This is a genomic window from Rhizobium sp. 1399 (assembly GCF_031455475.1).
GTDB lineage: Bacteria > Pseudomonadota > Alphaproteobacteria > Rhizobiales > Rhizobiaceae > Rhizobium.
This window is the reverse complement of sequence record NZ_JAVDSU010000007.1, coordinates 111026-166698: the sequence shown is the minus strand read 5'-3', so window position 1 is coordinate 166698 and position 55673 is coordinate 111026. Positions and strand designations below refer to the sequence as shown.

Annotated in this window: 59 protein-coding genes and 1 riboswitch (2 of these 60 running past the window's edge); of the genes, 41 read left to right on the top strand and 18 right to left on the bottom strand. The window is 60.4% G+C overall.

All coding sequences use genetic code 11. From position 1 onward, the window contains the following. Both J2X71_RS22340 and J2X71_RS22335 read right to left on the bottom strand, forming a co-directional pair. Nucleotides 1-6: the beginning of a DUF167 domain-containing protein gene (locus tag J2X71_RS22340; RefSeq protein WP_310385021.1), read on the bottom strand. It extends 306 nt beyond the left edge of the window; only the first 6 of its 312 coding nucleotides appear in the window; the start codon lies at nt 4-6; the stop codon falls past the left edge of the window. After that, entirely contained in the window at nt 3-392 is a 390-nt protein-coding gene (locus tag J2X71_RS22335) for a YggT family protein (RefSeq protein WP_037070792.1), read from the bottom strand. The genes J2X71_RS22340 and J2X71_RS22335 overlap by 4 nt, the downstream gene beginning before the upstream one ends. A gap of 64 nt (nt 393-456) precedes the next feature. On the opposite strand from J2X71_RS22335, the gene J2X71_RS22330 reads away from it, so the two are divergent. Continuing rightward, nucleotides 457-1701 carry an MFS transporter gene (locus J2X71_RS22330; protein WP_310385019.1) on the top strand — a complete coding sequence of 415 codons (1245 nt, stop codon included), beginning with the start codon at nt 457-459 and terminating at the stop codon, nt 1699-1701. Here the strand turns inward: J2X71_RS22330 and J2X71_RS22325 are convergent. From J2X71_RS22325 to hemC, 6 genes are read right to left on the bottom strand one after another with little or no spacing between them, the layout of a single operon-like run. Beyond that, a complete protein-coding gene (locus J2X71_RS22325; RefSeq protein ID WP_310385017.1) occupies nt 1682-2431 on the bottom strand; it encodes a glutamine amidotransferase in 750 nt (249 codons plus the stop codon). The genes J2X71_RS22330 and J2X71_RS22325 overlap by 20 nt on opposite strands. Then, complete coding sequence (locus J2X71_RS22320) at nt 2418-2903, bottom strand: TerB family tellurite resistance protein (RefSeq protein ID WP_310385015.1); 486 nt, start codon at nt 2901-2903, stop codon at nt 2418-2420. The genes J2X71_RS22325 and J2X71_RS22320 overlap by 14 nt, the downstream gene beginning before the upstream one ends. 18 nt (nt 2904-2921) lie before the next feature. Further along, nucleotides 2922-4529, bottom strand: coding sequence for a heme biosynthesis protein HemY (locus J2X71_RS22315; protein ID WP_310385013.1), 1608 nt, complete (start codon nt 4527-4529; stop codon nt 2922-2924). Between the two features lie 2 nt (nt 4530-4531). Beyond that, a complete protein-coding gene (locus tag J2X71_RS22310) occupies nt 4532-5806 on the bottom strand; it encodes a hypothetical protein (protein ID WP_310385010.1) in 1275 nt (424 codons plus the stop codon). A 59-nt stretch (nt 5807-5865) separates the two neighbouring features. After that, nucleotides 5866-6582 (bottom strand): uroporphyrinogen-III synthase, encoded by a 717-nt coding sequence (locus J2X71_RS22305; RefSeq protein ID WP_310385008.1) that lies wholly within the window; start codon nt 6580-6582, stop codon nt 5866-5868. 5 nt (nt 6583-6587) lie between these two features. Beyond that, a complete protein-coding gene (gene hemC / locus J2X71_RS22300; protein ID WP_310385006.1) occupies nt 6588-7517 on the bottom strand; it encodes a hydroxymethylbilane synthase in 930 nt (309 codons plus the stop codon). 72 nt (nt 7518-7589) lie between these two features. Between hemC and tsaD the strand changes: the two genes are divergently transcribed. Genes tsaD through J2X71_RS22275 form a run of 5 tightly spaced genes read left to right on the top strand, consistent with a single transcriptional unit; the run spans nt 7590 to nt 11061 of the window. Then, a complete protein-coding gene (gene tsaD / locus J2X71_RS22295; RefSeq protein ID WP_310385004.1) occupies nt 7590-8687 on the top strand; it encodes a tRNA (adenosine(37)-N6)-threonylcarbamoyltransferase complex transferase subunit TsaD in 1098 nt (365 codons plus the stop codon). After that, the gene (locus J2X71_RS22290) at nt 8684-9667 is read left to right on the top strand and encodes an NAD(P)H-dependent glycerol-3-phosphate dehydrogenase (RefSeq protein ID WP_113319737.1); all 984 of its coding nucleotides are present in this window, start codon (nt 8684-8686) and stop codon (nt 9665-9667) included. Before tsaD ends, J2X71_RS22290 begins: the two co-directional genes overlap by 4 nt. Nucleotides 9668-9676: 9 nt before the next feature. Then, nucleotides 9677-9970, top strand: coding sequence for a YciI-like protein (locus J2X71_RS22285; RefSeq protein ID WP_007814473.1), 294 nt, complete (start codon nt 9677-9679; stop codon nt 9968-9970). Nucleotides 9971-9975: 5 nt separating this feature from the next. Next, nucleotides 9976-10407, top strand: a complete 432-nt coding sequence (locus tag J2X71_RS22280) for an EVE domain-containing protein (protein WP_113319736.1) — start codon at nt 9976-9978, stop codon at nt 10405-10407. 6 nt (nt 10408-10413) lie between these two features. Next, nucleotides 10414-11061, top strand: coding sequence for a methyltransferase (locus J2X71_RS22275; protein ID WP_310385000.1), 648 nt, complete (start codon nt 10414-10416; stop codon nt 11059-11061). On the opposite strand, the gene J2X71_RS22270 is transcribed toward J2X71_RS22275, so the two are convergent. Then, complete coding sequence (locus tag J2X71_RS22270; protein ID WP_310384998.1) at nt 11058-11552, bottom strand: hypothetical protein; 495 nt, start codon at nt 11550-11552, stop codon at nt 11058-11060. The genes J2X71_RS22275 and J2X71_RS22270 overlap by 4 nt on opposite strands. A 303-nt stretch (nt 11553-11855) precedes the next feature. Here J2X71_RS22270 and sdhC point away from each other — a divergent pair, with 303 nt between their 5' ends. The 18 genes from sdhC (at nt 11856) to J2X71_RS22180 (ending at nt 29896) form a co-directional block, all read left to right on the top strand. After that, the gene (sdhC, locus tag J2X71_RS22265; RefSeq protein ID WP_310384996.1) at nt 11856-12248 is read left to right on the top strand and encodes a succinate dehydrogenase, cytochrome b556 subunit; all 393 of its coding nucleotides are present in this window, start codon (nt 11856-11858) and stop codon (nt 12246-12248) included. 11 nt (nt 12249-12259) lie between these two features. Next, nucleotides 12260-12640, top strand: a complete 381-nt coding sequence (gene sdhD / locus J2X71_RS22260; RefSeq protein WP_113324704.1) for a succinate dehydrogenase, hydrophobic membrane anchor protein — start codon at nt 12260-12262, stop codon at nt 12638-12640. Between the two features lie 7 nt (nt 12641-12647). Further along, on the top strand, nt 12648-14489 hold the full coding sequence (gene sdhA, locus J2X71_RS22255) for a succinate dehydrogenase flavoprotein subunit (protein WP_037101745.1): 1842 nt from the start codon (nt 12648-12650) through the stop codon (nt 14487-14489). Between the two features lie 15 nt (nt 14490-14504). Beyond that, on the top strand, nt 14505-15284 hold the full coding sequence (locus J2X71_RS22250) for a succinate dehydrogenase iron-sulfur subunit (RefSeq protein WP_310384993.1): 780 nt from the start codon (nt 14505-14507) through the stop codon (nt 15282-15284). 278 nt (nt 15285-15562) lie between these two features. Continuing rightward, nucleotides 15563-16069, top strand: a complete 507-nt coding sequence (locus J2X71_RS22245) for an AprI/Inh family metalloprotease inhibitor (protein ID WP_113324722.1) — start codon at nt 15563-15565, stop codon at nt 16067-16069. A 48-nt stretch (nt 16070-16117) separates the two neighbouring features. Beyond that, nucleotides 16118-17281 carry a cell division protein ZapE gene (gene zapE, locus J2X71_RS22240; protein ID WP_310384991.1) on the top strand — a complete coding sequence of 388 codons (1164 nt, stop codon included), beginning with the start codon at nt 16118-16120 and terminating at the stop codon, nt 17279-17281. Nucleotides 17282-17455: 174 nt separating this feature from the next. Beyond that, on the top strand, nt 17456-18418 hold the full coding sequence (gene mdh / locus J2X71_RS22235; protein WP_007822364.1) for a malate dehydrogenase: 963 nt from the start codon (nt 17456-17458) through the stop codon (nt 18416-18418). Nucleotides 18419-18454: 36 nt separating this feature from the next. Next, a complete protein-coding gene (sucC, locus tag J2X71_RS22230; RefSeq protein ID WP_310384986.1) occupies nt 18455-19648 on the top strand; it encodes an ADP-forming succinate--CoA ligase subunit beta in 1194 nt (397 codons plus the stop codon). 8 nt (nt 19649-19656) lie between these two features. Next, nucleotides 19657-20148, top strand: a complete 492-nt coding sequence (locus J2X71_RS22225) for a DUF1579 family protein (protein WP_310384983.1) — start codon at nt 19657-19659, stop codon at nt 20146-20148. A gap of 13 nt (nt 20149-20161) precedes the next feature. Beyond that, entirely contained in the window at nt 20162-21064 is a 903-nt protein-coding gene (gene sucD, locus J2X71_RS22220; protein ID WP_310384981.1) for a succinate--CoA ligase subunit alpha, read from the top strand. 170 nt (nt 21065-21234) lie between these two features. Then, complete coding sequence (locus J2X71_RS22215) at nt 21235-24219, top strand: 2-oxoglutarate dehydrogenase E1 component (protein ID WP_113324711.1); 2985 nt, start codon at nt 21235-21237, stop codon at nt 24217-24219. A gap of 18 nt (nt 24220-24237) precedes the next feature. Beyond that, nucleotides 24238-24537, top strand: coding sequence for a YciI family protein (locus tag J2X71_RS22210; protein ID WP_310384978.1), 300 nt, complete (start codon nt 24238-24240; stop codon nt 24535-24537). Between the two features lie 49 nt (nt 24538-24586). Further along, nucleotides 24587-25834 carry a 2-oxoglutarate dehydrogenase complex dihydrolipoyllysine-residue succinyltransferase gene (odhB, locus tag J2X71_RS22205; protein WP_310384976.1) on the top strand — a complete coding sequence of 416 codons (1248 nt, stop codon included), beginning with the start codon at nt 24587-24589 and terminating at the stop codon, nt 25832-25834. Nucleotides 25835-25849: 15 nt separating this feature from the next. Further along, entirely contained in the window at nt 25850-26590 is a 741-nt protein-coding gene (locus J2X71_RS22200; RefSeq protein ID WP_310384975.1) for a DUF4241 domain-containing protein, read from the top strand. Between the two features lie 13 nt (nt 26591-26603). Beyond that, nucleotides 26604-27116, top strand: coding sequence for a hypothetical protein (locus J2X71_RS22195; protein WP_310384973.1), 513 nt, complete (start codon nt 26604-26606; stop codon nt 27114-27116). Beyond that, entirely contained in the window at nt 27113-27865 is a 753-nt protein-coding gene (locus J2X71_RS22190; RefSeq protein ID WP_310384971.1) for an SDR family oxidoreductase, read from the top strand. Before J2X71_RS22195 ends, J2X71_RS22190 begins: the two co-directional genes overlap by 4 nt. Nucleotides 27866-27889: 24 nt before the next feature. Then, nucleotides 27890-29293 (top strand): dihydrolipoyl dehydrogenase, encoded by a 1404-nt coding sequence (gene lpdA, locus J2X71_RS22185; RefSeq protein WP_310384970.1) that lies wholly within the window; start codon nt 27890-27892, stop codon nt 29291-29293. 102 nt (nt 29294-29395) lie between these two features. After that, nucleotides 29396-29896: a cytochrome b/b6 domain-containing protein gene (locus J2X71_RS22180; RefSeq protein WP_310384968.1), complete on the top strand. Its 501-nt coding sequence runs from the start codon at nt 29396-29398 to the stop codon at nt 29894-29896. Nucleotides 29897-29908: 12 nt separating this feature from the next. Here J2X71_RS22180 and J2X71_RS22175 read toward each other — a convergent pair whose 3' ends face one another. Beyond that, on the bottom strand, nt 29909-30985 hold the full coding sequence (locus J2X71_RS22175) for a TraB/GumN family protein (protein WP_310384966.1): 1077 nt from the start codon (nt 30983-30985) through the stop codon (nt 29909-29911). An 87-nt stretch (nt 30986-31072) separates the two neighbouring features. Next, the gene (locus tag J2X71_RS22170) at nt 31073-32008 is read right to left on the bottom strand and encodes a tyrosine recombinase XerC (RefSeq protein WP_310384964.1); all 936 of its coding nucleotides are present in this window, start codon (nt 32006-32008) and stop codon (nt 31073-31075) included. A gap of 143 nt (nt 32009-32151) precedes the next feature. On the opposite strand from J2X71_RS22170, the gene J2X71_RS22165 reads away from it, so the two are divergent. From J2X71_RS22165 to J2X71_RS22120, 10 genes are all read left to right on the top strand, one after another. Beyond that, nucleotides 32152-33096: a GNAT family N-acetyltransferase gene (locus tag J2X71_RS22165; protein ID WP_310384962.1), complete on the top strand. Its 945-nt coding sequence runs from the start codon at nt 32152-32154 to the stop codon at nt 33094-33096. Nucleotides 33097-33121: 25 nt separating this feature from the next. Then, nucleotides 33122-34267: an AAA family ATPase gene (locus J2X71_RS22160; RefSeq protein WP_310384960.1), complete on the top strand. Its 1146-nt coding sequence runs from the start codon at nt 33122-33124 to the stop codon at nt 34265-34267. Between the two features lie 54 nt (nt 34268-34321). Further along, nucleotides 34322-36538, top strand: coding sequence for a primosomal protein N' (locus J2X71_RS22155; RefSeq protein WP_310384958.1), 2217 nt, complete (start codon nt 34322-34324; stop codon nt 36536-36538). 79 nt (nt 36539-36617) lie between these two features. Next, complete coding sequence (locus J2X71_RS22150; protein WP_310384956.1) at nt 36618-37007, top strand: DUF4345 domain-containing protein; 390 nt, start codon at nt 36618-36620, stop codon at nt 37005-37007. A gap of 255 nt (nt 37008-37262) precedes the next feature. Then, nucleotides 37263-37829, top strand: a complete 567-nt coding sequence (locus J2X71_RS22145) for a F0F1 ATP synthase subunit delta (RefSeq protein ID WP_310385471.1) — start codon at nt 37263-37265, stop codon at nt 37827-37829. Further along, nucleotides 37829-39358, top strand: coding sequence for a F0F1 ATP synthase subunit alpha (gene atpA / locus J2X71_RS22140; protein ID WP_113324255.1), 1530 nt, complete (start codon nt 37829-37831; stop codon nt 39356-39358). The genes J2X71_RS22145 and atpA overlap by 1 nt, the downstream gene beginning before the upstream one ends. A gap of 28 nt (nt 39359-39386) precedes the next feature. Further along, nucleotides 39387-40271 (top strand): F0F1 ATP synthase subunit gamma, encoded by an 885-nt coding sequence (locus J2X71_RS22135; RefSeq protein WP_113324254.1) that lies wholly within the window; start codon nt 39387-39389, stop codon nt 40269-40271. 23 nt (nt 40272-40294) lie between these two features. Next, nucleotides 40295-41731, top strand: a complete 1437-nt coding sequence (gene atpD / locus J2X71_RS22130) for a F0F1 ATP synthase subunit beta (RefSeq protein WP_310384953.1) — start codon at nt 40295-40297, stop codon at nt 41729-41731. Beyond that, complete coding sequence (locus tag J2X71_RS22125) at nt 41731-41970, top strand: hypothetical protein (protein WP_113324252.1); 240 nt, start codon at nt 41731-41733, stop codon at nt 41968-41970. The genes atpD and J2X71_RS22125 overlap by 1 nt, the downstream gene beginning before the upstream one ends. Further along, nucleotides 41970-42377 (top strand): F0F1 ATP synthase subunit epsilon, encoded by a 408-nt coding sequence (locus J2X71_RS22120; RefSeq protein ID WP_113324251.1) that lies wholly within the window; start codon nt 41970-41972, stop codon nt 42375-42377. Before J2X71_RS22125 ends, J2X71_RS22120 begins: the two co-directional genes overlap by 1 nt. Before the next feature lie 260 nt (nt 42378-42637). Here J2X71_RS22120 and J2X71_RS22115 read toward each other — a convergent pair whose 3' ends face one another. The 7 genes from J2X71_RS22115 to J2X71_RS22085 form a co-directional block, all read right to left on the bottom strand. Then, nucleotides 42638-43375, bottom strand: a complete 738-nt coding sequence (locus J2X71_RS22115) for a sugar transferase (protein WP_405049739.1) — start codon at nt 43373-43375, stop codon at nt 42638-42640. Nucleotides 43376-43536: 161 nt separating this feature from the next. Next, a complete protein-coding gene (locus J2X71_RS22110; protein WP_310384948.1) occupies nt 43537-44748 on the bottom strand; it encodes an acyltransferase in 1212 nt (403 codons plus the stop codon). 65 nt (nt 44749-44813) lie between these two features. Continuing rightward, nucleotides 44814-45818, bottom strand: a complete 1005-nt coding sequence (locus tag J2X71_RS22105) for an ABC transporter substrate-binding protein (protein ID WP_310384945.1) — start codon at nt 45816-45818, stop codon at nt 44814-44816. A 10-nt stretch (nt 45819-45828) separates the two neighbouring features. Beyond that, nucleotides 45829-46584 carry an ABC transporter ATP-binding protein gene (locus tag J2X71_RS22100; protein ID WP_310384943.1) on the bottom strand — a complete coding sequence of 252 codons (756 nt, stop codon included), beginning with the start codon at nt 46582-46584 and terminating at the stop codon, nt 45829-45831. Then, nucleotides 46581-47372, bottom strand: coding sequence for an ABC transporter permease (locus tag J2X71_RS22095; RefSeq protein WP_113324246.1), 792 nt, complete (start codon nt 47370-47372; stop codon nt 46581-46583). Before J2X71_RS22095 ends, J2X71_RS22100 begins: the two co-directional genes overlap by 4 nt. Before the next feature lie 14 nt (nt 47373-47386). After that, entirely contained in the window at nt 47387-47995 is a 609-nt protein-coding gene (locus tag J2X71_RS22090) for a YkoF family thiamine/hydroxymethylpyrimidine-binding protein (protein ID WP_310384940.1), read from the bottom strand. After that, nucleotides 47986-48099: riboswitch (TPP riboswitch) on the bottom strand. Its footprint overlaps the gene before it by 10 nt. A gap of 185 nt (nt 48100-48284) precedes the next feature. Then, nucleotides 48285-48860, bottom strand: a complete 576-nt coding sequence (locus J2X71_RS22085) for an NAD(P)H-dependent oxidoreductase (RefSeq protein WP_310384938.1) — start codon at nt 48858-48860, stop codon at nt 48285-48287. An 81-nt stretch (nt 48861-48941) separates the two neighbouring features. Here J2X71_RS22085 and soxR point away from each other — a divergent pair, with 81 nt between their 5' ends. From soxR to fdhF, 7 genes are all read left to right on the top strand, one after another. Beyond that, a complete protein-coding gene (soxR, locus tag J2X71_RS22080) occupies nt 48942-49406 on the top strand; it encodes a redox-sensitive transcriptional activator SoxR (RefSeq protein ID WP_113324243.1) in 465 nt (154 codons plus the stop codon). 86 nt (nt 49407-49492) lie between these two features. After that, a complete protein-coding gene (locus J2X71_RS22075; RefSeq protein WP_310384935.1) occupies nt 49493-50263 on the top strand; it encodes an SDR family oxidoreductase in 771 nt (256 codons plus the stop codon). A gap of 101 nt (nt 50264-50364) precedes the next feature. Next, nucleotides 50365-50706 (top strand): helix-turn-helix transcriptional regulator, encoded by a 342-nt coding sequence (locus tag J2X71_RS22070; RefSeq protein ID WP_113324241.1) that lies wholly within the window; start codon nt 50365-50367, stop codon nt 50704-50706. Between the two features lie 74 nt (nt 50707-50780). Next, entirely contained in the window at nt 50781-51674 is an 894-nt protein-coding gene (locus J2X71_RS22065) for a LysR family transcriptional regulator (RefSeq protein WP_310384932.1), read from the top strand. 135 nt (nt 51675-51809) lie between these two features. Then, nucleotides 51810-52289, top strand: a complete 480-nt coding sequence (locus J2X71_RS22060) for a formate dehydrogenase subunit gamma (RefSeq protein WP_310384930.1) — start codon at nt 51810-51812, stop codon at nt 52287-52289. Then, entirely contained in the window at nt 52286-53842 is a 1557-nt protein-coding gene (locus J2X71_RS22055) for an NADH-quinone oxidoreductase subunit NuoF (protein ID WP_310384928.1), read from the top strand. Before J2X71_RS22060 ends, J2X71_RS22055 begins: the two co-directional genes overlap by 4 nt. Nucleotides 53843-53845: 3 nt before the next feature. Continuing rightward, nucleotides 53846-55673 carry the 5' portion of a formate dehydrogenase subunit alpha gene (gene fdhF / locus J2X71_RS22050; RefSeq protein ID WP_310384926.1) on the top strand. It continues 1052 nt past the right edge of the window, so the window shows 1828 of its 2880 coding nt (coding positions 1-1828); its start codon is at nt 53846-53848; the stop codon falls past the right edge of the window.

Below are 55673 nucleotides of genomic sequence, written 5' to 3'. Positions count from 1 at the left end.
GTTCAAACGACCAGCGAGTATAGGAAAGGCTTGATCGGATTGTTGAGTATGGCCTGTATGAATATGATGATCAGCAGCAGGATAATCGGAGAGATGTCGATGCCGCCCAGATTGGGCAGAAAGCGACGTATGGGCCGCAACGCGGGTTCAGTCGCGTTATAGAAGAACATACCCAACTGGTTCACAAACTGGTTGTTCGAATTGATGACGTTGAATGCGTACAGCCACGAGAAAATGGCGCTGGCAATGATCACGTACCAATAGAGGTTCAAGGCCACATCAATGATTAGAAATATGGCCTGAAGAATTCCCGCCATTACCGTCTCCAGTTCGTTGTTGACAGATATGTAGACATTGGCGATTAAACGAGCAAGGGCCGTGTGGAGACGCATGGCAAATCATGTTTAACGGGTCGCTTCGCAGGCAATTCCGCACCCGCTTTCTCGGAAAAGCTTCATGTCGCTTTCGCCCACCGGAGACCGTTTTGCCGCGTTCCGGCATCCGTCCTATACACGCTTCTTCTTCGCGCGGTTCCTGCTTTCCTTCTCGCAGCAGATCGTCAGCGTCGCCGTTGGCTGGCAAATGTACGACCAGACCGGGAGCGCCATCTATCTCGGTCTGATCGGGCTTGTGCAGTTCCTGCCGTCTCTTGTGCTGATCCTCGTCACCGGCTCGGTGGCTGATCGGCATAATCGCCGCGCCATCGCTTCGATCTGCTCGCTCGTCAGCGCGCTCTGCACGCTCGCGCTGCTCGGAATGACGATCACCGGCAGCTTTTCACCGATCCCGGTCTTCATCGTGCTTTTGGTCTTCGGCATCGAGCGGGCGTTCATGACGCCGGCCGTGCAGTCGCTTGCGCCGAACCTCGTGCCGGAGAAGGATCTCTCCAATGCGATCGCATGGAATTCGTCCTCCTGGCAGCTGGCGGCTATCACCGGCCCTGTGCTCGGCGGTCTGCTTTACGGCGTCAGCGCTCCGACGGCCTATACGGTCGCCGTCATCTTTTCTGCGCTCGGCGCGATCCTGCTCTACATGATCCCCAAGCCGCCGCAGAAGACGATGGGCGAGGCCAGGAACTGGGACATGATCCTCGGCGGCTTCCGCTATATCCGGGAAGAAAAGGTGGTGCTTGGCGCCATCTCGCTCGATCTATTCGCCGTTCTCCTCGGTGGCGCTACCGCGCTGATGCCGATCTTTGCGCGCGATATCCTGACGCTCGGGCCGTGGGGCCTCGGCCTGCTTCGTTCGGCGCCGGGTGTTGGCGCCATCATCATGGCGATCTTCCTTGCCGCCTACCCGCTGAAGCATAAGGCCGGCATGTATATGTTCATCGGCGTGGCGATTTTCGGCCTCGGTACGATCGTGTTCGGCCTCTCGACCAATACCGAGGTTTCCATCGCAGCACTCGCGATCATGGGCGCTGCGGACATGATCTCGGTCTATGTCCGTGAAAGCCTGATCGCGCTTTGGACGCCGGACCATCTGCGCGGCCGCGTCAACGCGGTCAATACGGTCTTTGTCGGCGCATCAAACGAACTCGGGGAATTCCGCGCGGGTACTATGGCAGCGGTTTTCGGCGCCGTCCCGGCCGTCATTATCGGCGGCATCGGTACGCTCGCCGTAGCCGCCATCTGGGCAAGCGGTTTTCCGAAACTCAGAAAGATCGATACGCTCGACGCGCCTATACGAGAAGCGGTGTAGCGGCGGCTGCCGTCTTGCCCTCGAAGACGATATCCAGGAAGTCGTCGAGCCACGCTTTAAGCGGCGCATCGAACAGCATGCGGCCTTCCAGATGTTCGCGTCCCTGCTGCGCGTTCGGCAGGATGAAACGGTGTGCGCCGTGCACGACCCAGCGATGCATCATCACCCGTGTCAGCTCCGCATGGAATTGCAGGCCCCAGGCATTGTCGTTGTAGCGGAAGGCCTGGTTGGGATAGGCGTCGCCGGATGCCAGCAACTCGGCGCCATGCGGCAGTTCGAATCCTTCCCGGTGGAAGTGGTAGACCATTTTCGGCCAGCGCATCAGCCGCCGGCCTCTTTCGGTCGTATGCAGCGGATACCAGCCGATCTCTGTCGATCCGTCACAATTGGCCGCAACCTTGCTGCCGAGCTGGCGCGCCAGCATCTGCGCGCCAAGGCATATACCGAGATAGGGTCGGTTTTCCTTGAGTGGCACTTCCAGCCAGTCGATCTCCGCCTTGACGAATTCGTCTGGGTCATTGGCGCTCATCGGGCCGCCGAAAATCACCGCACCGGCATGGTTTTCAAGGGTGCAAGGCAGGGGATCGCCAAGGACGGGGCGACGGATATCGAGATCATAACCTTTCTCGACGAGAAGCTGGCCGACACGACCGGGGCTGGAGCGCTCCTGATGAAGAATGATGAGAATAGGGCGCCTGTCGCGTCTCATGCTTCTGTCAGTCAGCGTCATCCTGCACCACCTGTGCGTCCGTAACCCTGGCGGCCGCCTCCTGCCGCTTCTGAATGCGCTCACGGGAAGACACGCCCAGGAGATCGGCAATCCGCCAGATCACATGGTCTTCCATTTCGCTTCGCTCGCCATCGGCATAGACGATATCCCAGAGAATACCGATCAGCTCCAGACGCTGCTCGGTATTGAGATGTCTCTTGAGATCGGAGGTGAAGCGGAAATAATCAACCGCCGAGCTTTCGGCTTCCAGCCCCGCGGCCATCAGCGCATCAAGCTGTTTGCCGTCGAGCGCATATTGCTCCTTCAGGAGTTTGCGCAGCCGCTTCTTCTCGCTGTCCTTGATCTGGCCGTCGGCCTCCATGACCTGCATACAGAGTGCAGCAACTGCGATGCGCGGGTCATCGGGGGCAAAGCCTGCCTTGGGGCGGTCGGCGGTCAGATTCTGGAAGAATGCCTGAAAGCGTTCGAACATGCGGTTTTTCGTTCCATTTCAGAAAAGGCGGAGCCGTGTCTTGGGTTCCGGTTCCATCTTGGGATCGCGGACGCCGGGGTCATCCGGCAGGCCGCCAAAGAAGGGTTTTGGTTCAGATGTGGCAGGAGCCGGCCGGGAGGCGGACGGTTCGGCAGCTTTTGCCGGTGCGGGTGCCGAAGTTGCCGGGCGCACGGCTTCGGCAATCGTCGCTGCCCGTTCCAGCTCGATGATGCGGTGGTCGTTGACCACGCTTTCCGGCCGGGTTTCGCGCAGTGGCGGTAGGGTCTTCAGCGCCGTTTCGATAGAGGCGGTCGAACTTTCCTCGACCGGTCCTTCGAGCTGGCCGAAAGGTGCCTTCCATTCGAAGGCGTCGAGACGGCCGGTCACCGGCGAGACCGGCAGCCATTTGTCGGAAACGAAACCATCGGCAACCCATGCCGGATCGCGCGGCGCCTTCAGCGCCTGTGCCAGCCAATGGCGCACGCGACCCTGATCGCCAGTCTCCGCTTCCTCGATATCCGCAAGCAACAAGAAGGCCGCCTCGCGGGGTTCGATACGGGCGGCAGCTTCCGCCTTCGCGCGGGCCTTGGAGAATTCCCGTGCATCGAGCGCCGCCTGTGCGACGACGAGGAGAGATTCGACATTGTTCGGCCGCATGTTCTCCAGTCGCTCGGCGCGCTTCAGACGATCAAGCGTGGAATCGCCGCTGCGGGCGCGGACATAGACGCGGCCTATCTCGGGATGCGGTCCAGCCTTCCACGACTGTTCGAGAATGGAGGCAGCCTTGCGGATGCCACCCTCGCGGAAAAGCGCCTTTGCGGCAATCAGGGCGGCAGGTACAAAATCGGCGGACAGCTTCAGTGCTTGCAGGGCATCGTCGCGGGCGCCGGCAGGATTGCTTTCCAGCTTGTCATCGGCACGGGCAGTCAGCAGCAGAGCATGCAGGCGGTTTGCTTCGGCTTTTTCGACAACCTTGGCGGCCTTCTGCTGTTCCAGCAGACGGATGGCGTCGTCCCAGCGACCGGACTGACTGCGATATTCGAGCGTCGCCTGCGCGGCCCATGGCAGGTAAGGCGCGTTATCTGCGGCCTTTTCGGCGTACTGGCGGGCAGCTTCGTTGGCACCGAGGCGTTTGGCCTCCAGATAAAGACCGCGTAGGCCGAGTTCGCGCGTTTCAGGATCGTTGGCCATGGCCTCGAATTTGGAACGCGCCTCGTCGTAGCGGCCTTCGATGAGAGCGGCTTGCGCTTCCAGAAGATTGATCAGCGGTTCCTGATCGGCGCGGATGAGGCCGCGTGAACGGGCGGCCATCTTGCGCGCGAGCAGTGCGTTGCCTGCGCCGGCGGCAATGAGGCCGGTCGACAGGGCCTGATAGCCGCGATCGCGTTTGCGAGCGCGGAAAAAGCGCGTCACCGAATGCGGAGAGGTCCAGATGAGGCGGACGAACCACCAGGCCACCATGACGGCAGCGATCAGCGCAATGATGGCGCTTGCCGCGACGATCAGTCTGGTCTGGTAGATCTGGCCTTCCCAGATCAGCGACAGATCGCCAGGGCGATCGGCAAGCCAGGAGAAACCATAGGCGAGAACGAGGACGAGGAGCGCGAAGACAACCAGGCGGACCATGCTCATCCTTCCTTGCCGGTGCCGGAAATGGCCTTGGAGAGAGCACCGCCAACGAGATCCTCGACGCGGATACGAGCTTCGAGTGACTGCTTGAATGCGGCGGAAGCCTGTTTTGCGGTCGCAGGCAGGCTGCTCCATTCGGTGGCCGCACCGGGCAGATCGCCGTTCTTCACCTTGTCCTCCATGCGCGCGGCAATCGCTTCAACGCTTTCGCCTTCGACATTGCCGACCGGGCGGACCGAGACCAGAGATTTGGCGCTCGACATCAGCCGGTCCGACCAGCTCTGATTGGGATCGGGCTGGTTGACGGATTCGACGATGGCGGTCGCGACATCCGGAACCTGACGGATCAGTTCGGCGCGGGACGGCACGCCGGTCTCGGCAAAGCCGCGCAGATCAGTTGCAGCCGGATCATCGGGTGCTACGCCGGCAAATGTATCGAGTTCGGCGATGAAGGGGCCGCCACGGTCGATCGCGGCCTTGAGAGCTGCGGCTGCTATGGCGCGGGCAACGGCGACATCCTCGCGCGGTTCGTTCAGCTTCTTTTCGGCTTCGGCAAGGCGGCTCGTAATGTCGGCGCCGTTTGAGGCCTGCTGTTCGGTGGTCTGCGCAAGGCTCGTCTTTAACTGATCAATCTGAGCTGTCAGATCTGCAATCTTCTGGTTGAGTGCTTCGACATCGGCCGAGTCGGTCGATGTGCCGGACCCCGGCGTCTGAGGGGCCGTTTCGAGAGCTGCGATGCGCTTTTCGAGGGCACTGTTATCGACGGCTGGCGACGGATTGGCGGCAAGGCTTGCGACCGATTGCTTGAGGCCTTCGATCTCGCCGGAGAGGTCGGCCATGTCGGCAGAGTTCGTCTGCTGGGTGGAGGAGCCCGGCAGATAGCCGGCATATTGAATCGCCCCGGCGCCAAGCAGGGCGACAAGGCCGCCGAAAATGCCGGCGGCAATCAGGCCCGACGTGACCACGCCCTTCTGTGGCTGAGGCGGCTGTACCGGTTCCGATGGCGGGGGCTCCTTCGGGAGGGGCTCTTCCTGCGCGCCGGCAGCGCGGTCGCTCTCATCTTCCGACAGCGGTTCACCGCCGGCTTCCGCAGCGGCTAAGGCTTCGGTGACAGGTGCGTCATCGGCTGCTTGTGCGGCTTCTTCAGCAGGCTTTTCAGGATCAGTCGCCGAGGCGAACTCCTGCGCGTCCAGGTCAATCGTGACCGGCTTGTCGGAGCTCTTCGAGTGGCGTGGCGGATTTCCCGATACCATGAGGTCCTCATTATCCTGCATTGCAACGAAACTAGACAGGGATGGCAATTAAGGGAAGAGGTTAGATCAAATTTGGGCGGCTAAAGCCTTCTAAGCAGCGACAAAAGGCTTTTTTCATCCGGCATCGGCGAAATCTCCAGGACTGTTCTCAAAACCGATGGAACCGCTTCCGCAACAGTATTGCTGAGGCAAATGAGACGGATTTTCGGCAACTGCAGCAAAAGGGACTCTACCTGCGGGATATGAAAGAAATTTCCGGCCGTGTGGCGGGAATAGAAAAGAACAGCATCAGGAGGATTGTTCGCCAGGAGAGCTGCGACGGTCTCGGGGCTGGGCGCGACAGGCTCCATCCGGTAACACTCGGCCACCGAGAAATACCGCCCGAGCTCCCTCAGACGCGTCTCGAAGGTCTCGGCGCGCGGACTGCCGGCGAGATAGAGAAGCCTATCGACCTTGTTTGCCGCGATCAGCTCGGCCAGCTCGCGGCCGCTGCCCGACGATGCTGTGACAGAATGGAACCCCAGCTTGCGGGCCTCGTCGGCCGTCGTTTCGCCAACGGCAAAGAGACGCCGCGAAAGGTGAAGTGCTAGCGCCTCCCCCAAAGGCTGCAAGGTGCGCACTGCTTCGGCACTTGTTATGGCTATCGCGCCAGTGGTTGTTTCCAGAGCCTGCCGAGCGGCCGCCATGTCGTGGACGGGACGGGTGAGCGGCAGCAATAGTGGCTCGTGACCCAGCTCGCGCAAACGTTGAGCGGTGCGCTCGCCCGAATGCGCTGGACGGGTGACGAGCACGCGCATGCAGGCTAGCTCCAGTCCTCGAAGAAGCTGCTACCGGCCCTTGCGCGCACGTCCTGTCCGGCGCGAGTGCCAAGTGCAGCGGCGTCGCGGCGGTTGCCGTCGATGGTGATCGCATGCTGGTGGCGGCCGTCAGGAGTGAGGATGAGGCCCGAGAAGCGGATCTGATCACCCTCGCAGACGGCGTAACCGCCGATCGGCGTGCGACAGGAGCCATCGAGGGCGGCAAGGAAGGCGCGCTCGCAGGAGACTGTGTCGAAGGTCGGCGCATCGTTGATCGGCGCCAGCAGCTCGTCGATCCTTGTGTCGCCGATGCGGCTTTCGATGCAGATCGCGCCCTGGGCAGGTGCCGGTGGGAAGCTGTCGGGGTCGAGGATATCGGTGATCACCTCGACCTTGCCGAGGCGCTTGAGGCCGGCAAGCGCCAGAAGCGTCGCATCGACCTCGCCTTCCTGCAGCTTACGCAGGCGAGTGTCCACGAGGCCGCGGAAAGTGATGACGTTGATGTCCGGCCGCATGCGGCGGATCAGGGCCTGGCGGCGAAGCGAGGACGAACCGACGGTCGCGCCATGCGGCAGATCGATCAGTTTCGGCGCGGTGCGGCCGATCACGGCATCGCGAATATCTTCGCGCGGTAGATAGGCCGAAAGGTAGAGGCCTTCCGGCAGGTTCGTTGCCATGTCCTTGCTCGAATGCACGGCGAAATCGAGGTCACCGGACACAAGCTTTTGCTCGAGTTCTGCCGTGAAAAGTCCCTTGCCGCCGATCTCGGCCAGCGAGCGGTCGGTGATGCTATCGCCCTTGGTGGTCAGCACGACGATCTCGAACATCTCCTGCGGCAGATTGTGGGCTGCCATCAGCCGGTCGCGGGCTTCGTGTGCCTGCGCGAGCGCCAGTGGGCTGCCGCGTGTGCCGATCCGGAAAGGTTTTGTTTGCATCCGCTTTGATCCGTTGTTACCGGAGTTCTCGTAAACAGGTTTAAACCCTATCGCAATCAACGAACAGGTTTCATGGCTCCCTTTCTGCGCATCCTCGGCATCGAGACAAGCTGCGACGAGACCGCCGCTGCGGTCGTCGAGCGCGATGCGGAAGGCCGCTCCAACGTGCTGTCGGACGTCGTTCTTTCCCAGCTGGACGAGCATAGTGCCTATGGCGGCGTGGTGCCGGAGATCGCCGCGCGCGCCCATGTCGAAGCGCTGGACGAGTTGATCGACGAGGCCCTGAAGCGCGCCAACGTGTCGCTCTCGGATGTCGATGCGATCGCCGCGACTTCAGGGCCTGGCCTGATCGGGGGGCTGCTTGTCGGGCTGATGACCGGCAAGGCGATCGCCAAGGCAGCCGGCAAGCCGCTTTATGCAGTCAACCATCTCGAAGGCCATGCGCTGACGGCGCGGCTGACAGACGGTCTTTCTTTTCCCTATCTCATGCTGCTGGTTTCCGGTGGCCATACCCAGCTCATCCTCGTGCGCGGCATCGGCGAGTACGAGCGCTGGGGCACGACGATCGACGATGCACTGGGTGAAGCCTTCGACAAGACGGCGAAACTGCTCGGCCTTCCCTATCCCGGCGGGCCGGCAGTGGAGCAGATGGCGCAGGGTGGCAATGCCGATCGTTTCAATTTTCCGCGGCCGCTCGTCGGCGAGGCACGGCTCGATTTTTCGTTCTCGGGCCTGAAGACGGCTGTGCGGCAGGCGGCGACCGAGATTGCGCCGCTGACGGATCAGGATGTCGCCGATATCTGCGCCTCGTTCCAGAAGGCGATTTCCCGTACGATGAAGGATCGCATCGGCCGCGGCCTGCAGCGGTTCAAGACGGAATTTCCAAACCTCCCGGAAAAGCCTGCGCTGGTGGTGGCTGGTGGTGTCGCAGCCAATCTGGAAATCCGCAGCACCCTTCAGGCGCTCTGCGACAAGAATGGCTTCCGCTTCATTGCGCCGCCGCTCCGCCTCTGCACCGACAATGCTGTGATGATCGCCTGGGCCGGGCTGGAGCGCATGGCGAAGGGTGTTGCGCCTGACGATCTCGATGTGCAGCCGCGTTCGCGTTGGCCGCTCGATTCCAGAGCCGTGACCATGCTCGGATCCGGAAAGCGGGGAGCCAAGGCATGAGCGAGCGCATCGCCGTCGTCGGATCGGGTGCTTTCGGAACGGCGCTTGCGGCCGTGGTCGCCCTGACCGGGCGAAATTCGGCGATCCTTGTTGGCCGCGATCCGTCGCTGATCGAAGACCTCAAGGCGGAGCGGCTGCATGATGCTGTTCTGCCTGGCATCCCACTGCCGGAAATACTGGAGTTCTCTGCTGAGGCGGATGCAATCGGCGATGCGGGCATCGTGCTCTTTGCCATGCCGTCACAGGCGCAGGCGGATGCCGCGCGGCAGTATGGTCCTTACCTGGCTAAGGACGCTATTGTGGTCACCTGCGCGAAGGGGATCGAACGGCAGACCGGTGCGCTTCTGACCGACATGCTGGAGCGGGAATTGCCCGATCATCCGGTTGGCGTGCTCTCGGGTCCAGGCTTTGCCGCTGATATCGCCAAGGGGCTGCCGACAGCCATGGCGATCGCTGCGGCTGACATGCAGGTTGCCGAGCGGCTGGCGCAGGCGATTTCCGGCCGCACCTTCCGGCTCTATGCCTCGGCAGACCGCATCGGCGTGCAGCTTGGCGGAGCATTGAAGAATGTACTGGCGATTGCCTGCGGTATCGTCGAAGGCCGCGGTATCGGCGATTCGGCGCGTGCGGCGTTGATTGCCCGCGGGCTTGCCGAGATGTCGCGCTTCATCGTCGCCAAGGGCGGCAATGCCGATACGGCGCGGGGGCTTTCCGGCCTCGGTGATCTGGTGCTGACGGCAACCAGCCATCAGTCGCGCAACCTGCGTTTCGGCATTGCACTCGGGCGCGGCGAAAAGGTCGACCCTTCGCGCGGCGAGTTGGTGGAAGGGGCTTTTGCTGCAGCGGTTGCCTCGCGGCTTGCCGAAGAGCTCGGCGTCGAGATGCCGATCACCGATGCGGTTTCAGCGATCATTGAAGGTAAGCTCGGCATATCCGAAGCCATCGAACAATTGATGACACGTCCGATTACGACCGAATAGGAGACAGACATGCTTTTCGCCCTTCTCTGCAAGGACAAGCCCGGCCATCTCAACGTGCGCATGGAAACGCGCTCGACCCATCTCGATTATCTCAACAAGCTGAATGCCGAAGGCAAGCTTGCCATGGCCGGCCCGTTCCTCGATGCCGAAGGCAAGCCGAACGGCAGCCTCGTGATGGTCCATGCCGAAACAGCTGATGATGCCAAGGCACTCGGCGCTGCCGATCCCTATGCACTCGCCGGCCTGTTCGAAAGCGTCGAGGTGAAGCCCTTTAACTGGGTCTTCAACAAGCCGGAGGCTTAAGCGGGATGGCGCACTGGCTTTATAAATCCGAGCCCGCAGCCTGGTCCTGGGAAAAGCAGAAGGCGGCTGGCGAGAAGGGTACCGAATGGACCGGTGTGCGCAACTACCTTGCGCGCAACAATATGCGGGCCATGCAGATCGGCGACAAGGGGTTCTTCTATCATTCCAATGACGGGCTGGAGATCGTCGGTATCGTCGAGGTCTGCGCGCTTTCGCATCCGGATTCGACGGCGAAGGGCGACGATCGCTGGGATTGTGTCGATATCCGTGCCGTCGTGGATGTGCCGAAGCCGGTGACGCTGAAGGATATCAAGGCAAACGAAAAGCTGTCCAAGATGTCGCTGGTCACCTCGATGCGGCTTTCCGTGCAGCCGGTGACGGATGACGAATGGGCCGAGGTCTGCCGCATGGGCGGTTTTGACAACCCGCCGCGCTGAGCAGCTTTGAAAACCGACCCGGAAACCTTCATCCGCGCCAATACCAGCCTGCTTGCGCCGCCGCATGTACCGGAGATCCGGCTGTACCTGGCCAGCGAGGCCCATGAGCTCTGGCTGAAGACGGAAGAAGAGCTGGAGGCGATCGGCCTGCCGCCGCCTTTCTGGGCATTTGCCTGGGCGGGCGGGCAGGGGCTGGCGCGCTATGTTCTCGATCACCGCGAAACGGTCAAGGGAAAGCGCATACTGGATTTCGCGAGCGGTTCCGGATTGGTGGGAATTGCCGCAAGCAAGGCTGGCGCAGCCAAGGTGACGGCCTCCGATATCGACCCGTGGTCGCAGACGGCGGTGCGGCTGAATACGGCTGCCAATTCGGTCTCGCTGGATTTCACCGGGGCTGATCTCATCGGTCTGAATGTCGATGCGGATGTGGTTCTCGCCGGCGACGTTTTCTACGACAAATCCTTAGCCGGTGCGCTGGTGCCTTGGTTCGAGACGCTCGCGGCCGGGGGCAAGGACGTGCTGGTCGGCGATCCCGGACGCGCCTATTTGCCGAAAGACAGGCTGGAATTCTGCGCCGTCTATGAAGTGCCCGTCACCCGGGCGCTCGAAGACAGCGAGGTCAAGAAGACGACTGTCTGGCGGTTCAGGCCCTAGGGCCGGATAACACAGACATTGGCCTCATAAGAGCAGGGGTCATCGGCGATGCCGACATCGATCACCTTGGCCTTCGGGGCAAGGTTACGTTCCGGCGTAGCCAGACGATAGAACCCGTCGCCGCCGACATAGGTTCCGCCATCCGTCTGGTAGGCATAGGACGATCCGGCGTAGAGGCCATTGCTCCCGTAGTTCTGGTCATAGCTCTGGGGCTGGGACGCAATGACGACGATATTGCCGCGGCCATAGCGGCTTGTCCCCGGATAGTTGAACTGCTTCAGAAAAGAGGTGCGCGGGCGATAGCGGATGACGTTGTCGCGTGTGAAGTGCAAGCCGCTATCCCACTGGGTGCGCCTGCCGAGGAAGACGCCGTCATTAAAGCCGCCATGGCGCGGAAAGCGATGATCGAAGTGGCGCTCTCCGGCTGCTGCAGGCAGCGCTGTCAGCACCGCAAGGAGAGCAAGGATGGTCTTGGACAGACTGCGAAACATGGACCAAACTCCGAAACGCTAACAAATCGTTAACGCCAGATTGCGCCAAAAGGCGGGGCTTGTCCACGCAGGCGTGCGGTCAGCTTAGAAATTGAGCGAAAGAGACGAGTTTCATCGAGTTGAAAACTTCCCGGTAACGCGAATCGATTAAATTAAAAGCAGGCAGCAATTATGCTTGTCGTCAGGGGTTTCGGTGATTAAACGTCGACAATGATGCAACGCACACAGAATTTTGTCATTCGTGTGGTTGACTGAGAAATGCCCCTGACATCAAGGGCAAAGAGAAGACGCCGCGAGGTTCTGATGGCGAATGTGACAAACCGGCCCCTGTCGCCGCATCTACAAATTTACAAGCCAATTCCCACCATGGTCATGTCCATCGTTCACCGTATCACCGGTGGCGCTCTGTACTTCGGCACGCTGCTGATTGCCTGGTGGCTGATCGCTGCTGCCAGCGGCCAGGGCTATTATGACTGGGCCAACTGGGTGCTTGGCAGTATTATCGGCAAGCTCGTCCTGCTCGGTTACACTTGGGCGCTGATCCACCACCTGCTCGGCGGCTTCCGCCACTTCATGTGGGACCTCGGACATGGTTTCGAGAAAGAATTCTCGACCAAGCTCGCCATCGCCAATATCATCGGATCGCTCTGTCTGACCGTGCTGGTCTGGGTGATCGGCTTCATCATTCGCTTCTGAAGGTCGCACTCATGGATATGCGCACTCCTCTGGGCAAGGTTCGCGGCCTCGGTTCCGCCAAGGAAGGCACCGATCACTTTTGGCGCCAGCGCCTGACGGCCGTTGCCAACGTACCCCTCATCATCTTTTTCGCGATCTTCATGATCGTCTATGCGGGTGCGCCTTATGCCGACGTGGTTCGCGCCCTCTCGAACCCGTTCGTCGCCGTCATCATGGGCCTGATGATCATATCCGGCACTATCCACATGAAGCTCGGCATGCAGGTCATCATCGAAGACTATGTTCACGGCGAGATCGGCAAGCTGCTGCTCCTGATGCTGAACACCTTCTTCGCGGTTCTGATCGCCGGCCTCTGTCTCTTCGCCATTCTGAAAATTGCATTCGTAGGATAACCGTATCATGGCAACGTCTTCACCCGCTCAGAATGGGAAGGCCTACACCTATGTCGACCATTCCTATGACGTAATCGTCGTCGGCGCCGGCGGCGCCGGCCTGCGTGCCACGCTCGGCATGGCCGAACAGGGCTTCCGCACGGCCTGCATCACCAAGGTATTCCCGACCCGCTCGCACACGGTTGCGGCCCAGGGCGGCATCGCTGCCTCGCTGCAGAACATGACGCCTGACAGCTGGCAGTGGCACCTTTACGACACTGTCAAGGGTTCCGACTGGCTCGGCGACGTCGACGCCATGCAGTATCTGACCATGGAAGCGCCGAAGGCGGTCTATGAGCTGGAGCACTACGGCGTGCCCTTCTCGCGCAACGAGGAAGGCAAGATCTATCAGCGTCCGTTCGGCGGCCACATGCAGAATTTCGGTGAAGGCCCGCCGGTGCAGCGCACCTGCGCCGTTGCCGACCGTACCGGCCACGCCATCCTGCACACGCTCTACGGCCAGTCGCTGCGCAACAATGCCGAATTCTTCGTCGAATATTTCGCGCTCGACCTCATCATGTCCGATGACGGCAGCCGTTGCACCGGCGTGATCGCATGGTGCCTGGACGATGGCACGATCCATCGCTTCGCGGCCAAGATGGTGGTGCTCGCGACCGGCGGTTACGGTCGCGCCTATTTCTCCGCGACCTCGGCCCATACCTGCACCGGCGACGGCGGTGGCATGGTTGCCCGTGCCGGCCTGCCGCTGCAGGATATGGAATTCGTGCAGTTCCACCCGACCGGCATCTACGGCTCCGGCTGTCTGATCACCGAGGGTGCGCGCGGCGAGGGCGGCTACCTCGTCAACTCCGAAGGCGAGCGCTTCATGGAGCGCTATGCGCCGTCGGCCAAGGATCTGGCCTCGCGTGACGTCGTTTCGCGCTGCATGACGCTGGAAATCCGCGAAGGCCGCGGTGTCGGCAAGAACAAGGATCACATCTTCCTGCACCTCGATCATCTCGATCCGGCCGTGCTGCATGAGCGCCTGCCGGGCATTTCCGAGAGCGCCAAGATTTTTGCCGGCGTCGATGTGACCCGCGAACCGATCCCGGTTCTGCCGACCGTTCACTACAACATGGGCGGCATTCCGACGAACTATTGGGGCGAGGTGCTCAATGCTGACAGCTCCAATCCGGAACGCATCATCCCCGGCCTGATGGCTGTCGGTGAAGCCGGCTGCGCCTCGGTTCACGGGGCAAACCGTCTTGGCTCCAATTCGCTGATCGACCTCGTGGTCTTCGGTCGCGCTGCGGCGATCCGCGCCGGCGAGGTCATTGACCGTGCATCGCCGGTGCCGGCGCTGAACATCGCCGCCTGCGACAAGATCATGGATCGTTTCGACGGTCTGCGCCATGCCAGCGGCGGCACGCCGACGGCGGTGCTGCGCGAGAAGATGCAGCGCGCCATGCAGGAAGATGCGGCGGTGTTCCGTACGCAGGAATCGCTGGAATCCGGCTGCCGTCGTCTTTCGGAAATCTGGGGCGAACTCAAGGACATCAAGGTCACCGACCGCTCGATGATCTGGAATTCCGACCTCGTCGAAACGCTCGAGCTGCAGAACCTGATGGCCAATGCCATCACCACGATCTACGGCGCCGAAGCCCGCAAGGAAAGCCGCGGCTCGCATGCCCGCGAAGACTATACGTCAGGTCCGTTCGCAGGTCGCGACGACGTCAACTGGCGCAAGCACACGCTGGCCTGGGTGAACGAGGCTGGTGATGTGAAGCTCGATTACCGGCCTGTCCACACCGACCTCATCGCAGACGGCATCGATCCCCACAAGATCGAGCCGAAGGCCCGCGTATACTGATCAGAGGAACCTGACATGGTTGAACTCGCTCTCCCCAAGAATTCCAAGATGCGCGAAGGCAAGGTGTGGCCGAAGCCGGCGGGTGCCAAGAACACTCGTGAGTTTCGCGTCTATCGCTGGAGCCCGGATGACGGCCAGAACCCGTCGATCGACACCTTCTACGTGGATGTCGACGATTGCGGGCCGATGGTTCTCGATGCGCTTCTTTACATCAAGAACAAGATCGACCCGACGCTGACGCTGCGCCGTTCCTGTCGTGAAGGCATCTGCGGTTCCTGCGCGATGAACATCGACGGCACGAACACGCTCGCCTGCACCAAGGGCATGGACGACATCAAGGGCACGGTGAAGATCTACCCGCTGCCGCATATGCCTGTTGTCAAGGATCTGGTTCCTGACCTCAGCAATTTCTATGCCCAGCATCGCTCCATCGAGCCCTGGCTGAAGACGGTTTCGCCGACGCCGGCCAAGGAATGGAAGCAGAGCCATGAGGACCGCCAGAAGCTCGACGGCCTCTACGAGTGCATCCTCTGTGCCTGCTGCTCGACCTCCTGTCCGAGCTACTGGTGGAACGGCGACCGTTACCTCGGTCCGGCCGTCCTGCTGCAGGCCTATCGCTGGCTGATCGATAGCCGTGACGAAGCGACTGGCGAACGTCTCGACAATCTCGAGGATCCGTTCCGCCTTTATCGTTGCCACACGATCATGAACTGCGCGCAGACCTGCCCGAAGGGTCTGAACCCGGCCAAGGCAATCGCCGAAATCAAGAAGATGATGGTCGAGCGTCGCGTGTGAGTGTCGACGCCTCTACCGGATTCAATTGAGCGTTATCTCGACTTCGCTGAACGGATCGAACTTAATCAAGAACGAGACGGCCGGGCACAACACCTTGCTGACATATTTTATCAGCAAGAAGTCCGGCGAGCGGTCGGTTGAATTGTGCCGGCCTTGCTATAGGTGTCACGAAGGCCGATTTGCGTTGTGCTGACTTGATTAACCAAAGTGAAATACGGTAATTCGAACCTACAATTGAAATATCTCTGCGGTTGAGACGGACATTCGGGAGCTTGATGATGCAGTTGCGATATGTGGTGACGGGTCTAACGGCCGCTCTGGCCTTGGCGGGATGCCAGCGCACCTCATATGATTACAGCAGTAACAACGCACCTCCGCCGTTGACCGCGCAGCCGGTACCCTCCGTGCAGGGCGGCCAGCTTCCGCCGCCGGCCGGGCAGTTTCCTGCCGCGCCGACCTCGACGGCGCCGATGGCTGGTGTTCAGCCGGGTGGCGCAGCACCCGCGACCTCTCTTGATGTCACCAAGGAATCGATGGTCGGCAGCTGGCGTGTCAACGGTACCTGCGACATGTTCCTGACGCTCACCAATCTCGGCAGCGGATCGCGTGGCGGTACGCGCGGTTGTGTTGGCGAGCTGACGGCTATGGGTTCCTGGGAAGTTTCCGGCAAGCAGGTTCTGCTCAAGGACCGCAGCGGCAACCAGATCGGTTCCGTCTACAAGGTTGCCGACAACAGCTTCAATGGCCAGACCTCGACCGGGCAGCCGATCACCCTCAGCCGGTAAGTCAATCCGGCGGGGTTCCGCCGGTTGCGCATAGGCGGACAAGCCCTCATGCAGCCAATGCCAGACTATTCGCTCAGCGTCACCGAGCAGCTCAAATCGCTGACGGCTTCGGAGACGTTGCAGGTTGATTCCGCCCAGATGGATGTGGCCAAGTGTCTTGACCGGGTGCTTGCCTCTCTCAAGCAGAAACGGCCTGCCGCCAAGAGCAGCGCGCTCGGCTGGCTGTTTGCATCCAAGAAGAAGACGGAGAGCGGCATCAAGGGCCTCTATATCCATGGCAGCGTCGGGCGCGGCAAGACGATGCTCATGGACATGTTCTTCCAAATGGCGCCCTGCCGGAAAAAGCGGCGCGCGCATTTCCATGAGTTCATGGCCGATGTGCACAATCGCATCGCTGCTCACCGGCTGAAGCTGAAGAACGGCGAGACGAAGCAGGCCGATCCGATGCCGCCGGTCGCCGCTGCCCTTTTCGGGGAAGCGGAACTGCTCTGCTTCGACGAATTCACCGTCACCGATATCGCCGATGCGATGATCCTGTCGCGGCTGTTCTCCGAGCTTTTCGCGCGCGGCTGCGTGCTGGTGGCGACCTCGAATGTCGAGCCCGACAATCTCTACAAGGACGGCCTCAATCGCGGGCTTTTCCTGCCTTTCGTCGGTCTCCTCAAAAAACATGTCGAGATCGTCTCGCTCGATTCGCCGACCGACTACCGGATGGAGAAGCTGAACAGTCAGCCGGTCTACCTCATCCCGATCGATGAGCGCACCGACATGGCGATGGATGCGTCCTGGACGCAGGCGCTGCACGGCCGCAAGGCGCAGCCGACGGACATTGCCATGAAGGGGCGGGCAATCCATGTGCCGCTCGCCGTCGACCGCATGGCGCGCTTCTCCTTCTCCGATCTCTGCGAAAAGCCGCTGGGTGCAGTCGATTTCCTCGCCATCGCCGAACGCTTCGATACGATCTTCCTCGATCACATTCCCTTGCTCGGCCCTGAAAAGCGGAACCAGATCAAACGCCTCATCATTCTGATCGATACGTTCTACGATCATGGCACCCGCCTCTATGCTTCCGCCGCCGCCATGCCCGAAAATCTGCTCGTCGAAAGACGCGGCACCGAAGGCTTTGAATTCGATCGTACGGCATCTCGTCTTTTTGAGATGAGAAGCGCGGAATATCTTGCGGCGCATCATGAACGGCGGGCTGCCGAGTAACACTTTGGTGACAATTGATCTTACGTTTACGTAAGAATTTTAATATCTAAACGATTGAAATTGCTGCACCAAAAATAATGGATTGCCATTTTTTGGCTTTAGGTCTATGCGATTGCGGCATTGGGCGATGCCCGCGCGTCGCCCGACGGATTTTGATCGCAAAGGAAAAGCGAAATGGCGCGTAACAAGATCGCACTCATCGGTTCTGGCATGATTGGTGGCACGCTGGCGCATCTCGCCGGCCTGAAGGAACTGGGCGACATCGTCCTCTTCGACATCGCCGACGGTATTCCCCAGGGCAAGGGTCTCGACATCGCACAGTCCTCCCCGGTTGAAGGCTTCGACGCCAATCTGACCGGCGCCAGCGACTATTCCGCGATCGAAGGCGCTGACGTCTGCATCGTCACTGCCGGCGTTCCGCGCAAGCCGGGCATGAGCCGCGATGACCTTCTCGGCATCAACCTCAAGGTCATGGAGCAGGTCGGCGCCGGCATCAAGAAGTATGCCCCGAACGCTTTCGTGATCTGCATCACCAACCCGCTCGACGCGATGGTCTGGGCGTTGCAGAAGTTCTCCGGCCTCCCGGCCAACAAGGTCGTCGGCATGGCCGGCGTTCTCGACTCTTCGCGCTTCCGTCTTTTCCTCGCCAAGGAATTCAACGTTTCCGTTCAGGACGTCACGGCCTTCGTTCTCGGCGGCCACGGCGACACTATGGTGCCGCTCGCCCGTTATTCGACCGTTGGCGGCATTCCGCTGACCGACCTCGTCACCATGGGCTGGGTCACCAAGGAACGCCTCGAAGAAATCATCCAGCGCACCCGTGACGGCGGCGCCGAAATCGTCGGCCTGCTCAAGACCGGTTCGGCCTATTACGCTCCGGCCGCTTCGGCGATCGAAATGGCTGAATCCTACCTCAAGGACAAGAAGCGCGTTCTGCCCTGCGCTGCCCACCTCACGGGCCAGTACGGCGTGAAGGACATGTATGTCGGCGTTCCCACCGTCATCGGTGCCGGCGGCGTCGAGCGCATCATCGAGATCGACCTCAACAAGACCGAGAAGGAAGCCTTCGACAAGTCCGTCGGCGCCGTTGCCGGTCTCTGCGAAGCCTGCATCAACATCGCGCCCGCCCTCAAGTAACTGGTGCGCTGAAGTTATCGAAATAGGGATAAACCCATGAACATTCATGAATATCAGGCCAAGGCTCTGCTAAAGGGCTATGGCGCGCCGGTCGCGCAGGGTGTGGCGATCCTCAAGGTTGAAGAAGCCGAGGCTGCCGCCAGGTCGCTTCCCGGCCCGCTCTACGTGGTCAAGAGCCAGATCCATGCAGGCGGCCGCGGCAAGGGCAAGTTTAGGGAACTCGGCCCGGATGCCAAGGGTGGTGTCCGTCTCGCCAAGTCGATCGATGAAGTCGTTGCGCATGCCAAGGAAATGCTTGGCAATACGCTGGTAACCGCGCAGACCGGCGAAGCCGGCAAGCAGGTCAATCGCCTCTACATCGAAGACGGTGCCGACATTGCTCGCGAGCTCTATTGCTCGCTCCTGGTCGACCGTTCGGTCGGCAAGGTGGCCTTCGTCGTTTCGACCGAAGGCGGCATGGATATCGAAGCAGTCGCTCACGATACGCCTGAGAAGATCCACACGATCGCCATCGATCCGGAAGCTGGTGTGACAGCTTCCGACGTTGCTGCGATCTCCAAGGCGCTTCAGCTTGACGGTGCGGCTGCAGAAGACGCCAAGACGCTCTTCCCGGCGCTCTACAAGGCTTTCGGCGAGAAGGACATGGCCCTGCTCGAGGTCAATCCGCTGATCGTGATGAAGGATGGCCACCTGCGCGTTCTCGATGCAAAGATGTCTTTCGATGGCAACGCTCTTTTCCGCCACGACGACGTGAAGACGCTTCGCGACGAGACGGAAGAAGACGCCAAGGAAATCGAGGCCTCCAAGTGGGACCTCGCCTATGTCGCGCTTGACGGCAACATCGGCTGCATGGTCAACGGTGCTGGCCTTGCCATGGCGACGATGGATATCATCAAGCTTTACGGCAAGGAGCCGGCAAACTTCTGCGACGTCGGCGGCGGCGCCGGCAAGGAGAAGGTCGCTGCAGCCTTCAAGATCATCACCGCAGACCCCAAGGTCGAAGGCATTCTCGTCAACATCTTCGGCGGCATCATGAAGTGCGATGTCATCGCCGAGGGCGTCATTGCCGCGGTCAAGGAAGTCGGTCTCAAGGTTCCGCTCGTCGTTCGCCTTGAAGGCACGAATGTCGATCTCGGCAAGAAGATCCTGAACGAATCGGGTCTGGCGATCACGGCGGCTGACGATCTCGACGATGCGGCCAAGAAGATCGTCGCTGCGATCAACGGTTGAGAACGGTCATGGCTTTCCAGTCCACGCCCAGTGCTGCTCATCTCCGCCTCGATGCCTTTGCCGGTGTCTGGGAGGGGGAAGAGCATGTCGCGGCTTCGGCGTGGACAAAGGAAGGCAAGGCCAGCGCTTCGCTTTCTGGCGAGGCGCTGTTCGGCGGATTTTTCCTCGAGCAGCGTTACTGCCAGATGCGCGACGGCGAAGTTTCCTTCGAAGCCCGCAATGTTTTCGGCTTCGATAGTTCGAACCAGAGCTACAAACTCTACCAGTTCGACAGCGTCGGTTTTGCTCCGCCCACGCCGGCTTCCGGCGCGTGGAATGGCGATGAACTCGTGCTGATCAAGACTTCTCCGCGCGGAAGGCAGCGCACCGCGTTCACATTTGAAAATGAAGACTGCTACCGGATGGGCGTCAGCTTTTCGCCTGCAGGCAGCGATACTTGGCAGGAGATCGTCAGCGGCATCTATCGTCGCGCGTCTCTCACGTCTTCCAACCTCTTCTAGACAAAGGCCCCGCATGTCTATTCTCGTCAACAAAGACACCAAGATCCTGGTTCAGGGTCTGACCGGCAAGACCGGTACATTCCACACCGAACAGGCGCTTGCTTACTACGGCACGCAGATGGTCGGTGGTATTCACCCGAAGAAGGGTGGCGAAACCTGGACCGGCTCCAAGGGCGAAAGCCTGCCGATCTTCGCAACCGTTGCCGAAGGCAAGGAAAAGACCGGCGCCAACGCGTCCGTCATCTATGTTCCGCCGGCAGGCGCAGCCGATGCGATCATCGAGGCGATCGACGCCGAGATCCCGTTCATCACCTGTATCACCGAAGGTATCCCGGTCCTGGACATGGTTCGCGTCAAGGCTCGCCTCGAGCGCTCCAAGTCGCGCCTGCTCGGCCCGAACTGCCCAGGCATCCTGACGCCGGAAGAATGCAAGATCGGCATTATGCCGGGCTCGATCTTCCGCAAGGGTTCGGTCGGTATCGTTTCCCGCTCCGGCACGCTGACCTACGAAGCTGTCTTCCAGACCTCCAACGAAGGTCTCGGCCAGACGACGGCTGTCGGCATCGGCGGCGACCCGGTCAAGGGCACCGAATTCATCGACGTGCTCGAAATGTTCCTCGCCGACGAAGCCACGACCTCGATCATCATGATCGGCGAAATCGGCGGTTCGGCTGAAGAAGACGCAGCGCAGTTCCTCAAGGACGAGGCCAAGAAGGGCCGCAAGAAGCCGATGGCGGGCTTCATCGCGGGCCGTACGGCACCGAAGGGCCGCACGATGGGCCATGCCGGTGCTGTGGTTTCCGGTGGCAAGGGCGACGCTGAATCGAAGATCGCGGCGATGGAATCGGCAGGCATCAAGGTGTCGCCGTCTCCGGCTCGCCTCGGCAAGACGCTGGTTGAAGTCCTCAAGGGCTAAACCAACTTATATACCCCGGGCGGAGGAACGGCATCCTGGCCTCCGCCCGGCTCTCCACTTACTCAATGCGGATGCGCCGCGGACAGGCGGCAATCGGAATGCGGCAGCCGGCGATGAAGCCGGCAAATTCATCTAAGTCAGGAGGCGGGCGGAAGCGTCCGCGTAACACCATGGCACGGCAAGAAGCCAACGAGCAATTTCAGATCACCTCGTTTCTGGATGGCGCCAATGCTGCCTATATCGAGCAGCTCTACGCCCGTTATGAAGACGATCCCAACTCGGTCGACGATCAGTGGCGGTCCTTCTTCAAGGCGCTGGAAGACGATCCTGCTGATGTGAAGAAGGCGGCCAAGGGAGCATCCTGGCGCAAGAAGAACTGGCCGCTGCAGGCAAGCGGCGATCTCGTCTCGGCGCTCGACGGCGACTGGGGCATCGTCGAAAAGGTCATCGAGACCAAGGTAAAGGCCAAGGCCGAAGCCGCCGGCCAGCCGGCAGGCGCCGCCGACGTGCTGCAGGCGACGCGCGATTCCGTCCGCGCCATCATGATGATCCGCGCATATCGCATGCGTGGCCATCTGCACGCCAAGCTCGATCCGCTTGGTATCGCCGCCCCGGTCGACGACTATCACGAGCTTTCGCCCGAAAATTACGGCTTCACGGCTGCCGACTACGATCGCAAGATCTTCATCGATAACGTGCTCGGCCTCGAATATGCGACCCTCCGCGAGATGATCGAGATCCTCGAGCGCACCTATTGCTCGACCCTCGGCGTCGAATTCATGCACATTTCCAATCCGGAAGAAAAGGCATGGATCCAGGAACGTATCGAAGGTCCGGACAAGGGCGTTGCTTTCTCGGCTGAAGGCAAGAAGGCGATCCTCGCCAAGCTCGTCGAAGCCGAAGGCTACGAACAGTTCCTCGACGTCAAGTTCAAGGGCACCAAGCGCTTCGGCCTGGATGGCGGTGAATCACTGATCCCGGCACTCGAACAGATCCTCAAGCGTGGCGGCCATCTCGGCCTCAAGGAAGCCGTGTTCGGCATGGCCCATCGCGGTCGCCTGAACGTGCTTTCCCAGGTCATGGGCAAGCCGCACCGCGCCATCTTCCACGAGTTCAAGGGCGGCTCCTATGCGCCTGATGAGGTCGAAGGTTCAGGCGACGTGAAGTACCATCTGGGTGCTTCCTCCGACCGCGAATTCGACGGCAACAAGGTGCACGTCTCGCTGACGGCAAACCCGTCGCACCTTGAAATCGTCGACCCTGTCGTCATGGGCAAGGCGCGCGCCAAGCAGGACATGAGTGCCACCGTCTGGGACGGCGACATCATTCCGCTGTCGGAACGCGCCAAGGTTCTGCCGCTCCTGATCCACGGCGACGCGGCCTTTGCCGGCCAGGGCGTCATTGCCGAAATCCTCGGCCTGTCCGGTCTGCGCGGCCATCGCGTTGCCGGCACGATGCACGTCATCATCAACAACCAGATCGGCTTCACCACGAACCCGGCCTTTTCGCGCTCGTCGCCCTATCCGTCCGACGTCGCCAAGATGATCGAAGCACCGATCCTGCACGTCAATGGCGACGATCCGGAAGCCGTGGTCTATGCGGCGAAGATCGCGATGGAATTCCGCATGAAATTCCACAAGCCTGTCGTGCTCGACATGTTCTGCTATCGCCGCTACGGCCACAATGAAGGCGATGAGCCGTCCTTCACGCAGCCGAAGATGTACAAGGTCATTCGTGGTCACAAGACAGTCCTGCAGCTCTATGCAGACCGTCTCGTTCGCGAAGGCCTGCTCACCGACGGCGAAGTCGAAAAGATGAAGGCCGACTGGCGCGCCCATCTCGAGCAGGAGTTCGAAGCTGGCCAGCACTACAAGCCGAACAAGGCCGACTGGCTGGACGGCGAATGGTCCGGCCTGCGCACGGCTGACAATGCCGACGAACAGCGCCGCGGCAAGACTGCCGTGCCGATGAAAACGCTCAAGGATATCGGCCGCAAGCTGTCGGAGATTCCGGCTGGATTCAACGCGCATCGCACGATCCAGCGCTTCATGGAAAACCGCGCCAACATGGTCCAGAGTGGCGAAGGTCTCGACTGGGCGATGGCCGAAGCGTTGGCTTTCGGCGCGCTCGTCGTCGAGGGCCACAAGATCCGTCTGTCCGGTCAGGATTGCGAACGCGGTACCTTCTCGCAGCGCCACTCGGTTCTCTACGATCAGGAAACCGAAGAGCGCTACATTCCGCTCGCGAACCTGTCGCCGACACAGGCCCGTTACGAAGTCATCAACTCGATGCTTTCGGAAGAAGCCGTTCTCGGCTTCGAATACGGCTATTCGCTGGCTCGTCCGAATGCGCTGACGCTCTGGGAAGCCCAGTTCGGTGACTTCGCAAACGGTGCGCAGGTCGTGTTCGACCAGTTCATCTCGTCTGGCGAACGCAAGTGGCTGCGCATGTCGGGCCTCGTCTGCCTGCTGCCGCATGGCTATGAAGGCCAAGGTCCGGAACACTCGTCCGCCCGTCTGGAGCGCTATCTCCAGCTCTGCGCGGAAGACAACATGCAGGTCGCCAACGTCACGACGCCGGCGAACTACTTCCACATCCTGCGCCGCCAGCTGAAGCGCGATTTCCGCAAGCCGCTCATCCTGATGACGCCGAAGTCGCTGCTGCGCCACAAGCGCGCTGTCTCGACGCTTGCCGAAATGGCTGGCGAATCCTCCTTCCACCGTCTCCTGTGGGACGATGCGGAGGTCATCAAGGATGGCCCGATCAAGCTGCAGAAGGATGCCAAGATCCGTCGCGTCGTCATCTGCACCGGCAAGGTCTATTACGACCTGCTGGAAGAGCGCGAAAAGCGCGGTATCGACGACATCTACCTGCTGCGTATCGAGCAGCTCTATCCCTTCCCGGCCAAGGCGCTCATCAACGAGCTGTCCCGCTTCCGGAATGCAGAGATGGTGTGGTGCCAGGAAGAGCCGAAGAACATGGGTGCATGGTCGTTCATCGACCCGTATCTGGAATGGGTGCTCGCCCATATCGATGCGAAGTACCAGCGCGTTCGCTATACGGGTCGCCCGGCCGCCGCTTCGCCGGCAACGGGCCTGATGTCAAAGCATCTGTCGCAGCTCGCCGCGTTCCTCGAGGATGCGCTGGGCGGCTAACAAAAAAGGGGGAGCGCGATGGCATATTTCTTCATGAGACTTGTGCCGCCGCGCTCCACATTCCCGCATGACGGGACCGGGGAGGAAATGGCGGCGATGAAACGCCATGCCGAATATTGGCACCAGAACGTTCTTGCAGGATCGGCGATTGCCGTTGGTCCTGTCTTCGAGGGTGAAGGGGCTTTCGGTATCGCGGTCGTCGAGGTTGCAGACCAGGCAGCAGCGCAGGCGCTTGCCGATGCGGACCCGATCATCACTTCCGGCTTCGGTTTTCGTTTCGACGTCTTGCCAATGCCCTCCGTCATTCTCCGGCCCTAAGCCGGGACCGCTGTCTAACACGATAACAAGCACAATCAGGATTTGAACAATGGCCACAGAAATCCGCGTTCCAACACTCGGTGAATCCGTCAGCGAGGCAACCGTCGGCACCTGGTTCAAGAAGGTCGGCGACGCCGTGAAGGCCGACGAGCCCATTCTCGAGCTTGAAACCGACAAGGTGACCATCGAAGTTCCGGCTCCGGCGTCCGGCACGCTTTCGGAAATCGTCGCCCAGGCTGGCGAGACGGTTGGTCTCGGTGCGCTTCTCGGCCAGATCGCCGAAGGTGCGGCTGCCGCAGCTGCTCCAGCTGCGGCAGCCCCGGCAGCAGCACCTGCTGCACCTGCTCCGACGCCAGCTGCTCCGGTTGCTGCCGCTGCTGCTCCGGCCGCCTCCGTATCCTCCATGCCGCCGGCTCCGGCTGCGGCAAAGATGCTGGCGGAGAACAATCTCTCGGCCGATCAGGTTGATGGCAGCGGCAAGCGCGGCCAGGTTTTAAAGGGTGATGTCATCGCCGCTGTCGCCAAGGCTGCAGCAGCTCCAGCCGCTGCACCGGCAGCGCCTGCCGCTCCGCGCGGTCCTTCGACGGTAGAAGATGCGGGACGCGAAGAGCGCGTGAAGATGACGCGCCTGCGCCAGACGATCGCCAAGCGCCTCAAGGATGCACAGAACACGGCTGCGATGCTGACCACCTACAACGAGGTGGACATGAAGGCCGTCATGGACCTGCGCAACAAGTACAAGGATGTCTTCGAGAAGAAGCACGGCGTGAAGCTCGGCTTCATGGGCTTCTTCACCAAGGCCGTCACGCACGCGCTCAAGGAACTGCCGGCCGTCAACGCCGAGATCGACGGTACCGACATCATCTACAAGAACTACTGCCATGTCGGCATGGCTGTCGGTACCGACAAGGGCCTCGTCGTTCCCGTCATCCGTGACGCCGATCAGATGTCGATCGCCGAAATCGAGAAGGAGCTCGGCCGTCTTGCCAAGGCAGCCCGTGACGGCTCGCTCTCAATGGCCGAGATGCAGGGCGGCACCTTCACCATCACCAATGGTGGCGTCTACGGCTCGCTGATGTCTTCGCCGATCCTGAACGCGCCGCAGTCGGGCATTCTCGGCATGCACAAGATCCAGGAGCGTCCGGTTGCCATCGGTGGTCAGGTTGTCATCCGCCCGATGATGTATCTGGCTCTCTCCTACGACCACCGCATCGTCGACGGCAAGGAAGCCGTGACCTTCCTCGTGCGCGTCAAGGAAAGCCTGGAAGATCCGGAACGTCTGGTTCTGGACCTCTAAGCGGAGCGATCTGCCATGCGAGACCGGATCATGCGAGCGGCGGGCGCAGTGTTCTGCGCCACGGTTGCCTTCATGCCGGTCTCGGCTCTCGCCTTCGATGTGAACAAGGCGAGCAGCAATTTCGACTTCGCATCGCTTGATGATGCCGAGCTTTCCGCACGCCACATCAAGACTGTCGACATGGGCAATGTCGAACTGACCTCGGGCCGTATCGTTGCCGCCGATCCGTTGGCACAGCCGGATCGGCCGGCATTGGCAAAGACGGTTCCTGTCGGTGAATATCCGGTACGGCTCTACGAGGCTTTCGGGCGGGTTGCGGCGTCAAGCATGCGCATTGCCGAGGGCAAGCCCGATCACTGGGAGCTTGCGACCATTCCGGGCCAGGATGTCGCTACGCTGAAGGGTGACGAGATCTTCGGCTATCCCGTCGATGCCGGTCTCGGCAGCTACATGGATGCCGACACGCTTGATCTGATCGGGGAACGCGAGCAGCAGGTGCAGGCTGCAAAGCCGGATTCCGACGTGAACTATTATGACGTGGTCGCCTCCGAACTCGATGCCAACAAGGGGGTCTATGACCTGCACCGGCCGATCGCCGGCAAGAAGGGCAATGTGGCGATATTCTGGAGCGGCTGGGGCGATGGCTTCTATCCGGTATTCTGGGGACTGGACAAGGACGGGCGTCCGCTGGTGCTGCTGACGGATTTCCAGGTCACCGAGAATGCCGACGGGCGCAGGGAGCCGAACCACAAATGAACGGGCAGGGCACATGCTGACCAAGCAGAAAAGTGTAGTTGCGATGATGATCGCCGCGCTTTCCTGCGCGCCGGCTTCGGCCGTTGCCGCCGATTGCCAGCAGGGCAAGGCGATCTACGCTGATCGCGATGGCGCCTACGAACTGCGCTTTTCGCCGATTACGTCTGAAGCCGTGTCGTCAAGCCACCAGTTCAAGCTCAGCGCGCTCAAGACCTCAGTCGTCATGGATGGCTATGTCATGTCCTCGGACGATCCGGAGCGCACCATGGGCATGGTCCTGTTCAACTGCCCGGATGGCGATGTCACGGGTGCCGATCTCGATGGCTGCAGGGTCTGGCAGGGCTTCGTCTATCGCGCAAGTGCCGATGGCGGGCTCGACAACCTGCAGTCCGGCGACAGCCCGGCAACCGAAAAGATCGTCTTTCCCGGCCTCGGCCCAGCGATCCGCCAGTCTTCCGCCTGGGGTGACGGCAAGGCGACTGTCGCTCCCTGGGACGTCCTCGATTTCAAGGGATGTGCACAATGACCGACAGTCCCGTTCTTCTCGTTACCGGTGGTAGCCGCGGCATAGGTGCTGCAGCCTGCCTGGCTGCCGCGCGTCACGGCTGGCGCGTTGCGGTGAACTATGCCTCGAATGAAGAGGCGGCAAATGCCGTGGTCTCGGAGATCAAGAAGGCTGGCGGCAATGCGATCGCGATCAAGGGCGATGTCGGCAATGCCGCCGATATCGTCTCGATGTTCGAGGCGATCGATAGGCATTTCGGGCGGCTGGATGGGCTGGTGAACAATGCCGGTATTGTCGATTACATCGCACGTGTCGATGAAATGTCGGCCGAGCGCCTCGAGCGGATGATGCGGATCAATGTGACGGGTTCGATCCTTTGCGCCGGCGAGGCAGTGCGGCGCATGTCCACCCGGCATGGCGGACAAGGCGGCGCGATCGTCAATGTCTCCTCCATGGCGGCGGTGATTGGCGGGCCGGCACAATATGTCGATTATGCCGCATCGAAGGCAGCCATCGATACGTTCACGATCGGACTTTCCAAGGAAGTCGCGGCCGAGGGTATCAGGGTGAATGCGATCCGTCCCGGCATCATCGAAACGGATATTCATGCCTCCGGCGGGCAGCCGCACAGGCCGAAAGAAATGGCTTCATCGATCCCGATGAAGCGAACCGGACAGGCGGAGGAGGTGGCCGATGCGATCGTCTATCTGCTTTCGTCTTCGGCATCGTACATAACAGGCGCGATCCTCAATGTGAGCGGCGGGCGCTAGTCAATAACGCAAAGGGAAAAAGTAATGTCCTATGATGTGATTGTTATCGGAACCGGCCCTGGCGGCTATGTCGCGGCAATCAAGGCTGCGCAACTCGGCCTCAAGGTCGCCGTCGTCGAGAAGCGCGCCACTTACGGCGGCACCTGCCTGAATGTCGGCTGCATCCCCTCCAAGGCGCTGCTGCACGCTTCCGAGATGTTCCACGCAACGCATCACATGGAAGAGCTCGGCATCGAGGTCGCCGCTCCGAAGCTCAATCTCGAAAAGATGCTGGCGCACAAGGATGCGACGGTAAAGTCGAACGTCGACGGCGTTGCCTTCCTCTTCAAGAAGAACAAGATCGATGCCTTCCACGGCACCGGCAAGATCGTCTCCGCCGGCAAGGTCTCGGTGACCGCCGAAGACGGCACGGTTCAAGAAATCGAAGGCAAGAACATCGTCATTGCCACCGGTTCCGACGTCGCCGGCATTCCGGGCGTGAAGGTCGATATCGATGAGAAGATCATCGTATCCTCCACCGGCGCCATTGCACTGGAAAAAGTGCCGGAAACGATGATCGTCGTTGGTGGCGGTGTCATCGGCCTCGAGCTTGGTTCGGTCTGGTCGCGACTCGGTGCGAAGGTCACCGTCATCGAATTTCTCGACAAGATCCTCGGCGCGATGGATGCCGATGTCTCAAAGCAGTTCCAGCGCATGCTCGGCAAGCAGGGCATCGACATCAAGCTGAGTTCCAAGGTGACTGGCGTCGAGAAGGGCGACAAGGGCGCCAGGGTGACATTCGAGCCGGTCGCTGGTGGCGCTGCGCAGACGCTTGAAGCGGATGTCGTCCTGATTTCCACTGGCCGCATTCCCTACACGGCAGGCCTTGGTCTGGAAGAAGCGGGCGTCAAGCTCGACAATCGCGGTCGTGTTGAAATCGACAGCCACTTCAAGACCAATGTCGAAGGTATCTACGCGATCGGCGACGTCGTGACGGGTCCGATGCTGGCGCACAAGGCCGAAGACGAAGGTGTGGCACTTGCCGAAATCCTCGCTGGCCAGCACGGTCATGTGAACTATGACGTCATCCCGAGCGTCGTCTACACGCAGCCGGAGGTCGCCTCCGTCGGCAAGACTGAGGAAGAGCTGAAGGCCGCCGGTGTCGCTTACAAGGTGGGCAAGTTCCCGTTCACAGCAAACGGCCGCGCCCGCGCGATGCTGACGACCGAAGGTTTCGTGAAGATCCTGTCCGACAAGGAAACCGACCAGGTGCTCGGCGGTCATATCGTCGGCTTCGGTGCCGGCGAGATGATCCACGAGATTACCGTGCTGATGGAATTCGGTGGTTCGGCAGAAGACCTTGGTCGCACCTGCCATGCGCATCCGACCATGTCGGAAGCCGTGAAGGAGGCAGCGCTGGCCGCTTTCTTCAAGCCGATCCATATGTGAGATTAAATATCAGCAATCATTCATAATGCCGCTTGCCTTCGGGCAGGCGGCGTTTTTATTTGGTGGGTAAGTTTCGCTAACTATTTGACGAAAGCCAAGAAAATGAATGATCGCGTCGTTTCCGGCTACAGTCTCTCCCAGCGTTTCCTTCACTGGGCGACCGTGCTCCTGGTCCTCTTCAACCTTCTTTTGCCTGATGGCATGAATGCCTGGTACCGGCTTATCCGCCACGGCGGCACGCCATTGCCGGAACAGATCGCTTCGGCCAATATCCACGCCTATGTCGGTATCGCAATCCTGCTTATGACGATCCTGAGGCTCGGCCTGCGCTTCGTGCAGGGCGTACCGCCTGAAGCCGCAAACGAACCGGCGATCTTTCGGCTCGCTGCCCGGCTGGCGCATGCGAGCCTCTATCTGCTGCTGCTCGCCCTGCCGGCTTCAGGCATTGCGGTCTACTATTTGGGTGTGGAAGCATTAGGCGCGCTGCATGCCGACGTCTTGAAGCTCATCCTCTGGATCGTCATCGTCGCGCATGTCTTTGGTGCGCTGGTCCATCAGTTCTATTGGAAGACAGATGTATTGCGGCGCATGACGATGGGCTGAGAAGGACGACGGTCAATTGACCGCCGTGACCGTGAAGCCCTGCTGACGCAGCAGTTCGATGACACCATCCTTGCCTGGGAGGTGCAGGGCACCGACAGCCATGAAGACGTTGCCTTTGGCGAGGATGGGGGCGGCGCGTTCGGCCATCACCTTGTTGCGGTCGAGGATGATGCGCTGTTCGAAGGCGGCGTAATCGCTGTCCTCATCGCTGCCTTCCGGCGATACGGTCTTCAGCATCGGCATGGTCATGCCGATATCGCCGGAGAGATAGATGTCGGTCATGGTTTCGACAACGTCGTTCATCTTGCCGCCGAGTTCTAAGGTTTCGATCAGCGACTTCAGATGAAATTCGATCGGCAGCTCGGCCATGGCCTGCAGCTGCTCGGCCAGGGTTTCCAGCCCCTTGACCTGCTTGCCTTCAGCGGCCGCATCGGCAGCGATCTTCTGGTCGAGGAACTGCACTCCCTTGGCCTTGCGGGCGATCTCGCAGGCGGGAAGTGCCACGGCGCTCGCGATCATCCAGGGGCGCATGCGTGAAACGGCCGAGAGCGGGATGCCGCGCTGCTTCAGTCCGGCCTCGAGGCGGGTATAGTCCTCAGGCGAAAGAAGCTTTTCGATGGTCGTGCCGTCCGTGAACATCATCAGGTCCGGTCTCATCAGAAGTGATGCAGTGGCCTTCTTCTCATCGAGGATTTCGTCGGACTCGATGACAATCGTATCGGCACCGTCATGGGCTTCCTGCGCGCGGGGCGGCAGGTTCAAGACGCGTGGATCGGTGACGTGCATGGTGCCGAGCAGCCAGGAAGTTTTGAGGCCCAGTTTTTCGATCTTCCAGAAAACGCCTTTGCCGTTCGGTGTGGCATCTGCCTCTTTCACCGCTTCGGCATACCGCCCCGGTTCGTTCTGCTGAAGCTCCGTGAGCAGGTTCTTTCCGGTGCAGCTATCTTCGGCGGCATCGGCCGGCGTGACTGAAAAGACGACAGCGAGCAATGCGGCGGCAAGCAGCATGTGAAAGGCAGCGATCAGCCAGAGCAGGATATTGCCCGGCTGGGCGATATGGAAAGTGCGGTGGCCGATGGAGATCGTCATGATGGTAATCCGGTCACATGTGCTTCAAGCCTCATGCTCTACGCCGGGCTTGCGCATATTCCTTTAAGAGACAGCGTTAACGAAGGCTTACGCGCGCGGATGCGCCCTATCATACACCTCCAGAAGCCTTGATGCATCGACGCCGGTATAGACCTGCGTGGTGGAAAGGCTGGCATGGCCGAGCAACTCCTGAATGGTGCGCAGGTCACCGCCGCCGGCCAGCAGATGGGTTGCGAAGGAGTGGCGCAGCGCATGCGGGGTCGCCGTTTCCGGCAGGCCGAAGGCACTGCGCAATTTCTGCATGGCGCGCTGGATGATGGCAGGCTGCAGCTTACCGCTGCGGGCGCCGCGAAAGAGCGGCTCGCCTTCATCAAGACGAAAGGGGCAGAGCGTTCGGTATTTCTCAACGGCTTCGAAAACGATGGGCAACAACGGCACGAGGCGCGTCTTGTTGCCTTTACCGGTGATGCGCAGCGTGGTGGTGCCGGTCCTGATATCAGCAGGCGTCAGGTCGAGTGCTTCGGAAATGCGCAGGCCGCAACCATAAAGCAGCGTCATAACGGCGGCATCGCGCGCGGCAATCCATGGCTCGTCATGGAGCTGGGCTTCATTGCTGACTACGGTGATGGCCTGTCTGTCTGAGAGAGGCTTCGGAAGAGATTTCGGTTGCTTCGGGGATCGCACGGCGCCGGCGCCCGCGGCATTCACGAGGCCCTTCTTTTCAAGGTGACGCAGAAAGGAGCGAATGCCTGCGAGATTGCGAGCAACCGAGCGAGCGCCGGAGCCCTCCTTGCGCCGGGCGGCCAGAAAGGCGCGGAAGTCTGCCGGGCGCAGCGTTTCGATATCGCGCAGCGTTGTCGGGCCACCGAGATGACCGGTCATGAAGGTCAGGAACTGACGCGTGTCACGCTCATAGGCATCGAGCGTATGGTCGGAAAGGCGGCGCTCCCGGGCAAGGTTTTCGAGCCAGGCGCTGCGTTCCGTCATCAGGTGCGGATCGGCGATGATCAGGAGTTCATTCATGATTTTGGCTCTTGAATTTGCTTTTGGTGACGCCAATTCTGAAACAGTGGCGTTATGGAATTGCTAATGCTTGCCAAGCCCTTGTCATGTATCGATCATAATTCATTGAGATAGCTTATAGCTTCCGTAAAACAGGAATTTTCATGGCACGGCGCGATTCCATGACGGCCTTTGGACAGCTCGCGGAAGCGATTGCCCTGGTTTCACACGGAAAGCCTGGCCATATCGTCGATACGCTGATCGCCGAGCGCGGACAGAAGATCGTCCGCCATCCTCTGTGGCCGCTCATGCGGCCGTTTCTCTATACGCTGCTGCGCTACAACAAGGCGATCGAATTCGCCAATGACGTTGCCAACATGCCGGGCTTCCAGTCGTTCGAATATATGAGCAACCTGCTGAAGCTCGATATCAACGTCACCAATGCCGAGCGCATTCCGGCATCCGGCGGTTTCATACTCGTCAGCAATCATCCGACCGGCATTGCCGATGGCGTGGCGGTGTTCGATCTCCTGAAGACGCGCCGCCCGGATATGATGTTCTTCGCCAACCGCGATGCGGTGCGCGTCAACCCACGCTTTGCGGAGATGATTATCCCGGTCGAATGGCGCGAGGAATTCAAGAGCAAGCTCAAGGCGCGCGAGACGCTGCAGCTGACCAACCATGCGGTGAAGGAGGGCAAGGCGACCGTGCTCTTCCCTTCGGGCCGTATCGCCTATTGGGCAAATGGGCGATTGAACGAGCGGCCGTGGAAAACCTCCGCCGTCGGCCTTGCCCGTAAATACGGTTTGCCGATCCTCCCTGTTCACATGACAGCGCGCAATTCCGGGCTTTTCTACTGGTTTGCCAAATGGTCGAACGAACTGCGCGACATGACGGTCTTCTATGAACTTCTGAACAAGAAGAGTGACCGCTTCGATTTCGTCATCGGCAATCTCATTCCCGCCGAAGAGCTCGACGGTGATCTGAACGAGGTGACGAAGGCGCTTGAAAGGCACACGGTCTATGACATGGCGGCCGATGGCGACTCACGCTTCATGCCTGTGTCCCGGCAACTGGTTCCGGAGGCCGTTGCGGCCCATTCTTTTTAGCGTTGCTTTGCGCTAAAGCGGATGCATGCGTCTTCGCTCCATGTTTGCCAAGAATTACCGGTCACTGCGCTCGATCCGCATGGATCTGGCGGATACGACGCTGTTTCTCGGCGAGAACGGCGCCGGCAAGTCCAATCTCTATCGTGCGCTGCAGCTTGTGCAGTCGGCGGTTCGCGGGCGGCTGGCTTATGAACTTGCTGCCGAAGGCGGGATGCTCTCGGCTCTCTGGTCCGGGCCACGCCGCACATCCGATGGGCCAGCTCGAATCCGCCTGGAAGTTGAGATCATCGACGAGGAGCGCGCAGTCACGTTCCGATATTATGTCGAAGCGGGGTTGCGCCCACCGAAGGCCGCTGCGGGCTTTGCGCTCGAACCGCAGATCAAAGCTGAAGAGCTTTCCGTCGAAACCGGCCGCCGCGCGGTGGCGATGATAAAGCGGTCCGGTCCAGGCATCTCCGTTCGCGATGGTGCCGGGCGCATGCAGGCCTATCCAGACGAGGCGCTGACATCCGAAACGGCGATCGCCCTGCTCGGGGATGCCGGCCATTTCCCCGAGGTTGCCGCCTTCCGTCGCATCGTCAACAATTGGCGCTTCTTTCACGGTTTTCGCACTGACAGGGCTTCTCCGCTTCGCCATCCCTGCCTTGCCGTCACCAGTCCCATGCTAGATGAGGATGGTGCCAATCTCGCCGCCGTCTTTGCGACGATTGCCCACACGCGGCAGGATACGGCCGAGCTCGATCGCATCCTGGCATCGGCGCTCGGCGGCGCAAGGCTTGTCGTGCCTGAGCCGGGCGAGACAGCGGAGTTCGGCCTAGTGCTGCCGGATTTCCCGCACCGCGTCTTCCATCCGCGTGAACTGTCTGATGGGCAGATTCGCTTTCTCGGCCTTGCGGCTGCACTGCTCTCCTACAGGCTGCCGGCGCTCATCGCTCTGAACGAGCCGGAGGCGAGCCTGCATCCCGATATGCTGGCGCCGCTCGCCGACATGATCGCCGAAGCGTCAAAGAGCAGCCAGGTCTGGATCGTCACCCATTCGGTGCAACTGGCAGAGGCGGTGCGCGAACGCTGCGGCGTTCGTCCGCGAAAGGTTATTCGTGAGAATGGCGCCACGTGGATCGAAGGCATGCGGTTGACGGGAACGATCGCTGGTGAAGACGATGATGATTAACCCTCATTGTCGGCGGGTTCCATTTTACGGCCGTTGCGGGCATGGTCTGCCGCGATGAGTATAGATTCGTCCGATCTCTTTGGCGCGCTTTTCGAAGCCCCGCCCGTGACCCGCACGGTTCCGGTGCTGGTACCGATGCCGGCGCCAAGGCCCTATTCCTATTCGGTGCCTGAAGGCATGGCAGTCGAGCCCGGCTCGGTCGTGCAGGTGCCGCTTGGGCCGCGCCAGGTGATCGGTGTCGTCTGGGATGGCGGCGAAGATGGTGTGGATCCAAAGAAGCTCAGGCCCATCACCCATGTCTTCGATTGCCCGCCACTGACCAAGGAGATGCGGGATTTCATCGACTGGGTCGCCGCCTATACGCTTTCCCCACCCGGATTGGTGGCGCGCATGGCGCTGAGGGCGCCGAATGCCTTCGAGCCGGAGCCGATGGTGGAAGGGTTGCGTTTCATCGGCGGTGAGCCGGCGCGGATGACACCGGCACGCGCACGCGTGCTAGACACCGCCGCGGACGGGTTGTCCTGGACGCGGACCGGTCTTGCCCATGCTGCCGGTGTTTCCACCAGTGTTGTCGACGGGCTGATTGCACAAGGCATTTTCGAGACGATCTTCCTACCGCCGCCACCTGTCGTCGCCGAGCCTGATCCGGACTTTACCGGTGCCCGCCTCGAAGGTCCGCAGAAGGAGGCGGCCGAAGAAATTCTGGACGAAGTGCGCAAGGGCGAATTCGCGGTTTCGCTGATCGACGGCGTGACCGGTTCCGGCAAGACGGAAGTCTATTTCGAGGCGATCGCCGAGACGCTGAGGCGCGGCAAACAGGTACTGATCTTGCTGCCGGAGATCGCGCTCACTGCAAGTTTTCTCGAACGCTTCCAGGATCGGTTCGGTGCGAAACCTGCCGAGTGGCATTCCGACCTTGCCCCGCGTATGCGCGAAAAGGTCTGGCGGCAGGCGGTAACGGGAGAGGTGCGGGTCGTTGCCGGCGCGCGTTCGGCGCTGTTCCTGCCTTTCGAAGATCTCGGCCTCATCATTGTCGATGAAGAGCATGATCCTGCCTATAAGCAGGAAGACCGCGTCTACTACAACGCGCGTGACATGGCGGTCGTTAGGGCGCGGATCGGCGATTTTCCCGTAGTACTCGTTTCGGCGACGCCTTCGGTCGAAAGCCAGGTCAACGGCCAGAGCGGTCGCTACAGCACGATCCATCTGCCGACGCGTTTCGGCGATGCCGCGCTGCCCGACCTGCATCTGGTCGACATGCGGCGCCATGCGCCGGAACGCGGCGGTTTTCTGTCGCCGGTACTGATCCGGGCGATTGGCAAGACGGTTGAAAAGGGCGAGCAGGCGCTGCTCTTCCTCAATCGCCGCGGCTACGCTCCGCTGACGCTCTGCCGTGTGTGCGGCCATCGTTTCCAGTGCCCGCAATGTTCGAGCTGGCTGGTGGAGCATCGCTTTCGCCGGCAGCTGCAATGCCATCAGTGTGGTCATTCCGAGCCGACACCGGAGGCTTGCCCGGAATGCGGAACGCTCGACCACCTCGTCGCCTGCGGGCCGGGTGTGGAGCGCATCGCGGAAGAGGTGGAGCGGCATTTTCCGGACGCGCGCACCATCGTGCTCTCCTCCGACATCATGGGCGGAGTGAAGCGGCTGCGGCTGGAGCTCGACGCCATCGCCAAGGGCGAGGCGGATATCGTGATCGGCACGCAGCTTGTCGCCAAGGGGCACAACTTTCCGCTGATGACGCTGGTCGGCATTGTCGACGCGGATCTCGGGCTCGCGAATGGCGACCCTCGCGCAGCGGAGCGGACCTTTCAGCTTCTGTCACAGGTTACGGGCCGCGCCGGTCGGACGGGCCTGAAGAGCCATGGCCTGCTGCAGACCTATCAGCCGCAGCATCCTGTCATGCAGGCAATCGTCTCCGGCGATGCGCGGGCTTTCTATGATCGTGAAATCGGCGAGCGGGAACGCGCTGCCCTGCCGCCCTTCGGCAGGCTCGCCTCGATCATCGTATCGGCAGACACGCGGCAGGATGCGGAAAACCATGCGCGCGGCATGCGCAACGCCGCGCCGCAGATTTCGGGCATTTCCGTTCTAGGGCCGGCGGAGGCGCCGTTGGCGCTGGTGCGTGGGCGCCATCGTTTCCGCCTCCTCGTGCATGGGCGCCGGAATTCCGACATGCAGGCCTATCTCAGGGCATTGCTCGCACAAGCGCCGAAGGAGCGCGGATCGGTTCAGGTGCAGCTCGATATCGATCCGCAGAGCTTCCTGTAGATCGTTACAGCCTCAGCGTTTCCGGATGTCGCTGATCATGGCATAAACGCAGAATCAGCTGATGATTTGGGGTTGAGGCATGGAATTCTACTTTCCGACGGAATTTGGCGAGCAGCTTGCCTTTGGTGCTGCGGCCTTCACCGCGCTTGCTGGCTTCATCATCATGTTCGCCCCCGGTCTTGCCATGCGGGCCTTCGGTCTGGCATCACGGGGCGAGCGGCGTGAGGGTTACAGCGAAGTTCGATCGATGGGCGGCCTCTATCTTGGTCTCGGGGTTGCCGCGATCATGCTGGCGCAGGACTGGACCTATCTGGCGCTCGGAGCTTCCTTCGCGATGGCTGCTTTTGCGCGCATCATCTCCATCCTTTCTGATAAGGGGAGTACGCTCCTCAACTATTTACTTCTGGTTGTGCAGGCGGTCATAGCCGCATTGCCCCTGCTTCATGTGTTCGGCTTCCTTCAGAGCTGATCCAGAGCTGAAAATAAAGCGTTTCGCAGGCCGCTTTCGGGCGTTTCGGCAATTTTGCTGATAGAAAATCATGCGAATGGCGTATTCGGGCGTTACGCGTGTTGCGAGTCCGGACATCCTATGTTAGACGGACCCCGAATTTCGGAAGAAGCAAGAGGCTTCTCTTGCGATTTCTGGGGGAAATCAAAACGAATTCAAAGTCATAGGTTCGGCGCCCGCCGAAAGTCGGATTTTGAATTGAAATCAGGGAAATTTGTGCCCGTGGCAGACACGTCCCAGCTTACTTCTGGTGTTGCAGAGCGCTATGCCTCGTCGCTTTTCGAGCTCGCGCTCGAAGAAGGCGCCGTCGACAGCGTTACCGCTGATCTCGATCGTTTCCAGGCCATGCTGGACGAAAGCGAAGACCTGAAGCGCTTTGTCCTGAGCCCGGTCTTTTCCGCAGAAGATCAACTCAAGGCCATCATCGCTCTCAGCGAAAAGGCTGGTCTCTCTGGCTTCTTTGTCAATTTTCTGAAGGTCGTGGCGCGTAACCGCCGCCTGTTTGCCCTGCCGGGCATGATCAAGGCCTTCCGCATCATTGCCGCCAACCATCGCGGCGAAATTTCTGCCGAAGTCACTTCGGCCCATGCTCTCTCCGTAGAGCAGGAAAATGAATTGAAGGTGGCGCTGAAGGGCGTCACCGGCAAAGACGTGGCAATTGCTGTCACGGTTGATCCGTCAATTCTTGGTGGTCTGATCGTCAAGGTCGGGTCCCGTCAGATTGATACGTCTCTTCGTACCAAACTCTCTACCCTTAAGCTTGCATTGAAAGAGGTCGGCTGATGGATATCCGCGCTGCGGAAATTTCCGCAATTCTTAAAGACCAGATCAAGAACTTCGGCAAAGAGGCAGAAGTCTCGGAAGTCGGCCAGGTTCTCTCCGTTGGTGACGGTATCGCTCGCGTTTACGGCCTGGACAACGTCCAGGCTGGTGAAATGGTCGAGTTCCCCGGCGGCATCCGCGGCATGGCGCTGAACCTTGAATCCGACAATGTCGGTGTCGTCATTTTCGGCTCCGACCGCGACATCAAGGAAGGCGACACTGTCAAGCGTACCGGCGCGATCGTCGACGTTCCGGTCGGTCCGGAACTGCTCGGCCGCGTTGTCGACGCTCTCGGCAACCCGATCGATGGCAAGGGCCCGATCAATGCGACCCGCCGTTCGCGCGTCGACATCAAGGCTCCGGGCATCATTCCGCGCAAGTCGGTCCATGAGCCGATGTCAACCGGCCTCAAGGCCATCGACGCGCTCATCCCGGTTGGTCGCGGCCAGCGCGAGCTCGTCATCGGCGACCGCCAGACCGGCAAGACCGCGATCCTTCTCGACGCGTTCCTCAACCAGAAGGCCATCCATGACAACGGTCCGGAAGGCGAAAAGCTTTACTGCGTCTACGTCGCCGTCGGCCAGAAGCGTTCGACCGTCGCGCAGTTCGTCAAGGTGCTCGAAGAACGTGGCGCACTGAAGTATTCGATCATCGTCGCTGCGACCGCTTCCGATCCGGCGCCGATGCAGTTCCTGGCTCCGTTTGCCGGCTGCGCCATGGGCGAATATTTCCGTGATAACGGCATGCATGCGCTGATCGGTTATGACGACCTGTCCAAACAGGCCGTTTCCTACCGTCAGATGTCGCTGCTGCTGCGCCGCCCGCCGGGCCGCGAAGCTTATCCGGGTGACGTTTTCTACCTGCACTCGCGTCTTCTCGAGCGCGCTGCAAAGATGAACGACGACAAGGGCGCCGGTTCGCTGACCGCTCTGCCGGTCATCGAAACCCAGGGTAACGACGTTTCGGCCTTCATTCCGACCAATGTGATCTCGATCACCGACGGCCAGATCTTCCTCGAAACCGACCTGTTCTATCAGGGTATCCGTCCGGCCGTTAACGTCGGTCTGTCGGTTTCCCGCGTCGGTTCCTCGGCTCAGATCAAGGCCATGAAGCAGGTTGCCGGCTCGATCAAGGGCGAACTTGCCCAGTATCGCGAAATGGCTGCCTTCGCCCAGTTCGGTTCGGACCTTGACGCTGCTACCCAGCGCCTGCTGAACCGCGGTGCACGCCTGACCGAGCTCCTGAAGCAGCCGCAGTTTTCGCCGCTGAAGACGGAAGAGCAGGTCGCCGTGATCTTCGCAGGCGTCAATGGTTACCTCGACAAGCTGCCGGTCACTCAGGTCGGCAAGTTCGAACAGGGCCTGTTGTCCTATCTGCGTTCGGAAGGTTCTGCCATCCTCGATGCGATCCGCACGGAAAAGGCTATCAGCGACGCTACGAAGGGCAAGCTCGTTGCTGCTCTCGACAGCTTCGCCAAGTCTTTCCAGTAATCAGGCCCTAGGTTAGGACGGATAGCGGATGCCTTCACTTAAGGATCTGAAAAACCGGATCGCCTCCGTCAAGGCGACGCAGAAGATCACCAAGGCGATGAAGATGGTCGCCGCGGCGAAGCTTCGGCGTGCGCAGGAGGCGGCCGAGGCCGCCCGGCCTTATTCGCAGCGTATGGGTGCGGTCCTGGCGAATATCGCCAAGGCCGTTACCGATGCGGACGGCGCGCCGGTCCTGATGACCGGTACGGGCAAGGATCAGGTACACCTGCTCGTCGTCTGCACGGCCGAACGCGGCCTGTGTGGCGGCTTCAATTCGCAGATTGCTCGCTTTGCTCGCGATCACGTTCGCAAGCTGGTCGCCGAAGGCAAGACTGTGAAGATCTTCACCGTCGGCAAGAAGGGCTATGACATCCTGCGTCGCGAATTCGCGTCGCTGATCGTCGAGCGCAAGGAACTGCGCGAAGTCAAGAAGATCGGTTTCGAGAATGCCGATCAGATCGGCAAGCGTATCATCGAGATGTATGAAGCCGGTGAGTTCGACGTTTGCACGCTGTTCTACTCGGAATTCAAGTCGGTGATCAGCCAGATCCCAACCGCGCAGCAGCTCATCCCGGCCAAGGCTCCCGAAGCTGTCACCGAAGATGCAGCCCATGCTGGTGCCGTCTATGAATACGAGCCGGACCCGGCGTCGATCCTGGACGAGCTGATCCCGCGCAACATCTCTGTCCAGATCTTCCGAGCTCTCCTTGAGAACGTTGCGGGCGAAATGGGTGCAAAGATGAGCGCGATGGACAATGCGACGCGCAATGCTGGTGAGATGATCAACAAGCTGACGTTGAGCTACAACCGTCAGCGTCAGGCTCAGATCACCAAGGAACTGATTGAAATCATTTCGGGCGCGGAAGCGCTCTGAGGTTAGGAAAAGAGGGTCAGAAAATGGCTGAGGCAGCTACCCCCAAGACCGGCTCTGTCGGCAGAGTCACACAGGTTATCGGCGCCGTCGTTGACGTTGCTTTCGAAGGCGAACTGCCGAAGATCCTGAATGCGCTGGAAACCGACAACAACGGCAACCGTCTGGTTCTCGAAGTTGCTCAGCACCTCGGCGAAAACGTAGTCCGTACCATTGCGATGGACTCGTCCGAAGGTCTTGTTCGCGGTCAGAAAGTCACTGATACCGGTGCTCCGATCATGGTTCCGGTCGGTAACGAGACGCTCGGCCGTATCATGAACGTCATCGGTGAGCCAGTCGACGAAGCTGGTCCGTTGGTTACCGCTCACAAGCGTTCGATCCACCAGGACGCTCCGGCTTACGTCGATCAGTCCACGGAAGCGCAGATCCTTGTCACCGGCATCAAGGTCGTCGACCTTCTCGCGCCTTACGCACGCGGCGGCAAGATCGGCCTTTTCGGTGGTGCAGGCGTCGGCAAGACCGTTCTCATCATGGAACTGATCAACAACGTTGCCAAGGCGCATGGTGGTTACTCGGTTTTCGCAGGGGTGGGTGAACGCACCCGCGAAGGCAACGACCTCTACCACGAAATGATCGAATCGAATGTCAACAAGCACGGCGGTGGCGAAGGTTCCAAGGCTGCGCTCGTTTACGGCCAGATGAACGAACCGCCGGGCGCCCGCGCTCGCGTCGCTCTGACCGGTCTGACGGTTGCAGAACACTTCCGCGACCAGGGCCAGGACGTTCTGTTCTTCGTCGACAACATCTTCCGCTTCACGCAGGCTGGCTCGGAAGTGTCGGCTCTGCTCGGCCGTATTCCTTCGGCCGTGGGTTATCAGCCGACGCTCGCAACCGACATGGGTCAGATGCAGGAACGCATCACCACGACGACGACGGGCTCGATCACCTCGGTTCAGGCCATTTACGTTCCGGCCGACGACTTGACCGACCCGGCACCGGCAACCTCGTTTGCTCACCTGGACGCAACGACCGTTCTGTCGCGTTCGATCGCTGAAAAGGGCATCTACCCGGCCGTCGATCCGCTTGACTCCACGTCGCGCATGCTCGACCCGATGGTTGTCGGCGAAGAGCATTACGAAGTGGCCCGCAAGGTCCAGTCGACGCTGCAGCGCTACAAGGCCCTGCAGGACATCATCGCGATCCTTGGCATGGACGAACTGTCCGAAGAGGACAAGATTGCCGTTGCCCGCGCCCGCAAGATCGAGCGCTTCCTGTCGCAGCCATTCTTTGTTGCCGAAGTCTTCACCGGCTCGCCGGGCAAGCTCGTTGCTCTCGAAGACACGATCAAGGGCTTCAAGGGCCTCGTCAACGGCGAGTACGACCATCTGCCGGAAGCAGCCTTTTACATGGTTGGTTCGATGGACGAAGCTGTCGAGAAAGCCAAGAAGCTCGCAGCAGCTTGATGAGCGACGCTCAGGACGAGATATTCTGCTGCGACACCCTCAAAAGTGTCGTGGCAGAGCTTCCTGAACCGGCAGCGCCGACCATCTACCGTGCCGATAACGGCGTGATGATGATGGTCGTCGGGTTGGCTCAGAGCGAGGAAGGCCTCGGTTATCTCGACCATGCGATAATGCACTGCCCGTTCTGCGGGACCAAACTGCAAGATGCAGAAGCCATAGCCGAGAAGGTAAGTCACTGATGGCTGACAATTTCAACTTTGAGCTCGTTTCGCCGGAGCGTCTGCTGCTGTCGGAGATGGTGACCGAGGTCGTCATTCCCGCGACCGAAGGCGAAATGACTGTTATGGCCAACCATGCTCCGACGATGACGACCATCAAGCCGGGTATCGTGAGCGTGCGTTCCGGTTCCGGATCGAAGCAGGATTACGTCGTGTTCGGCGGTTTCGCCGACATCCTGCCGACTGGCTGCACGCTGCTTGCCGAATCCGCTGTTCCGGTCCAAGAGCTCAACAAGGATGAACTCACTCGCCGCATCGAAGCTGCGAAGAAGGAACTCGAAGATGCCGAGCATCACGAGCACAAGTCCAGGCTAGAGCACTTCATCATGGAACTGACCCACCTGCGCGGTGTCGTCCAGCAGGACTGATCGGCTCGGCCCGAGATAAACACAGTGAGAAAAGCGGCTTTCAAGGCCGCTTTTTCTTTTTGCCAAGCCGCTGCAACGGGGCTCAGCCATTCGCCATGCAGAGAACCGCATGGAGGCGAGCTGAGACATCCTGGAAAGTTTCTTGATGCAGAGGAGGCAGTTCTTATCACGGCGAAGGCTGCTGTTTCCACCCGGACCACGGAAACGAAAACAGGCGGCTTTTGTCTGCCTGTGCCGGAGATTTCCTTAGCAGGACCTTCTTAGAAGCCAGTGCCACCGCGTAGTTCGGACAGCAGCGTGCCGAACAGGATCTTCATATCCAGCCAGAGGCTGAAATTTCTGATGTAATAGATATCGCTGGCGATGCGGGCTCGTGCCTCTGTCGGGCGCCCTGTCGGACCGCGCCAGCCGCGCGTCTGGGCGAGGCCGGTAATGCCCGGCCGCATCAGATGGCGATAATGATATTCGGGCACCAGTTCTTCGTAGAGCATGCCGGCCGCGCGCATGTTGATAGCATGGCAGCGGGGGCCGACGAGCGACATATCGCCTTTGATGACGTTGAGGAGTTGCGGCAGCTCGTCGATGTTGGTCTTGCGCAGGAATGCGCCGATCCGCGTCACGCGCCGGTCATCCTTGACTGTCTGTTCGATGCCGGTGGGATCGCAGAGATCCGCACGCATGGAGCGGAACTTGTAGACGGTGATCTTGCTGCCCTTCAGGCCCCAGCGAATCTGCCGGAAAAATACCGGCCCGCCATCATCGATCACGATGAGAAGCGCAATCGTCAGAAGTACGGGAAACAGAATGACCAGCGCGCCTGTTGCACCGAAAATGTCGAAAGCTCTCTTCAAGCCGAGCTGAAGCCTGTTCCGGCCATCCAAAGAGACAAAGCTCTCCGGCTGGCGAATGTTGGAATTCGCTGCGTCGAGAGCCATCATCTTCACTGCTTTTGCAGAGAAGGCCGTGTCTTGGAGCTTATTTGAAGTAAACACGTTCATTAAGCAACGTCCGTGGAAATACTCGCATGTTGCGTCGCGCTGGCACAAATACATGGACGGGATCGATTTGTCACTCGCTTCCTTAATGTTTTCGTAACCATAACAGAGCCAAATTTGGGAGTATTTCGAATATGTTCCTGATATTTTTGGTTGGTTGGGAATTAACTATATTGAGTAATGGCTGAATTCTTGCGCGTTATGCGTGCGGCGCGCCGTATTGCCTGTCGTTCGACAGCGAAATAGCTGAAGCTTGCGAGAAGAAAAGTGATCGCCGTCGCAAAGATGCAGCCGATAAACCAGTCCCGTAGCGGATGATCTTCGCCGATGCCGAATATGGCCGGAGAGATCGTCTGCATCGAGGTTAGAACGATGTCCTGCCAGATATAGATGCCGAATGAGACGGTTGCCGTGAAGCGCATGAAGGTATTGTCGAGCAATGCCGCAAGCAGCACGGAGCGTGAGAGGGCCACAAGCGCAACAGCGATCATGGCCGGAAACAGCGGAAAGGCGTAGGGGATTCCGAGCCATCCATAGGCTTCCCAAGGTCCGCCTGTTGAAAGCGGCAGCTGAGAGCCGGCGGTGACCAGGCAGGCAAGCGCGACGATGTCGAACCAGATCTGATGCTTTCGCGGCAACATGATCTGAATGCCGGCTGCGAGCGTACCGAGCGCAAAGACGGCGAAGAAGCCGACGGGATTGTAGTTCGGCATCCACTCCTTCGCGCCGCCCTGCATGCCATATTGCCAGCCACGATCAATCTCGTTGGGGGGAACAAGCGTGCGGAAGGTCTCGTGGGCAAGCAGCGTCACGGCAATGATGCCGAGCCAGGCAAGGCGCGTGACGAGCGGAGAACGGCGTTTTTCCGGGATAGCGAAAAGCCAGAGGAAGCCAAGCGGCAGCAGCACGTAGCTCGCTACTTCGAAAGATATGGACCAGAGCGGGCCGTTGCCTTCGACAGGAAAGAAGGTGCGCCAGTGCCATTGGCTCATGAAGACGAGACCGCTGACATAGCGCATAACAAGTTCCGGCGTCAGTGCGTGCCCGAGCAGAGTAATGCTGAGGATGAAGCCCGCCGTCAGAGCCACCCAATAACCGGGCACGATGCGGGCCGCGCGACGCAGCACATAGGTGCGCAGGTCAGGCATGGCGCAACCGGCATGAAGGGAACGCCAGAACGGCAAGGCCAGCAGGAAACCGCTGAGGATGAAGAAGATGGCGACGCCGAAATTGCCGAAGCGCAGGGCGGTCAGCGTCGGCCGCAATCCTTCGGTCTTGTTGAGGTCGATGCGCAGAATGAGATGGTGGATAAGGACAAGCAGGCAGGCGGCTGCACGCAAGAAATCCGCTCCGGCCACCCGGTCCTGCTGCTGCATGTCACTCCCTCGCTCCTTGCCGGACTTTGCAGCGGAAAGCTGCTGCCGGCAAGGGCAGGGTCATCTCAGCCAAGCAGATCGTTGGTGTAATAGCCGGAAAAATCGGGCTTTTCCTTCAACGCCGCACCATTGGCATCGAGCAGGATGCCATGGTCGAACAGGAAAGCGCCGATCGCTTCGGCCTTGGCCGGATCGATGATGCCGATCGTGCCATTGTCGCCTTTGAGGAAATGGCCTTCGACCAGCGCCTTTTGCGATGCCTTGACCAGTTCGGTATTCAGCAACGCGCCGTTGCTGCCGGCAATCAGGAGGTCACAGGCCTCGTCCGGATTATCGACCGAATAGGCGTAACCCTTGAGCGTTGCCTGGATGAAGGCGCGGGCATTTTGCGGATTGGCCGAGAGATAGGCGTCACTGGAAGCGATCGCGGTCGTCTGTTCGTCAGGTATGCCGTAATCGCTATAGCGCCAGCGGCCGACCTGCCGGTTCTCCAGTTGGGCCGCGATGCCCTCCCAGGTGTAGATTTCCAGCGTGAAGTCCACGGCGCCGTTATCGAGCGCCTCATAGGCCGAGGTGCCGAGCGTGACATTCTGGAAGGTGCCCTTACCGCCGTCGTTGCGGATCATCGCGGAGACGAGCGCCTCCTCCCATGCGCCGCCGAAGCCGCCATAGGTTTTTCCGTCCAGGTCCTTGGGGCTTTTGATATCGTTGCGGCCGCCCTTGAAGATCAGCCTGCCGGTTTCCGTCTGCACGACGGCATACACGAGTTTCACATCAGCGCCGGCGGCGCGCTGGGTAAAGGTCTCGATCTCTCCGCAAATGCCGAAATCGGCAACGCCGTTCGCGACCAGCGTGCCAGCGCTGGTATCGGCATAGGGCAGGATCTCGACATCGAGGCCGGCGGCCTCATAGAAGCCCTTCGCCTTGGCGACATAGATGCCGATATGATTGGTGTTCGGCGTCCAGTCGAGCGCGATACGCACCTTGGCGGCGGATTGGGCGAAGGCAGCACGGCCGGCGAGGCTTGCGGCCATGGCGGCAAAAAGGGTTTGTCGGCGGGTGAGAAGCATCGGGACCTCCTCAGGTTCTTTGCGGATGCAGCAATGTTTGAAGAATTTCGGTTTCGATCGCCTGGGCGGCCGGGGAGCCGAGATCGGCAAGCGTGCGCGGCCTTTTCAGCGGCACTTCGAACTCCCTGATCACGGCCGCCGGGCGGGCAGAAAGCACATAGATGCGGTCAGACAGGAAAACGGCTTCCCGCACATCATGGGTGATCAGCAGGGCCGTCCAGCGATGATCGGTCCACATGCCCTGCAGCCATTCCTGCATCTGGGTGCGGGTCAGCGCGTCGAGTGCCCCGAAGGGCTCGTCGAGCAGCAGCATGTCCTGCCGCTGGATCACGGTGCGCAGCAGGGCCGCGCGCTGGCGCATGCCGCCTGAAAGGGCCGCGGGATAGTGATTTTCGAAACCGGCAAGGCCGAAGCGTTCAAAGAGAGGGGCGGCAACCGCTCGTGCCTGGCTGCGGCGCATACCGTGCACTTCGAGGCCAAGGATCGCATTGTCGATGACGCTTCGCCACGGCATCAGCGCATCGCGCTGGGGCATGAAGGCGAATGCGTGCGCCGCTTGCGAAAGCGACATGCCGTCAAAGAGAATGTGGCCTTTATCGGCCTGCAGCGCCTGTGTCAGCAAACGGAGGATCGTCGATTTGCCGGAGCCGGAGGGGCCGACGATCGAGACGAATTCTCCTCTGGCGATATGAAGAGAAATGTCCTTCAGCACTTCCATGCCGTCGAAGGACTTCGAGACGTTCTTCAGCTCAAGCATCCCGCTCATGGGCGTTTCTCCGCAGGAGATTGCCAGGGCATGACGAAACGCTGCACCGCCAGCGTGAGACCGAAGAGGCAGAGGGTGAGGAGGGCGCTCACGACGACGGCGGCAAGCACGAGGTCGGGCCGGAAATTGTTCTTGGCATTGAGGATATAGATCCCGAGGCCACGTGCGGCACCTGCATATTCGGCGAAGATAGCGCCGACCACGGCATAGGTGATCGAAATGCGCAGGCCGGCAAAGAAGAAGGGCATGGCGGAGGGAAGCCTCGCCAGGCAGAAGATGCGCCAGCGGCTTGCCTTCATGGAACTCAGAAGCTCGGCGATATCTCGGTCCGTCGCTTCATAGCCCTGCAGCAGGGCTACCAGCAGCGGAAAGAAAGTGACGAGAGCAACGAGCAGAAGCTTCGGCAGCAGCCCGAAACCGAACCAGAGCACGACCAAGGGGGCAATCGCGACCAGCGGCAATGTCTGGCTGACGATGAAGAGCGGCAGCAGCGCGCGGCGCATGAAGGGCACGAAATCCATCAGCACAGACGAGGCGAAGGCGAAGACCAGCGACAAAGCGAAACCGCCGAGCGTCGCGCCAAGCGTCGGCCAGGTGTTGTCGAGCAGCGCCTGCCTGTTCAGCCAGCCTTGTGTCAGGATGCGCGAAGGCGAGGGCAGAATGGAGGGCTTGATGCCGGAGAGATCGACATAGAGCTCCCAGACGGCCAGGAAGGCAAACACGGCAAGAATGGCGGGCAAGGCCCGCCTCAGTGGCGCAAATGTCGAATCCGGTTTCGATAAGGTCATTGCCGTCAAGCGTCTCAGGCTTTGCTCGGGCTGTTCGCGGAGACCGTGATATCCAGCGTCACATGGCCTTCGGGATCGCCAAAGCGATAGAAGGCTTCATGGATGGTCGCGAAGATCGCGCCGGCATCGCCGCACAGCTTGGTGCAGAAATTCTTGGAGCGGTCGAATGTGCCCGAGCGCTTCAGGAAATCGATGCAGCCGTAGATCTCGTCCATATGGGTGCCCGTTCCCATAACGTACAGAGAAAATTGGGCGGCCGTTGGCTGGCCGGTTTCTGTGGTGTCCTTGACTGCCGCGATCGCGGCTTCCACTCGCTCGGCGAGCAGCTCGGATCGGCTGGAAGACAGGCCGGCGCCACAGATCGCATCATCCGGTTCGCCGGGGCAGCCCCGCGAGATCGCTGCGGACAATACGCAATGCTCGCCGCTTGCGGCAGCCGAGACGAAGAGGTCGCGCATGGCGGCAAACAACACGTCGGGCGGGCCGACCATCAGCGTGGAAATATCGTCGGTTTCGATGCGAAGATGATCACGATAGGGATCGAGAGCCTTGATAGCGTCAAGGATGATGCCGACGAAATTGCCGGACATCGGATATAGAGACACTTGTGCGCCGGAAAACATTTGGACCTCGCTCCGCTGGCATTACCCAGATCAGCTTTGAAGGGTCCGGAGGCATGCGCCTCACATCTCAGCCCCGGCAATTCGGAGCTCCCCCGTGAAATTGTGGCGGAAGCTAGCACCGGGCCTGCGATACCGCAACCGTAAAATTCCTATCCGGCTACACGGTCGGAAAGGGCCAGGGCAGTTCGGACGCAGCTGTCAAGTGTTGGGAGGAACACCCGGACGGAGGTCCTGTCCGGGTGCCCAGCCGGTTCCGTACCTGCCAGAGACGGAATCGGATGTCGTTGTCTCAGGCGGCGATGCCGGCATAAGGAGTGTCGCTGCGGGCGGCGATCAGTGCCTCAGTCCACCATTGCAACTGGGCCATCATTCGGGAAAGCCGGCGCAACGCATCTTCGGTATCCTGCAGTCGGCCTTCATTGTCGAAACGGCGCCAGGGGGAATTGAAGCTGACGGCATCGCAGATCGTGACGGCGTGAAGCTCCGCAAAGACGAGGCGGAGCTGTTCGACCGCCCGCAATCCGCCGGAGACGCCGCCATAGCAGAGGAAGGCGATCGGCTTGCCGTGCCACGGCTCGGCGAAGAGATCGATGAGGAATTTCAGGGAAGCGGTGAAGCTGTGGTTATATTCCGGCGTGACGAGGATGAAGCCATCGGCCTGATGGAGCCTGTCAGCAAGCCGCCTGGCCTCCGGATGATGCGGTACATGCTCTCGCGGCAGCGAGAATGCCAGCGGGTCGATGATGTCGATCTCGAATTGTGGAAAGCGGGACAACTCTCTTTCGAGCCATTTCACAACCCTGTCGCAGATGCGCCCCTCGCGCGTGCTGCCGTAGATGACCGCAAGCCTCATGGGTTTCTGCATGCATTGCTCCTTCTCGTTGCGGCTTTACGGCCTCGGGAGCGGAGTCTATAAAACCTCAACTAATATTGAGGTCAATAGGCGATGCAGCAAAATCCGGCATTCTCCTTGAGCAGGCTCCTGACGGTGGGCGAGGTGGCAGAGCGCAGCGGACTTGCGGTTTCTGCCCTGCATTTCTACGAGGCGAAGGGGCTGATCTCCAGCATCCGCACCCGCGGCAACCAGCGCCGGTACGGCCGCGATGTGCTACGGCGCCTCGGCATTATCAAGGTGGCGCAACGGGTCGGCATTCCGCTTGCCGAAATCCAGACTGCCTTCGAAACCCTGCCGCAGAGCCGGACGCCGACAGTCGGGGACTGGCAGAAACTGTCGGCGCTCTGGAAGGATGATCTCGATGCGCGCATCAAGCAGTTGAGCCTGCTGCGTGACCATCTGACGAGCTGTATTGGCTGCGGCTGTCTCTCGATCGACGCCTGTCCGCTGCGCAATCCCTTTGACGTGCTCGGCAGGCAAGGCGCCGGTGCGCGGCTTCTCGACCCGGGGGCTTAGACCTTCGGGCTTTCTTTTGGCCGATGGCCGCATATGTTAGGCCTGATAGCGCAAGCGGCGGGCCGGCCCGCAAGGAGGAGAGCTTCGTGTTTCATCCCAAATTGTTCGAAAACCGCAATGTCGTCGTGACAGGTGCAGGCCGCGGTATCGGCCTCGAAGTTGCCCGGCAGTTTCTGGATTGCGGTGCGCGCGTGCTTGTCCATACCGGGCGCGATGGGGAGCGTGAATTGCCGGATTTTCTGCTGACCGCCGAATCGGAACGCCGGGCATTGCTGTTACCGGCAGATTTCCTGCAGCCCGGCGGGGCTGCGGAGTTTGCGGAAGAGGCGCTCGAATTCTTCGACAAGGTGCATGTGCTGGTCAACAATGCCGGCACGATGTATGGGCGTTTTCCTGCCGGTGAGTTGACCGACGCCGATTATGAGACTGTCGTGCGCCTCAACCAGACGTCGGTGGTGGAGTTGACGCGGGCGCTGCTTCCGGCGCTCCGGGCGGCAGGGGGCGCTGCTATCGTCAACACGGTTTCGATTTCGGCGCTGACGGGCGGAAGCCCCGGTTCTGCAATCTATTCCGCATCGAAGGCATTTGTTGCGACCTATTCGAAAGCGCTGGCCCGAGAGCTTGCGCCTGATGGTATCAGGGTCAACTGCGTCTCGCCCGGCACGATCGAAACCGATTTCCATGCACGCTATTCATCGCGTGAAAAGCTGGAACAGACGCGCAAGTCGATCCCACTACAGCGGCTCGGAACAGCAGAGGATTGTGCCCCCGCCTATCTCTTCCTGGCGGCTCCATCACTCTCAGGTTACATCACGGGTCAAGTCCTCGAGATCAATGGTGGCCAGCTTATTTGCTGATTTGTTTGGACTTTTTTTGGCATTTCGCGACATTTGACGAATTCGCTTCTGCGAATATGATATTGTACTGATCTATCCTATTACCTCCTTCCGAGAAGCAAATGCCATTGCCTAAACCGAAGCCGGGCATGACCGGCCAGGACTTGCAGAAGCTTGCTGACAAAGCCCACGAGGCGAGCGATCTCCTGAAGGCGCTAGCCCATCAGACCCGGTTGCTCATCCTCTGTATCCTGTCGGAAGGGGAAAAGACGGTCGGCGAAATCGAGGATATCCTTGGAATACAGCAGGCTATGGTGTCCCAGCAGCTTGCGCGACTGAGGCTCGAAGGCCTCGTCAATACGCGGCGCGACGGGCGGCTTGTCTATTACAGCATGGGCAACGAAAGCGTCATGGCTTTCCTCGAATCACTTTTCAGTCTCTTTCCGGTTGCCGAGACGGGCTGAGCCTGCCAGCTCTTGCGAAGCCGAACGGCAAGCCGCAAAGATAGGCCTCATGCCCAATTCGGCAGGGAGGCCGGATGATCGACAAGCTGGAATTCTTCATCGCACTCGCTAATGAGAAACATTTCGGTCGTGCGGCAGAGGAATGCGGCGTCTCCCAACCCACGCTCTCGGCCGCCATTCGCCAGCTCGAAGATCAGCTGGGCGTCATGCTGGTGCAGCGTGGCTCCCGCTTTCAAGGATTGACGCCGGAAGGACAGCGTGTGCTCGAATGGGCGCGCCGCATTGTCGGGGACACGCGCACGATGCGCGAGGAAATGCGCGCCGCCCGCAAGGGTCTCTCCGGCCATCTGCGTCTGGCGTCCATTCCGACCGCGCTCGCGATGCTGTCGCGAATCACAACGCCCTTCCAGGAACGGCATCCCGACGTCACCTTCTCCATCGTCTCGCGCAATTCGCTGCAGGTGCTGAGCATGCTCGAAAATCTCGAGATCGATGCCGGCATCACCTATCTGGAAAACGAGCCGCTCGGGCGCGTCACTTCGGTGCCCCTCTATGCGGAGCGCTATAATCTCATCACCGCCGCCGGCAGTCCGCTCTCGGATCGCGAGAGTGTGACATGGCGTGAAGTGGGTGATCTTCGGCTTTGCCTATTGACGGCTGACATGCAAAACCGGCGTATCATCAACCGGCATTTGGCCGAGGCAGGCGCAACAGTCCATCCGACACTCGAATCGAATTCGATGATCGTTCTTTTTTCGCACGTGCGGACTGGCCGCTGGGCAAGCATCATGCCGCGTAACGTTGCGATATCATTCGGCTTTCCTGCGGAGATCCGGATGATCCCGATCGTCGAGCCGGAGGCGCACCATCTCGTCGGCCTTGTCGCTCCTTATCGGGAACCTTTCACGCCGCTTGTCTCCGCCTTGTTGCATGAAGCAAGAACACTCGTTGAAGACGCGGAACTATGATAGAAAAAAGCTATCAATCAACAAGACTGCTTTATTGATTGCAACCTGCTTCCCTGAGACAGTTCCCTAGAAATCGCAATGACATGGGGAGTTTTGCGGTTCCCAGGGAATGCGCAAGCCGAAGGGAGGCTGCTGATGAATATACGTATCGCCCAGGGCGATATCACCGGGCGTATCCGTTCGATCGTTGCTGATCTTCGATCCCTCGAAGGCCCACTGCTCCCCATTCTGCATGAGGTTCAGGACGAGTTCGGTTACGTGCCGCAGGAGGCCCTGCCAGTCATCGCAGATGAGCTCAATCTTTCTCGCGCCGAGGTCCACGGTGTCGTAACCTTCTATCATGATTATCGTGATCATCCCGCCGGTCGGCACGTGCTGAAGCTCTGTCGCGCCGAAGCCTGCCAGTCGATGGGTGGCGATGCGCTGGCCGAGCGTATCAAGACCCTGCTCGGCATCGATTTTCATCAAACGACACACGACGGCAGCGTCACGCTGGAGCCTGTCTACTGTCTCGGTCTCTGTGCCTGCGCGCCGGCCGCCATGTTCGATGGTGAGGTGCATGGCCGCGTCGATGACGACCTGGCGGCCGAACTCGTCGAGGAGGCGCGCCGATGACTGTGAAGATTTATGTTCCGCGCGATGCCGCAGCGCTCTCGCTCGGGGCCGAGAAGGTGGCAATGGCGATTACCCAGGAGATCGCCGCCCGCGGCCTTGATGCGACCGTCGTGCGCAACGGCTCGCGCGGAATGTTCTGGCTGGAGCCGCTGGTTGAGGTTGAGGTGTCCGGGAAACGGATCGGCTATGGGCCGGTCAAGGCGAAGGATGTCGTCGGGCTGTTCGATGCGGGACTGATTGACGGCGGGGCGCATGCGCTCTGTCTTGGGGAGGTCGAAGACCTCCCGTTCCTGAAAGGGCAGACCCGTCTCACCTTTGCCCGCTGCGGCATTACCGATCCGCTTTCGCTTGATGATTACGAGGCCCACGGTGGGCTTGCCGGTCTTCGCCGTGCAGTGTCGATGCAGCCTGCCGATGTCGTCAAGGAAGTCACCGATTCCGGCCTTCGCGGCCGTGGCGGTGCGGGCTTTCCGACCGGCATCAAATGGAAGACGGTGCTCGATGTCGCCGGTTCGCGCAAATATATCGTCTGCAATGCAGATGAGGGCGACAGCGGTACCTTTGCCGACCGGATGATCATGGAAGGCGATCCTTTCGTGCTCATCGAAGGCATGGCGATTGCCGGGCTTGCGACTGGCGCCACGAAAGGTTTCGTCTATACGCGTTCGGAATATCCGCATGCGATCGCCACGATGACGCAGGCGGTGGAAATCGCCCGAAAGGCTGGCATTCTGGGCGCTTCGGTGCTCGGCTCCGGCAAGGAATTCGACATGGAGATCCGCACCGGTGCGGGCGCCTATGTGTGTGGCGAGGAAACGGCGCTGCTCAACAGCCTCGAAGGCAAGCGGGGTATCGTGCGCGCCAAGCCGCCGCTGCCGGCGCATAAGGGCCTGTTCAACTGTCCGACCGTCATCAACAATGTCATCTCGCTCGCGTCCGTGCCTGTGATCATGGACAAGGGGGCCGCCTTCTATCGCGATTTCGGCATGGGCCGGTCACGCGGCACCATCCCGCTGCAGATCGCCGGCAATGTAAAATATGGCGGTCTCTACGAAACCGCCTTCGGTCTTTCGCTCGGCGATATCGTCGACAAGATCGGCGGCGGCACTGTGTCCGGCCGGCCGGTGAAGGCGGTGCAGGTGGGAGGGCCGCTTGGCGCCTATTTCCCGCGTGCGCTGTTCGATACCCCGTTCGACTATGAGGCCTTTGCCGCCAAGGATGGGCTTATCGGTCATGCTGGTCTGGTCGTCTTCGATGATACGGCCGACATGCTGAAGCAGGCACGCTTTGCGATGGAATTCTGCGCGGTCGAAAGCTGCGGCAAGTGCACGCCCTGCCGCATCGGCTCGACCCGCGGGGTCGAAACCGCAGACAAGATCGCCCAGGGCATCGAGCCCGAAAAGAACCGCGAACTGCTCGCAGATCTCTGCAACACGATGAAGTTCGGCTCGCTCTGTGCGCTCGGCGGCTTCACGCCCTATCCTGTCATGAGCGCGATGACGCATTTCCCGGACGATTTTGCTCCGGTCCCTCTCATTGAAGCAGCGGAATAGACCATGTCTCTTGTTCACGAAATCGACTACGGAACGCCGGCTTCGAAATCCGAAACGATGGTGACGCTGACCATCGACGGCCAGCAGGTGACGGTTCCTGAGGGAACCTCGATTATGCGCGCCTCCATGGAGGCTGGCATTCAGGTCCCGAAGCTCTGCGCGACCGATATGGTCGATGCCTTCGGTTCCTGCCGTCTCTGTCTGATCGAAATCGACGGCCGCAACGGAACGCCCGCCTCCTGCACCACGCCGGTGGCATCCGGCATCGTCGTCCATACGCAGACGGAGCGGCTGAAGAATATCCGCCGCGGCGTCATGGAGCTTTATATCTCCGACCATCCGCTCGACTGTCTGACCTGTGCAGCCAATGGTGATTGCGAGCTGCAGGACATGGCGGGCGCCGTCGGTCTGCGCGATGTGCGTTATGGCTATGAGGGCGACAATCATGTCAAGGCGCGCAACAGCGGCGAAATCAATCTGAAATGGATGCCGAAGGACGAGTCCAATCCGTACTTCACCTATGATCCGTCGAAGTGCATTGTCTGCTCTCGTTGCGTGCGCGCCTGCGAGGAGGTGCAAGGCACCTTTGCGCTGACGATCGAGGGGCGCGGCTTCGGCTCGCGTGTTTCGCCCGGCATGCACGAGCATTTCGTCGATTCCGAATGCGTGTCCTGCGGCGCCTGCGTGCAGGCCTGTCCGACCGCGACGCTGACGGAAAAATCAGTCATCCGCATCGGCCAGCCGGAACATTCGGCCGTTACGACATGCGCCTATTGCGGCGTCGGCTGCTCCTTCAAGGCGGAAATGCGTGGTGAAGAGCTGGTCCGCATGGTGCCGTGGAAGGATGGGCAGGCAAACCGCGGCCATTCCTGTGTCAAGGGGCGCTTTGCCTATGGCTACTCAACCCATAAGGACCGCATCCTCAACCCGATGATCCGCGAGAAGGTGACGGATCCCTGGCGTGAAGTGACCTGGGACGAGGCCTATGCCCATGTCGCTTCCGAGTTTCGCCGCATCCAGTATCAGTATGGCCGCGAAGCGATCGGCGGTATCACATCGTCCCGCTGCACCAATGAAGAGACTTACCTTGTCCAGAAGCTGATCCGCGCTGGCTTCGGCAACAACAATGTCGATACCTGCGCCCGCGTCTGCCATTCGCCGACAGGTTATGGACTGGGCCAGGCTTTCGGCACATCGGCTGGCACGCAGAATTTCGACAGCGTCGAACAGTCCGATGTGGTCATCATCATCGGTGCCAATCCGACCGACGGCCATCCGGTCTTCGGTTCGCGCCTGAAGAAGCGGCTGCGGCAGGGTGCCAAGCTTATTGTCATCGATCCGCGTCGTATCGATATTATCCGCTCGCCGCATGTGGAGGCATCTTTCCATCTGCCGCTGAAGCCCGGCACTAATGTCGCAATCATGACGGCGCTTGCGCATGTGATCGTGACCGAAGGCCTCTACGACGAGAAATTCATCCGCGAGCGTTGCGACTGGTCGGAGTTCGAGGATTGGGCGGCTTTTGTCGCCGAGCCGCAGCATAGCCCGGAAGCCGTCGAGAAGTTTACCGGTGTGAAGCCGGAAGATCTGCGCGGCGCTGCCCGGCTTTTCGCGACCGGCGGCAATGGCGCCATCTATTACGGTCTCGGCGTCACCGAACACAGCCAGGGCTCGACGACGGTCATGGCGATCGCCAACCTTGCCATGGCGACCGGCAATATCGGCCGTCCCGGCGTCGGTGTGAACCCGCTGCGTGGTCAGAACAATGTGCAGGGCTCCTGCGACATGGGCTCGTTCCCGCATGAGCTGCCGGGCTATCGCCACATCTCCG

Coding starts and splice junctions, on each gene's coding strand:
- J2X71_RS22335 (WP_037070792.1), bottom strand. CDS start 392: ATGCGTCTCCACACGGCCCTTGCTCGTTTAATCGCCAATGTCTACATA.
- J2X71_RS22330 (WP_310385019.1), top strand. CDS start 457: ATGTCGCTTTCGCCCACCGGAGACCGTTTTGCCGCGTTCCGGCATCCG.
- J2X71_RS22325 (WP_310385017.1), bottom strand. CDS start 2,431: ATGACGCTGACTGACAGAAGCATGAGACGCGACAGGCGCCCTATTCTC.
- J2X71_RS22320 (WP_310385015.1), bottom strand. CDS start 2,903: ATGTTCGAACGCTTTCAGGCATTCTTCCAGAATCTGACCGCCGACCGC.
- J2X71_RS22315 (WP_310385013.1), bottom strand. CDS start 4,529: ATGGTCCGCCTGGTTGTCTTCGCGCTCCTCGTCCTCGTTCTCGCCTAT.
- J2X71_RS22310 (WP_310385010.1), bottom strand. CDS start 5,806: ATGCAGGATAATGAGGACCTCATGGTATCGGGAAATCCGCCACGCCAC.
- J2X71_RS22305 (WP_310385008.1), bottom strand. CDS start 6,582: ATGCGCGTGCTCGTCACCCGTCCAGCGCATTCGGGCGAGCGCACCGCT.
- hemC (WP_310385006.1), bottom strand. CDS start 7,517: ATGCAAACAAAACCTTTCCGGATCGGCACACGCGGCAGCCCACTGGCG.
- tsaD (WP_310385004.1), top strand. CDS start 7,590: ATGGCTCCCTTTCTGCGCATCCTCGGCATCGAGACAAGCTGCGACGAG.
- J2X71_RS22290 (WP_113319737.1), top strand. CDS start 8,684: ATGAGCGAGCGCATCGCCGTCGTCGGATCGGGTGCTTTCGGAACGGCG.
- J2X71_RS22285 (WP_007814473.1), top strand. CDS start 9,677: ATGCTTTTCGCCCTTCTCTGCAAGGACAAGCCCGGCCATCTCAACGTG.
- J2X71_RS22280 (WP_113319736.1), top strand. CDS start 9,976: ATGGCGCACTGGCTTTATAAATCCGAGCCCGCAGCCTGGTCCTGGGAA.
- J2X71_RS22270 (WP_310384998.1), bottom strand. CDS start 11,552: ATGTTTCGCAGTCTGTCCAAGACCATCCTTGCTCTCCTTGCGGTGCTG.
- sdhC (WP_310384996.1), top strand. CDS start 11,856: ATGGCGAATGTGACAAACCGGCCCCTGTCGCCGCATCTACAAATTTAC.
- sdhD (WP_113324704.1), top strand. CDS start 12,260: ATGGATATGCGCACTCCTCTGGGCAAGGTTCGCGGCCTCGGTTCCGCC.
- sdhA (WP_037101745.1), top strand. CDS start 12,648: ATGGCAACGTCTTCACCCGCTCAGAATGGGAAGGCCTACACCTATGTC.
- J2X71_RS22250 (WP_310384993.1), top strand. CDS start 14,505: ATGGTTGAACTCGCTCTCCCCAAGAATTCCAAGATGCGCGAAGGCAAG.
- J2X71_RS22245 (WP_113324722.1), top strand. CDS start 15,563: ATGCAGTTGCGATATGTGGTGACGGGTCTAACGGCCGCTCTGGCCTTG.
- zapE (WP_310384991.1), top strand. CDS start 16,118: ATGCAGCCAATGCCAGACTATTCGCTCAGCGTCACCGAGCAGCTCAAA.
- mdh (WP_007822364.1), top strand. CDS start 17,456: ATGGCGCGTAACAAGATCGCACTCATCGGTTCTGGCATGATTGGTGGC.
- sucC (WP_310384986.1), top strand. CDS start 18,455: ATGAACATTCATGAATATCAGGCCAAGGCTCTGCTAAAGGGCTATGGC.
- J2X71_RS22225 (WP_310384983.1), top strand. CDS start 19,657: ATGGCTTTCCAGTCCACGCCCAGTGCTGCTCATCTCCGCCTCGATGCC.
- sucD (WP_310384981.1), top strand. CDS start 20,162: ATGTCTATTCTCGTCAACAAAGACACCAAGATCCTGGTTCAGGGTCTG.
- J2X71_RS22215 (WP_113324711.1), top strand. CDS start 21,235: ATGGCACGGCAAGAAGCCAACGAGCAATTTCAGATCACCTCGTTTCTG.
- J2X71_RS22210 (WP_310384978.1), top strand. CDS start 24,238: ATGGCATATTTCTTCATGAGACTTGTGCCGCCGCGCTCCACATTCCCG.
- odhB (WP_310384976.1), top strand. CDS start 24,587: ATGGCCACAGAAATCCGCGTTCCAACACTCGGTGAATCCGTCAGCGAG.
- J2X71_RS22200 (WP_310384975.1), top strand. CDS start 25,850: ATGCGAGACCGGATCATGCGAGCGGCGGGCGCAGTGTTCTGCGCCACG.
- J2X71_RS22195 (WP_310384973.1), top strand. CDS start 26,604: ATGCTGACCAAGCAGAAAAGTGTAGTTGCGATGATGATCGCCGCGCTT.
- J2X71_RS22190 (WP_310384971.1), top strand. CDS start 27,113: ATGACCGACAGTCCCGTTCTTCTCGTTACCGGTGGTAGCCGCGGCATA.
- lpdA (WP_310384970.1), top strand. CDS start 27,890: ATGTCCTATGATGTGATTGTTATCGGAACCGGCCCTGGCGGCTATGTC.
- J2X71_RS22180 (WP_310384968.1), top strand. CDS start 29,396: ATGAATGATCGCGTCGTTTCCGGCTACAGTCTCTCCCAGCGTTTCCTT.
- J2X71_RS22175 (WP_310384966.1), bottom strand. CDS start 30,985: ATGACGATCTCCATCGGCCACCGCACTTTCCATATCGCCCAGCCGGGC.
- J2X71_RS22170 (WP_310384964.1), bottom strand. CDS start 32,008: ATGAATGAACTCCTGATCATCGCCGATCCGCACCTGATGACGGAACGC.
- J2X71_RS22165 (WP_310384962.1), top strand. CDS start 32,152: ATGGCACGGCGCGATTCCATGACGGCCTTTGGACAGCTCGCGGAAGCG.
- J2X71_RS22160 (WP_310384960.1), top strand. CDS start 33,122: ATGCGTCTTCGCTCCATGTTTGCCAAGAATTACCGGTCACTGCGCTCG.
- J2X71_RS22155 (WP_310384958.1), top strand. CDS start 34,322: ATGAGTATAGATTCGTCCGATCTCTTTGGCGCGCTTTTCGAAGCCCCG.
- J2X71_RS22150 (WP_310384956.1), top strand. CDS start 36,618: ATGGAATTCTACTTTCCGACGGAATTTGGCGAGCAGCTTGCCTTTGGT.
- atpA (WP_113324255.1), top strand. CDS start 37,829: ATGGATATCCGCGCTGCGGAAATTTCCGCAATTCTTAAAGACCAGATC.
- J2X71_RS22135 (WP_113324254.1), top strand. CDS start 39,387: ATGCCTTCACTTAAGGATCTGAAAAACCGGATCGCCTCCGTCAAGGCG.
- atpD (WP_310384953.1), top strand. CDS start 40,295: ATGGCTGAGGCAGCTACCCCCAAGACCGGCTCTGTCGGCAGAGTCACA.
- J2X71_RS22125 (WP_113324252.1), top strand. CDS start 41,731: ATGAGCGACGCTCAGGACGAGATATTCTGCTGCGACACCCTCAAAAGT.
- J2X71_RS22120 (WP_113324251.1), top strand. CDS start 41,970: ATGGCTGACAATTTCAACTTTGAGCTCGTTTCGCCGGAGCGTCTGCTG.
- J2X71_RS22115 (WP_405049739.1), bottom strand. CDS start 43,375: ATGAACGTGTTTACTTCAAATAAGCTCCAAGACACGGCCTTCTCTGCA.
- J2X71_RS22110 (WP_310384948.1), bottom strand. CDS start 44,748: ATGCAGCAGCAGGACCGGGTGGCCGGAGCGGATTTCTTGCGTGCAGCC.
- J2X71_RS22105 (WP_310384945.1), bottom strand. CDS start 45,818: ATGCTTCTCACCCGCCGACAAACCCTTTTTGCCGCCATGGCCGCAAGC.
- J2X71_RS22100 (WP_310384943.1), bottom strand. CDS start 46,584: ATGAGCGGGATGCTTGAGCTGAAGAACGTCTCGAAGTCCTTCGACGGC.
- J2X71_RS22095 (WP_113324246.1), bottom strand. CDS start 47,372: ATGACCTTATCGAAACCGGATTCGACATTTGCGCCACTGAGGCGGGCC.
- J2X71_RS22090 (WP_310384940.1), bottom strand. CDS start 47,995: ATGTTTTCCGGCGCACAAGTGTCTCTATATCCGATGTCCGGCAATTTC.
- J2X71_RS22085 (WP_310384938.1), bottom strand. CDS start 48,860: ATGCAGAAACCCATGAGGCTTGCGGTCATCTACGGCAGCACGCGCGAG.
- soxR (WP_113324243.1), top strand. CDS start 48,942: ATGCAGCAAAATCCGGCATTCTCCTTGAGCAGGCTCCTGACGGTGGGC.
- J2X71_RS22070 (WP_113324241.1), top strand. CDS start 50,365: ATGCCATTGCCTAAACCGAAGCCGGGCATGACCGGCCAGGACTTGCAG.
- J2X71_RS22065 (WP_310384932.1), top strand. CDS start 50,781: ATGATCGACAAGCTGGAATTCTTCATCGCACTCGCTAATGAGAAACAT.
- J2X71_RS22060 (WP_310384930.1), top strand. CDS start 51,810: ATGAATATACGTATCGCCCAGGGCGATATCACCGGGCGTATCCGTTCG.
- J2X71_RS22055 (WP_310384928.1), top strand. CDS start 52,286: ATGACTGTGAAGATTTATGTTCCGCGCGATGCCGCAGCGCTCTCGCTC.